Genomic DNA, 56,782 nt, shown 5'->3' on the forward strand with positions numbered 1-56,782 from the left:
GAGGCCGCAGGCCGCGAGGCCGCAGGCCGCGAGGCCGCAGGCCGCGAGGCCGCAGGCCGCGAGGCCGCAGGCCGCGAGGCCGCAGGCCGCGAGGCCGCAGGCCGCGAGGCGGGTGCGGACTCCCGTTCCTCGGTGGTGAGTTCGGTCCTCCGCCCGGAGGGGGCGTGGCGGGTCCGGTCGTGGTCGGGGTGGGTAGCGTGCTCGTGGAGGTGGTGTGGGTGGGGCGTTGGAAGGACGGCGTGGGGACGCTGGTCGTGCGGGGCGGGGACGGGGAGGACGTCGGCGTGCCGCTGGAGATCGCCGCGTCCTACCGGGCCCGTACGCGCGGGCTGCTGGGGCGGGAGTGGGTCGAGGGGGCGATGCTGCTGTCCCCGGCGAGCGGGGTGCACACCCTCCGGATGCGCATGCCCATCGACGTCGCCTATCTCGACCGGCGGCTGCGTGTCGTCGCGGTGCGCACCATGCGGCCAGGTCGCCTCGGACGGCCCCGGCTCCGTGCGCGACACGTGGTCGAGGCGGAGGCCGGGGCGATGGCCGGGTGGGGGCTGGTGACGGGGGCCAGGGTCGAGGTGCGCACGGAGCGGGACTGAAGGGGGGTCGGCCTCCGGCTCACTACCCGGAGCGCGGGAAGGAGACCTCCACCCGGCGGTTCTTCTTCCGGCCCGCCTCGGTGGAGTTGTCGGCGATCGGGTACTGCTCGCCGTAGCCCCGGACCTCGAACGTGACGTTCGCGTCGTTCAGGTCCTGCTCCAGGACGGCCTGTACGGCGTTGGCGCGCTGCTTGGACAGGACGTCGCCGTGGGCCGAGGAGCCCAGGTCGTCCGTGAAGCCGAACACCCGGACCTGGGTGGCGTTCTGCTTCCCGATCTCCTCGGCGATCGCCGCGATGCGGGCCTTGGCCTCGGCGCCGAGCCGGGCGCTGTCCTTGCCGAACAGGACCTCGGCCTGGAGGGCGAACTTGACGTCGGCGTTGGTGTCCTCGCGGCGTTCGTCGCCGCTCTGGTCCTCCACGACGGACTTGATGTCCAGCACCTTGGGCTGCGCCAGCGTCGCGCCCTCGGGGAGCTTGAGGTCGGGGTCGGTGGGGTCGACCTCCACCGGCGCGCCGGCCGACGGCTCGGTTCCCGGGGGGACGCTGGGGCCGCCGTCATCGGCCGCGGCGGGAGCGGCCCCGCAGAGGCAGACGGCGACGAGCAGGGTGCTGAGAACCAGGGGAATCCGGGGGGTTGTGGTCACGGGTGCCTCACCCGGAGATCTGGATGGTGGCCGGCGCGAACATCGGCAGTTCGAAGCTCACGTCCGTGATGTCGGAGGGCGGCGCCGGGAACTGCATGAAGACCGGCAGCGTCTCCCCCGTCTTCAGGGCGGGCATGCTGGTCGTCGTCAACGGGCGGCCGTCCGTGTCACGCAGCACGTAGTACCGCTTCTTCCCCTTGGAGTCCACCAGCGTCGCACCGCCGAGGGACCTGCCGTTGCGGATGATCTCCGTCTCGTTCCCGCTCAGTTGGGCCGGTACGTTGGCCGTCCTGCTCCCGTCGTTCTTCAGCGTGCCGTTCACGGTGACGAAGCCGCCGGAGTCACGGTCGGCCGAGGTGATCTGGAGCGTCAGGCCGTCCGGCCCCCGCAGTTCGGCCATGGGCTCGGACGACTGCCCCTCCTGGGCCGACGGTCCCGAACCGCCGTCCTTGGAGGCAGTCTCCGACGACGTCGGTTTCCGGTCGTCGCCCCCGCCACCGCCTCCCCCACCGCAGCCGGCCACGCCGAGGGCCAGCCCGGCCGCGACGGTCAGCGCGAGCGTCCCCCTGCGGGCCTTCGCTGTGAACCGCATGCTCATCACTCTGCTTTCTTCGTCACTCGTCGTTCGCGTGTCAATCCGCGAGGTGGACATCGAACAGGTCTTCCGGCTGCGGGAGTTCGCCGAGGTCCTTCGGATCCAGGTCCCAGTTCCGGTCCTTGCAGCTGAGCCGCGGAAGCACGTCGTCCCCTGCGTCCTGACCCGTGTCGCCCCCCGGTCCCTGGCCCGTGTCGTCCCCCGTGCCCTCGTCCGGCGGTTCGAAGGTGCAGAGCGGCTCGATCACGGCGGTCGCGGAGGCCGTGGAGTACGTGTTCTCCGTACCGGGGACGATGGAGTCCCCGACCGGCTTGTCACTCTTGACATCGACCGTGTAACCCAGCAGGCCGGACAGCTCGCAACGTTCTACGTGGGCGTCGTTCTGCCCGGCCAGTTGGAACGCGCGAGGGCAGGAGGGCGTGAGCGGTATCCGGCCGTCGAAGATGTCCTGCCACTTCGTCGGGTCGAGCACATCGGTCACCCAGGCGCCCGCGAGCTGGTCCCTGGTGTCCTGTGCCGCCGCCAGCGCCGCGGCGTCGGCCGCCGTCTGGGCACCGTTCCGGTTCGTCGCCGCCTGGCCGACCGCGAGGTAGGCGAACGCAAGAAAGAGCAAGCCCGCCACCACCACGATGTAGATGGGAAAGGCTTGCCCGGAGTCGCCGCGGCTACTCAGCCACCCGTGACTTCGGTGATCTTGTCCACGATGGCGCTGTAGATGGTCTGCCCGATGTCCGTACCCGTGATCGCCAGCACGATGGCCACGACCACCGCGATGATTCCCAGGTACTCCACCGCGGTCTGTCCCCTGTCGTCGCGGGCGGCGCGAGCCTGAAGGTGTGCGACGGTCGTGTGGAGCCAGTTGCTCATGCTGTTCGCCTCCAGGTTCGCTTCCGATCAGCTCACCGTACGGCGCACCGACCCGGACCCGAGAGGGCCCCAGGACCCATTCCCGGACCCATTCCCTCCCTCGTCTCCCCATCTCACGCCACCCCCAACCACTTCGCCGTCGCCTGTGTGCGGGTCGTGGTGTGGAGTTTGGCGAAGATGTGGTTGATGTGGTTCTTCACCGTCTTCTCGCTGATGAAGCACACGGCGGCGATCTGCCGGTTGTTCATCCCGGACGCCACGAGGTCCATGATCTCCGCCTCCCTCGCGCTGAGTTGGAACCGCGACCTCACCGATTCTCCCACATGAGATTGCATCTGTGAATGCCCCACTGGGGGTGAATCACTTGTCTGTACGGGTAGTTCCGATGATCCGTGTGCAGTTGCATCCGGTCGCAGCGCCGCCATCAGCGCTCCCGCCGCCGACGGCGTGAAGTGCGGCCGGCCCTCCTTCACATCCCGTACCGCCGTCACCAGTTGCTCCACCGTGAACTCGCCGTGGACCAGATAGCCACCCGCCCCGAGCCGCACCGCCTCCCGTACGACGCTCGACTCGTGGCTGTACGTCAGCATCATGACCGGTGCCAGGCGGGCCAGGTGCGGAAGTGCCGCGAGACCGTCGACCCCGGGCATGCGCACGTCGAGCAGGATCACGTCCGGACGGAGCCGCACCGCCGCGTCGTACGCCTCACGGCCGTCCACCGCCTCCGCGACCACCGTGATGTCGTGGCGGCCGGAGAGCAGGGACGTCAGGCCCGCGCGAACCACCGGGTTGTCGTCGGCGACCACGACGCGCAGGGGCTCGGGCGGCTGCGCCGGGAAGGGGTTCGGCGGGGGCTGCAGCATCGGGGGCCTCCTCTCATCCTGCGGGGCGTGGGCGGAAACCGGACCGTGCGGGCTCTGCGGGCCGTTCGGGCTGTGCGGAGCGTTCGGGGAGGGCGTCCAGCGGGAGTTCGAGGCGTATCTCCGTGCCCCTGCCCTGGCGGGTTTCCCCCGTCGTGAGCCGTGCCCCCACCGACGTCGCGCGTTCCGCCATGCCGATCAGGCCGAAGTGGCCGGTGCCGCGCAGGTGTTCCAGGGTGGTGCCGGGCGGGAGTCCGGTGCCGTCGTCGGTGACGGTCAGGCGGAGCACGTCGTCGTGGACGCCCGCGCGGATCTCCACGCGGGTGGCGTGCGCGTGCCGGTGGGCGTTCTCCAGCGCCTCCGCCACGACGGCCAGCAGCTGCCGGGCCACCACGCGCGGGACGGGCGGGAGGGAGCGGTCGCCGTCCGCGACCGCGGTCGCCGGCAGGGCCGTACGGGTGGTGAAGTCGTGCGCGGCGGCGGTGAGTCCCGGGAGTACGTCGGTCACCGCCGCCGGGTCCGTCTCGTGGCGCAGGTCCGTGAGGAGGGCGCGGGTCTCGGCCGCCGCCCTGCGGGCCGAGCGGGCCACCAGCTCGGCCTGTTCCCTGACCCGGGCGGGGTCCATCCGCTCGTCCGCCGCCGCCCGCGCCGCCAGGCCCTCCGCGGCGAGCGCCACGCCGTGCAGGGTCTTGGCCACCGAGTCGTGCATCTCCCGTGCCAGACGGGCCCGTTCGGCGCTCACCGCCTCGGTGACGGCGAGGCGGGCCTGCACGGTCGTCAGGGCGCGGGTGGCGGTGCCGAAGCGGAGCATCAGGGAGCGCAGGGTCGAACCCATGGCGCCGGTGATGACGCACAGACCGGGCAGGAACAGGGCGTCGGCGAGGTCCGTGCCGGCGTTCCTGTGCAGCGTGGCGTGGACCAGGAGCAGGATCAGGGACTGGAGGGAGGCGAAGAAGGCGGCGCCGCGCCAGCCGTAGACGAGTCCCGCGAGCAGGGGGGTGCCGACGCTGACGTAGGCGAGGGGGGTGTCCGTGCCCGCCGACACCAGCAGGAGCGAGCCGACGAGGGTGTCCGCGGCGAGCAGGGCGGGGTGGCGCAGGAGGAGGGGGCCGAAGCGTTCCCAGTCGCGGAAGAGGACGTACGACACCATGAACGTGACGACCACGGCCCCGCCGACCAGGCGGACGCCGAGGCCGGGGGCGGCGTTGACGAGGGCGGCAGGTGCGGCCAGCGCGATCATCGCCAGCCGGAACCCGAACACCTGCCGACACATCGCCTGAACCGCCCGCACCTGAATCTTCGCGGAACCGGAACCGGCAACGAAGCCCTCGCCGGAAGCGGGCCCCTCGCCGGGAACGGCAACACCCGACACGGAATCACCACCGACAACGATCCCGACCGCCCCGCTGAACACGGACGCCACGGCGGAAGCCACCGACCCAACGGGTGCCACCGACTCGGCGCCCACCGTCAGCTCCGCAGACACGATCGGCCCGGCGGGGGCCATCGGCTCCGCAGGCTCCGCCAGCCCGGCAGGCGCCACCGGCTCCGCAGGCGCCGTCAACTCGGTGGATGCGACCGGCCCAGCAGGCGACGTCGGCTCGGCGCCCACCGTCGGCTCCGCAGACGCGATCGGCCCGGCAGGGGCCATTGGCCCGGCAGGCACTGTCGGCCCGTTGGTCGCCGCCAGCCCGGCAGGCGCCACCGACTCCGCAGGCGCCGTCAGCTCGGTGGATGCGACCGGCTCGGCAGGCGCCGCCAGCCCGCCAGGCGCCACTGGCTCGGCGGACGCCTCCGGCTCCGCAGGCGCCGTCGGCCCGGCAGGCTCCGCCAGCCCGCCAGGCGCCACCGGCCCGGCAGGCGCCGTCGGCCCGGCGGGCGCCATCGGCTCGGCCTGTGCCGCGACACCGCCCCGTGTCCCGTGGCGCGTGAGTGTGTGTCTTGCTCGGGTGAGGTGGGTGGGGGGTTCGTTGCGGTCGTTGGGGGGTGGCGGCGTCGGCATGGGGGGTCGCCTACCTCCCGGCGATGGACCCGAAGTCCACGCCGGAGCCGAGGATGAGGCCCGCGCCGAGGAGGAGCATCGTGGCCGGGACCATGAACGTGGTGATCATCAGGGTGGCCCGTGGCACCGCGCGGGCGGCCTTGCGGCGGGCGTTCTGGGCGTCCGTGCGGCGCATGTCCTTGGCCAGCGAGACCAGCGTGTCGACGATCGGGGCGCCGAGTTCCTCGCCCTGCTGGAGCGCGGTGACGAACATGGCGACCTGTTCGGAGTCGTTGCGGCGGCGCAGTTCCGCGAACGCCTGGCGGCGGCTCATGCCGAGGTCCATCTGGCGCAGGGTGATGCGCAGTTCGTCGGCCCAGGGACCCTCGTACCGGGTGGCCACGCGGTCCAGGGCCTGGCGGAAGCCGAGGCCGGCGCTGACCACGACGGCGAGGACGTCCAAGAAGTCGGGCAGGGTCCGCTCGATGACGTCCCGGCGGACCCGGATCGCCGACCAGATCCCGACCTCGGTCCAGAACGCGCCGAAGGCGAGCAGCAGCAGTGCCACGAACCACTGGCCGCGCAGCAGGAAGACCAGGAAGCCGATGCCGCCGAGCGCGCCGTACACCGCCCGCCGGGCCGCGTAGCGGTCGATGGTGAGGCCGCCAGGGTTGCCCGCGAGATCGATCCTGCGGCGGTACTTGGCGACCTGCCGGGGGCCCATGAGGCGCAGCACCAGGGGGGCGTACCGCATGCCGAGGCGGTCGATGAGGGAGTGGGTGGCGCCGGTGCGGGTGGCGCCGACCTCCAGGGCGAGGGCGAGGTCGTCGGGGAGTCTGGCGTCCGCGCGGTACATGCGGACGCCGGCGAAGACGCCCCAGACGGCGAGGCCCATGACGAGTGCCAGGAGATAGGTCATGCCGGTGCCCTCCTCAGACGTCGATGCGGCTCATGCGGCGGATGAGGACGAAGCCGACCGCGTACAGCGCGAACGCGACGATCACGCACGCCTGGCCGACCGGTGAGCCGGTCATGCGTTCCAGGGCGCCGTCCTTGACCCCGTTCATCAGGAACAGGGCGCCGATGCCGAGGACGGGCACGGCGTACGACGTCATGGTCACCTGGGACAGCTGGGTGCGGATCTCGCGGCGGGTCTCCTTGCGTTCCTCCAGGGTCTCGGTGAGGTTGCGCAGGGCGCTCACCACCTGGCCGCCGGCCCGGTTGGACAGGACCAGGGTGGTGACGAGGACGACGAGTTCGCGGGAGGGCAGCCGGTCGGCGAGTTCGCCGAGGGCGTCCTCCATGGACAGGCCGATCGCCAACTGGTCGGTGACCTTGGCGAGTTCCTCGCCCGCCGGGGCCTCCAGCTCCTCGGCGGCGATGCCGAGCGCGGTGCGCAGGGCGAGGCCGGCCTGGGTGGCGTTGGCCAGGATGCGGGCCATTTCGGGGAGTTGGTTGATGAAGCGCTCGATGCGCTTCTGGCGCTGCCAGTTGAGGAACTGGACGGCCGCGCCGATGCCGAGGAGTCCGGCGATGGGGCCGAAGAAGGGGGCGAGGGCGGCCTGTCCGACGAGCCAGAGGGCGACGACGGCGGCGGCCATGGCGGCGAAGAACTCGCCGGGGGTGACGTCGAGTCCGGTCGCGGCGAGGCGCAGTTCGAGGCGGCGGCCGAGCCGGGTGCGGCGCAGCCTGCGGTCGAGGGTGCGGAAGCGGCGCCGACGGCCGGGCCCGGGGCCCTGCCCGGAGTGCGAGAGGCGTTCGACGAGTGCGGCGCGCTGGGCCCGGCCCGAGGCGTAGACGTGGAGGCCGGCGACGGCCAGGACGCAGGTCAGCAGGGTGACGCCGGTGGTGAGGGTGACGAGGGTGTGGAGTTCCATGGGCGTGGCTACCTGGCTTCTCGGGTGGCGAGCTGGTCCGCGTGCCGGGCGACGCCGAACGCCTGGGGCAGGGGCTGGCCCGCCATGTGGAGGCGGTCGGCGGTGCGGCGCGGGAGGGGGAAGTACTCGAAGACGCCGTGGACATGGCCGTCGGGTGTCAGGGGCTGCGCCTGGAAGCGGGCGGCGCTCGCGATCCGGTAGGGCTCGCTGCCGTGGCTGTCGAGCAGGGCGATCTCGGTGATGCGGCGGGCGCCGTCGGCGAAGCGGGTGAGCTGGACGAGGACGTCCACGGCGCTGTTGATCTGGTCGTGCAGGGCGACGAAGGGCACCTCGACGTCGGACATGGAGGCGAGGGTCTGGAGCCGGGTGAGGGCGTCCTCGGCGCTGTTGGCGTGCACGGTGGCCAGGGAGCCGTCGTGGCCGGTGGACATGGCCTGGAGCATGTCCAGGGACTCGCCGCCGCGGACCTCGCCGACGACGATGCGGTCGGGGCGCATGCGCAGGGAGTTGCGGACGAGGTCGCGGATGGAGACCTGGCCCTTGCCCTCGACGTTGGGCGGGCGGGACTCCAGCCGGACCACATGGCTCTGCTGGAGCTGGAGTTCGGCGGAGTCCTCGATGGTGATGATGCGTTCGTGCGCGGGGATGAGCCCGGACAGGGCGTTCAGCAGGGTGGTCTTCCCGGTGCCGGTGGCGCCGGAGACGATGATGTTGAACTTGGCCTGCACGAGGCCCGCGAGCAGGTACACCATGGGTTCGTCGAGCGAGCCGAGCCCGATGAGTTCCTGGAGGGTGAAGGAGCGCGGGAAGCGCCGGATGGTGAGGACGGGGCCGGTCAGGGACAGCGGCGGGATGATGACGTTGACGCGCTCACCGGACGGGAGGCGGGCGTCGACCATCGGATTGGACTCGTCCACCCGGCGGTTGACCGTCGACACGATGCGTTCGATGGTCTGCATGAGCTGGTCCTGCGAGACGAAGCGCAGCGGCAGCTGCTCGACGCGGCCGGCGCGTTCCACGAAGATCATGTCGGGTCCGTTGACCATGATCTCGGTGATGGAGGCGTCCTCCAGGAGCGGTTCGAGGATGCCGAGGCCGAGCGCCTCGTCGACGACCCGGCGGATGAGCTGGGCGCGTTCGGCCGTCGACAGGACGGGGCCCTCGCGGCTGATGATGTGCCCGAGGACGCGTTCCAGCCGGGCCCGGCGCTCGGCGGCGGCGAGCGAGCCCATCTCCGCGAGGTCGATCTCCTCCAGGAGCTTGGCCCGGTAGGAGGCGACCAGATGGCCGTCCTCGCTCCGGCGGCCGTGCTCCTCGGGGGAGTTGATGCGTGCCCGCAGGCTCATGGGTCGCGTGCTCCTCGTTCAGTGGTCGAGCGGCATGGTGGCGCTCTTGCGGGCGTCGCCGAAGTTCCAGACGACCTGGGGGATGTGGACGGTGGCGGTGACGGTGACCGTGTCGCCCCCTTCGGAGGCGGCGCAGGCCACGCTCATGCCGCCGCTGACCGCGCTCGCGCACGCCTGGCCGACGTCCTGCCGCAGCGAGGCGGCGCGGGCCCCGGCGCGGGCGGCGGTCCCGGCCTGTTCGGCGGCGTAGGCGATGGCCCCGAGCTGGATGCCGGCCAGCCCGACGAGCAGCAGGATCGGCAGGAACCCCAGGTATTCGACGGCGACCTGTCCCGCGTCGCGACGCCTTCGGTCGCGGGGCATCTCAGCGCTTCACCTCCTCGACGGTGCCGGCGTGGCCGTGGACGGTGACGGGGAAGTCGACGGAGCCCGGGAAGAGCACGGGCACCTTGAGGGAGACGTCGGCGGTGACGTAGCCGGTACCGTCGCACTGGTTCACGGTGGCCCCCTGTCTCCAGGCCCCGGACAGATGCCGCAGCGCGGCCTGCGAGCACGCGCCGAAGCGTTCCCCCCGGGGCGCGGCCGTCCCGGCCCGCACTCCCTCGTCCGCAGCGTTCCCCGCGAGCGTGTAGGCGTACCCCACGAGGACGCACTGCCACATCAGCACCAGGGTGAGCAGGATGAGGGGGGTCATGCCGAGCAGTTCGACGCTGACCTGTCCCCGGTCCCCGCGCGGCCGTCTCATCGGCTCACTCCTTCCGCCGCCGCAGACCGGCCGTGCCGCGCTCGCCGCGGGGCCGGCCGCGGTGGGAGGTCTCGGGGGCGCGCGCCAGGCCGAGTTCGCCCGCGAGGGCCCACAGGGCCTGCTTGACGGTGCTGCGGCCGTCGAGTTCATGGAGGCGTCCGGAGTCCACCACGCCCTGGAGTTCCTTGAAATTGGCGGGGATCGCCGTGCCGGCGAGGGCGGTGCCGGTGATGCGCTGGATCAGCTGGGGCTGGATCTCGGTGGCGCGGCTGTGCCGGTTGACGACGACGGTGGTCTCCTCGGCCTTGCGGATCTGGAGCCGGTCCCACATGCGGACGGTGCGTTTGGCGGCCCGTACGGCGACCACGTCGGGGGTGGTCAGCAGCAGGGCGGTGTCGGCGGACTCGACGGCGGTGGCGCTCGCGCCGCTGAGCTGGGCGCCGCAGTCGACGACGACGACCTCGTAGCGGGAGCGCAGGGCGCGCAGGATCTGGCGGGCGGCGGTGTCGGTGACCTCCTCGCCGCGTTCGCCCTCGCCGGGGGCGAGCAGCAGGGCGAGCCCGGTGTCGTGGCGGAAGACGGCGTCGGCGAGGACGCGCGGGGAGAGGTCGGTGATCGCGGCGAGGTCGGCGACGGAGCGGCGGAACTGGATGTCCAGGTAGGAGGCGACGTCGCCGGTCTGGAGGTCGAGGTCGACGAGGGCGGTGCCGCGGCCGGACGCCTGGGCGGCGAGGGCCAGTTGCACGGCGGCGAGGGTGGTGCCGACGCCGCCCTTGGCGCCGCTGACGGTGACGAGGGTGCCGCCGGAGCCGCCGAGCGGGTCGGCCCCGTGGCCGAGGTGGCGGCGCACGCCCTTGGACCACTGGGCGACGGCCTGGACGCGGCTGGCGAGGTCCTCGTACCCGAGGGGCAGGGAGACGACGCCGCGGGCACCGGAGTCCATGGCGGCGGAGAGGACGCCGGGGGTGGTGTCGGTGGTGACGAGGACGACGCCGGCGGCCGGGAAGCGCAGGGCGACGTCCCGGATGAGTTCGAGGGCGGGGACGGGCCCGATGCGCTCGTGGACGACGACGACCTCGGGCAGTTCGTCGAGGGACTCGGCGGCGAGCCGGGCGAGGGTGTCGACAAGCTGGGTGGAGTCGGTCACGGGCGGCAGGGGTTCGGCGTCCGGGAGCTGGCTGAGCAGGCTGATCAGGGAGCGGGCGGCGTCCGGGTCACCGACGGCCGGGAGGATTCTGGTGGGCATGCGGGCCGCCTCTCACTTGTCCGTCGCGAGTTCGTACGTGCGGTCCTTGTCCGGGACGGTGGTCTCGCTGCCGGGGGCGACGAGGGCGAGCCGGACCCGCTGGGCGAAGGACTCGGCGTAGGTGATGCGCTGGGCGTCGAGGGTGGACAGCGCGAAGGTGATGGGGACGACGTCGGTGGGCCGCTGGTCGTTGTTCCGGTCCGGTTCCAGGGAGGTCAGCCTGCCGACGTCGAGGACCCGGGCGTCGGTGACGATGATCTTGGACTGGTCGGGGGCGCTCTGGGTCCTGCCCTCGAAGGTGGCGTAGACGTTGACGCGGGAGCCGGTGGTGATCTTGCCGGCGACGCCGGTGGCCGCGTCGATCATGATGGCGACCTCCTGCTCACCGGGCTTGAGTTCGGGCCGGTCGGCGACCATGTCGGTCTGGAGCAGGGAGCCCTTGTGCAGGGTGGTGACGGCGATCTTGCCCCGGATCTGGCGCAGGCTGGTGACGGCATTGGCGGACAGCCAGCGCTCGGGCATCGAGATCTTCTCGAACTGGCCCGCGGTCAGCGCGGTGTAGGGCTCGACGTTCGACCTGAGCCGGTAGGCGGTGACCTCGGGGCCGACCTTGGACTTCACGTCGTCGATGACGGAGAGCACGCCGGCGAACGCGCCGAGCGCGCAGACGACCGACAGGATCAGGAGTATCACGCCGCGGCGCTGACGGGAGTTCATGAACCGTGCAACCTCATTGGGGGAATCGGTCGGGCGCAGTCGTTGGGGGAGGAGCGGGGGTGCCGGGGCCCGTCAGGCGGGTGTGCGCTGTTCGAGGGCCCGTGGGGCGGGTGGTTCGTGGCCGGGCGGGGTCGCGGAGCAGAAGACGCAGCGGTCGCCGATGAGGTCGATCCCGCACCAGTGGCAGACGGTCTGCCGTACGGAGGTGACGAGCTGGTAGAGGACCGAGAGGTCGGCGAGGTGGGCGGCGTACTCGACGACGCGGCCGGTGCCCCACCAGGTCGCGGACTCGGCGGGCAGCGGGGCCTCGCGCAGCCCGTGCACGTTCCAGGACTTGGCGAGCGTGCCCACCCACTCGGACTGGAGCTGCCCCTTGGCGACGAGCATCCAGGTGCCGAACTCGGGTCCGGCCAGGGCGGCTTCGGGGCCGACGCGCACGAGTTGGGGCTCGGGGTGGGCGGCCACGGCGAACTGGCTGCCGGGAACCCAGGACTTGGCGTGCGCCTTGAGTCCGACGGGGACGCGGTCCAGTCGGGCGACCGAGGCGAGGACGGCGCCCGCGTGGATGTAGTGGGTGAGCAGCCGGCCCGCGGAGGCGAGCACACCGGGGCCGAGGTCGCAGGAGGCGAGCTGCCGCAACTGGCGGGCCAGCACGGCGACGCCGAGGGGCGGCAGGGCGGGCTGGAAGAGGGCGATGCGGTCGCTCTCCATGAGCGAGCGCAGGGTGTGCAGCCGCCTGGTCACGGCCGCGGGGACGGCCTGCGAGCTGACGACGATCAGATGGCCGTGCAGTTCCAGGAGGGCGTGCAGCTCGGCCAGGGTCTGGTCGAGCGGCCGGGTGTCGAGGTCGCGCAGTACGACGGCGGGCATGGTCCGCTCGTCCTGCGCCGGCAGCGCCATGTCGGCACTGGTCACGGCGATGGCAGTTGGCACGCGCAGCTCCCCGCTCTTCACACCCGTCGGCCCACCGGTGTCACTCCCGTGCGCCGAGACGACTTCACTGCGTGACTACCTCAGCACTGTAACCACGGCTCTGTGACCGGAGAACAGCGTTTGTGCAGCGGAGTGGTATCCGTCTTCGCACAACACCTGCCAAATCGGGGCAGGTTGAACATCCCGTGAAGGGCGGTTCTGGTCTGGACCTCTTGACAGCAGGATTGGTCTGGACCAACTTGGAGGGCAAGCGGTGGCCACCGTCCGCACCTCGTCTCCACCCCCGTCTGCACCCCGTCTCCCCCCGTCTCCACCTCCCTCTCCCCACCGACTCCCCCACCGGAGGCCCCAGTGGACCGCGCCCCAGGCATGCCCAGACCCAGACGCCGGATCAGGACCTGGTCCGCGACCGCCGCCCTCGCCCTCGCGGTCGCGGGGCTCGCGAGCACCCCCGCGTCCGCCGCGGACGTCAACAACGTGAAGAACGCCGGCTTCGAGTCGGGCCTGAGCAACTGGACCTGTTCCGCGGGCAGCGGCACCGCGGTCTCCTCCCCCACCCACTCGGGCGGCTCCGCGCTCAAGGGGACCCCGGCCGGGCAGGACAACGCCCAGTGCACCCAGTCGGTGGCCGTGAAGCCCAACTCGACCTACTCGCTCGGCGCGTGGGTGCAGGGCGGCTACACCTACCTCGGCGTGACCGGCACCGGCACGACGGACGTCTCCACGTGGACGCCCGACTCGCCGTCCTGGAAGCAGCTGACGACCAGCTTCACCACCGGCGCGAACACGACCTCGGTCACCGTGTACACGCACGGCTGGTACGGCCAGGCCGCCTACTACGCCGACGACCTCTCGGTGTTCGGCCCCGACGGCGGCGGGGGCGGCGGCAACCCGGCCCCCACCGTGCCGGCCGCGCCGGGCGGGCTGTCCGTCTCCGGCACGACGTCCTCCTCGGTCTCCCTGGCCTGGAACGCGGTGTCGGGAGCGACCGGCTACAACGTCTACCGCAGCGGCACCAGGGTGGCGGCGGTGACGGGCACCTCGGCCACCGTCACCGGACTCGCCGCGTCGACCTCGTACCCCTTCCAGGTCACCGCGACCAACTCGGCCGGTGAGTCCGCGAAGTCGGCGACGGTCAACGCGACGACCGCGGCGACCGGCGGCGGGGGCGGGGGCGGCGGCTCCGTGGCCAAGCACGCCGTGACCGGCTACTGGCAGAACTTCAACAACGGCGCCACCGTGCAGAAGATCTCCGACGTGCCCTCCGGCTACGACATCATCGCGGTGTCCTTCGCCGACGCGACGGGGACGCCAGGCGGCGTGACCTTCAACCTGGACTCGGCCGGCCTCGGCGGCTACACCGTCGACCAGTTCAAGGCGGACATCCGGGCGAAGCAGTCGGCCGGCAAGAAGGTCGTCATCTCGATCGGCGGCCAGAACGGCACCGTGTCCATCAACGACTCGGCGTCGGCGAACAACTTCGCCAACTCCGTCTACGGGCTGATGCAGACCTACGGCTTCGACGGCGTCGACATCGACCTGGAGAACGGCCTCAACGCGACGTACATGACGCAGGCGCTGCGCTCGCTCTCGCAGAAGGCCGGCTCCTCGCTGGTGCTGACGATGGCGCCGCAGACGATCGACATGCAGTCGACGTCGAACTCCTACTTCCAGACGGCGCTGAACGTGAAGGACATCCTCACCGTCGTCAACATGCAGTACTACAACAGCGGTTCGATGCTCGGCTGCGACGGCAAGGTCTACAGCCAGGGCTCGGTGGACTTCCTCACCGCGCTCGCCTGCATCCAGCTGGAGGGCGGTCTGGCCCCGTCCCAGGTGGGCCTCGGCCTCCCGGCGTCCACGCGCGGGGCGGGCAGCGGCTACGTCTCCCCGACGATCGTGAACAACGCCCTGGACTGCCTGACCCGGGGCACCAACTGCGGCTCCTTCAAGCCGTCCAAGACCTATCCGGGCCTGCGGGGCGCGATGACCTGGTCGACCAACTGGGACGCCACGGCGGGCAACGCCTGGTCCAACGCGGTCGCACCGCACGTCCACGCCCTCCCGTAGACGCCGGCCGCCCCTCGGGCAGCAGCCGGTGAAACCCCCCACCCGGCCCCACCCGCCTCTCGGCGGGTGGGGCACGGTCGTTCGGCCGCCGGTTCCCTACTCCTCGAAGTAGGCGTCCAGCACCTTGTCCAGGTCGGTCTCCCACTCCTTGAAGCGGCTGCGGGACGCCGCCTCTATCTCGATGGGGTACCAGCGGCTGTCGGGGGTGTGCACGGTGACCGTGAACCGCTTGCCGAAGCGGGCCGTCTCGGTCTCGACGGCGCCGATCTCGTCCCAGCGGAACTCGCACGACTCCTCGTCGAGACTGAGGCGTACGCCCTTGCGGTCGGCCACGATCCGCGCACGGCGGTCGGACGCCTCGAAGACGGGGCTCTCACCGTCCGTCTCCTCGCCGTCCGTCTCCTCGGATTCCTCGGAGTTCGCCTTCGCTCCGTCCGACGTCTCGCCGGACGTCTCGGTGTCCGCCTCGGCGGGGGTGTCGGACGCGGCTGACGCGGACCCGGCCGGCGCCGTGTCCTCGCCCTCCGGCCCGGCGCCCTCGGCGTCGGACGCGGGTGAGGTGAGCCCGGGGATGAAGGCCGGGTCGAACCCGGCGCCCTCCAGGGGCTTGCTGGTCGATCCTATGCGCTGCTCCACGGCGGAAAGTATGGACGACTTTCCTGTGCCCGAACCAGCCGCACCGCCCTTCACCCCGGTTCACCCCCCTTTGGCGCCCGGCACCCGGACGCCCGTACGCCGTCTAGACGAAGAGGCTGACCACGGCGGCGACCGCGAAGCCCGCCACCGACAGCACGCTCTCCAGGACCGTCCAGGTCTTCAGCGTGTCGCGCTCGGTGATGCCGAAGTACTTGGCGACGATCCAGAAACCGCCGTCGTTGACGTGCGAGGCGAAGATGGAGCCGGCGGAGATCGCCATGATCACGAGGGCGACGAACGCCTGCGAGTGGTGGCCCTCCGTCAGCAGCGGTGCCACGATGCCCGCCGTGGTGACGATCGCGACCGTCGCCGAGCCCTGGGCCACCCGCAGCACCAGGGAGATCAGGTACGCGAGGACGATCACCGGCAGGCCGACGTCCTGGAAGGTGTCCGACAGCGCCTGGGCGACACCGCTCGCCTTCAGCACGGCGCCGAAGATCCCGCCCGCGCCGACCACCAGCAGGATGTTGCCGACCGGCTTCAGCGAGGCGGTGGAGACGGTCTCCAGGGACTTGCGGGACCAGCCGCGCCGGATGCCGAGCAGGTAGTAGGCGAGCACCAGGGCGATGGTGAGGGCGACGAAGGGATGGCCGAAGAACTCGACGACCGAACGGCCCGTGGAGGGGTCGAGGGCGATCGAGGAGAACGTGGCGGCGAGGATCAGGACGAGCGGCGTGCCGATGATGCCGAGGACCGTGCCGAGCGGCACCGGCTCCTCCTGCGGCTCGACGCCCGAGCGGCGCTGCTCCTCCACGACGGCCCGCTTGGCCTCGTCGGCGGCCTCGGCCATGTCCTGCGGCACGGCGACGAAGATCCGCCGGCCGATCCAGGCGGAGAACACCCAGGCGGCGAGGACGGCGGGGATGCCGCAGACGATGCCCATGAGGATGATCCAGCCGAGCTGGACGTGGAGCAGACCGGCGGCGGCGACCGGGCCGGGGTGCGGCGGCAGGAAGGCGTGGGTCATGGACAGACCGGCGAGCAGCGGCAGGCAGTAGAGCAGGATCGACTTGCCTGAGCGCTTGGCGGCCGCGTACACGAGCGGCGCGAGGACGAAGATGCCGACGTCGAAGAAGACCGGGATGCCGAAGATCAGACCCGTGAGTCCCATCGCGAGCGGCGCCCGTTCCTCGCCGAACAGGCCGAGCAGCCGGGACGCCAGCACCTCGGCGCCGCCGCTGACTTCGAGGATCGCGCCGAGCATGGTGCCCAGGCCGATGATGATGGCGACGTGGCCGAGGATGCCGCCCATGCCGGACTCGATGGTGGAGACGGCGTCCGAGCGCTGGACGGTGCCGAAGAGTTCGGTGACCGAGAGGCCGGCGAGCAGGCCGACGGCTATGGAGACGGCGAGCAGCGCGACGAAGGGCTGGAGCCGCGCCTTGATGATCAGGAAGAGCAGCAGGGCGATGCCGATGGCGGCGACGGTGAGCAGTCCGGCGGTGCCGTCGAGGAGCAGGAGCAGACCTCCGGTGTGGGGCGGGGAGGCCGGTGCCGCGGCGGCGAGAGGATGGGACATAGGGGGTCCTCTACGAGATTCCATGATGCGGGGGCTCTGGGCGGTGTCCCCCCGCCGGGCACGGCCGGGCAGGGGGGATCGCGGCACGGCGGCCCGGGGGTGGGGGCCGTCGTGCCGTGCGGACGTGCGGGGTGCGGGGTTCGAGGGACCGTCAGCCGAGTACGGCCAGCGCGTCGATCTCGATGAGGAGCCCCGCGGGCAGACCGACGTAGACCGTCGTGCGCGCGGCGGGCGGCTGGGTGAGGCCCTGCTCCTCGAAGTAGGTGTTGTAGATGCCGTTCATCTCGGCGAAGTGGTCGACGTCGGTCAGATAGACACGGATCATCACCGCGTCGTCCCAGCTCGCGCCGCCCTCCTCCAGGATCGCCTTGACGTTGGCGAGGGTCTGGAGGGTCTGCTCGCGCAGGGTGGGCCCGGCGGGCGTCGGCGGCCTGCCCTTCTCGGCGGGGAGGAACCCGACCTGACCGGCGACCTGGAGGACGTTCCCCTTCCGCACCCCGTGGGAGAACCTGGCGGGCGGGGTGGTGTGGGTCTTCGGGGTGAGCGCGGTCTTCTCGGTCATGCGGGGGTGTCCTTCACTGGAGTTCTGCCGGAGTACTCGCCGCTGACGGCGTCCGCGGTACGGCGCACCTGCGGGAGCAGGGTGAGGAGTTCGTCGGCGGTGACGACGACGTTGGGCGCGGAGACGGACATGGCGGCGACGACCCGTCCGTCGGCGCCGCGGATCGGTGCGGCCACGCAGTTGATGGACTCCTCGTGGCCGCCGAGGTCGGTGGCCCAGCCCTGTTCGCGGACCTTGTCCAGCTCCCGCAGGAAGGCGGGGGCGTTGGGGGTGGAACGGGCCGTGTACATCGGGTAGTCGAGCTTCTCCGCGAGGGTGTGGCGCTCGGCCTCGGGGAGGTCGGCGAGGAGCAGTTTGGCGACGGCGGCGACGGTGATCGCGACGGGCTTGCCGATGCGCGAGTACATCCGTACGGGGTAGCGGCTCTCGACCTTGTCGATGTAGAGCACCTCGTTCTCCTCGTACACGGCGAGGTGGACGGTGTGCCCGGTCCGCTCGTTGAGGCGTACGAGGTGGGGGTGGGCGATCTCGCGGATGTCGAGGTTCTCCATCGCCTCCTGGGCGAGGGCGAAGAGGCGGGCGCCGAGGCGGTAGCGCTGGTCGGACTGGCGGTAGACCAGGCCGTGTTCGTGCAGGGTGCGGAGGAGGCGCAGCGCGGTGGACTTGTGGACGCCGAGGCGGTCGGCGACCTGGCCGAGGTCGGCGGGGCCCTCCGCGAGCAACGGCAGGATGCTCAGTGCGCGGTCGACGGTCTGACTCATGGGGTGCGTACCTCCTCCGGGGCCTGACCGGCCTGTGTCCAGCCGGGGCCGAGTCGAAGTCTCCCCCACGCGTCGTCGTCCAGGGCCGCCAGGCGGTCGGCGTGGTCGCGGGACGGGGGTGCGGCGAGGTCGCCGGGGGCGGTGAGGGCGGCGGCGGCCATGAGGTGGCCGTGCCGGAGGCGGTCCCTGGCGGGCAGGCCGCGGAGGGTGGCGGAGAGGAAGCCGGCGGCGAAGGCGTCGCCCGCGCCGGTCGCGGCGCTGACCTCGACCGACAGGGACGGGACGTGCGTCTTCACGGGCGGGGTGTCGGACCGGGCGTCCGTCGCCGGGGCGGCACCGCGGCCCGGGGGACGGCGGGACCCATGGCCCTCGAACGCCGTCGCTCCCCGTTCGCCGTCCTTCACCACCAGCACGCCCGGTTCCGGCAGGAGGTCGCGGATGCGTTGGGCGTCGCCCTTCAGTCCCCACGCCTCCTCCGCCTCGTCCCGGCCCACGAAGACGATGTCGGCCGTGCGGGCCAGGTCCAGGAGGAGACGGCCGCCCGAGGTGTCGCGCCAGAGGCCGGGGCGGTGGTTGACGTCGAAGCTGACGACCGGGCGGCCGGGGCGGGGGCGCACGAGTTCGCGCAGGAGGGCCAGGCACCCCTCGGAGAGCGCCGCCGTGATGCCGGACAGGTGGAGGATCCGGCCGGCCCGCACCGCCGCGAGGTCCACGGAGCCCGGTCGCATCGCCGAGGCCGCCGAGCCCGTCCGGTAGTACGCCACCTCGTGCGCGTCGCCGGCCCGGTCCCCTGCGGTGCGGAAGTACACGCCCGTCGGCCGCGCCCGGTCCCGGCGCACCGAGCCGACGTCGACGCCGTACCCCGCGATCGTCTCCACCAGGTGGTCGCCGAAGCCGTCCGCGCCGACCCGGCTGACCCAGCGGGTGGAGTGGCCGGCGGCGGCGAGCACACAGGCGACGTTGGACTCGGCGCCGCCGATGCCGCGGTCGAAGGAGGGCACGTCGGCGAGTCGGCCGGGCCGGGAGGGAAGGAACGTGACCATGGACTCGCCGAGCGCGACGACGTCCACGACGCCGGGGGCGTCGCCGGGTCCGTTGGCGGTCACGATGGTGTTGGCTCCTCGGTCGGGCGGGTCGCGGCGGCTCCGTTGACCCCGTGTTGGCCGAGATGTTAGACAGCAGTGAGCGACATACGCAATGGACGTTGCATGATTCGCAACGACCCAGATCAGGAGGTCCCATGAGCAGCACGGAGGCGCTCTCCCGCCTGGCCGAGGACCATGTCGACCATCGCTTCAAGGGCCTCCCGCCGGACGCCGCGGGCCTGACCGTCGCCGAACTCGCCGCCCAGCGCCGCAATCTGTTCACGGACGGCTTCACCTCGCCCGTGCTCGCGCTGTCCGCCGAGCGCCTGGAGCACAACCTGGGTCTGATGGAGACGTACGCCGCCCGGCACGGCCTCGCCTTCGCCCCGCACGGCAAGACCTCCATGGCACCGCAGCTGTTCCACCGCCAACTGGAGCGCGGCGCCTGGGGGATCACCCTCGCCGTCCCCCACCAGGTGCGGGTGGCACGGGCGTTCGGGGTCGGGCGGATCTTCCTCGCCAATGAACTCGTGGACGCGCCGGCGCTGCGCTGGATCGCCGCCGAGCTCGCCACCGACCCGGACTTCCGCTTCGTCTGCTACGTCGACTCCGTGCGCGGCGTCGAGCTGATGGACGCGGCGCTCGCGGGCGCCGCCCGCCCGGTGGACGTGGTGGTCGAACTGGCCGCGGGCGAGGGCGCGCGGACCGGCGCGCGCACGGAGGCGGAGTGCGCGGCGGTGGCCGACGCGGTGGCCGCGGCGCGGGCGCTGCGGCTGGTGGGCGTCGCGGGCTACGAGGGCGAGGTGCCGGACCCGGACCCGGAGCGGGTGCGGGCCTGGCTCACCCGGCTGGTGGCACTGGCCACCGGCCTCGACGCGGCGGGCCGGTTCGCCGGGGCGGAGGAGATCGTGGTGAGCGCGGGCGGCAGCGCCTGGTTCGACGCCGTCGCCGACGTGTTCGCCGGTGTCCCCGGCCTCTCCCTGCCCGTGCTGAAGCTGCTGCGCTCGGGCGCCTACGTCTCGCACGACGACGGCCACTACCGCGAGCTGACCCCCTTCAACCGGGTCCCGGAGGAGGGCGCGCTGGAGCCCGCGTTCCGGCTCTGGGCGCAGATCGTCTCCCGCCCCTCCCCCGGCCAGGCGTTCGCCAACGCGGGCAAGCGGGACGCGGCGTACGACCTGCACCTGCCGTTCGCCCAGGTGCTGCGCCGGGACGGCGCCGAACGCCCGGCGGCCGGCGTCTCGGTGACCGCCCTGTCGGACCAGCACACCTGGCTCGCCACCGCCCCGGAGGCCGACGTGGCGGTCGGCGACTGGATCGGCCTCGGGCTGTCCCACCCGTGCACGTCCTTCGACAAGTGGCAGCTGATCCCGCTGGCCGAGGCGGACGGCACGGTCGTCGACTACATCCGTACGTTCTTCTAGGAGGCAGCGCCGTGGAGGACCTCGTCATCCGGGACGCCGACGTGGTGGACGGCACGGGCGCTCCCGCGTACCGCGCCGACGTGGTGGTCGACGACGGCAGGATCGTCGCGATCGTGCGGGAGGCCGCGGCCGCCGGGTGCCAGCGCCCCACGGCCGTGCGGGAGCTGGACGCGGAGGGCCTGGTCCTCGCGCCCGGATTCATCGACATGCACGCCCACAGCGACCTGGCGCTGCTGCGCGACCCGGACCACAGCGCGAAGGCCGCGCAGGGGGTGACGCTGGAGGTCGTCGGCCAGGACGGGCTGTCGTACGCCCCGGTCGACGACCGCACCCTGGAGGAGGTGCGCCGGGCGATCACCGGCTGGAACGGGTACGGCGACGACGTCGACTTCGACTGGCGCTCGGTCGGCGAGTACCTGGACCGGCTCGACCGGGGCATCGCCGTCAACGCGGCCTATCTGGTCCCGCAGGGCACGGTCCGCGCGCTCGCCGTCGGCTGGGAGGACCGCCCGGCCACGCCCGCCGAGCTGGACCGGATGCGGCAACTGGTCGCGGAGGGCCTGGAACAGGGCGCGGTCGGCATGTCGTCCGGGCTCACCTACACCCCCGGCATGTACGCGGGCGACGCCGAACTGACCGAGCTGTGCCGGGTGGTGGCGCGCCACGGCGGCTACTACTGCCCGCACCACCGGTCGTACGGCGCGGGCGCCCTGGAGGCGTACGCCGAGATGGTGGCGCTGACCCGGGAGGCCGGCTGCGCGCTGCACCTCGCCCACGCCACCATGAACTTCGGCGTGAACCGGGGCCGCGCGCCGGAGCTGCTGGCCCTGCTGGACGAGGCGCTGGCCGCGGGCGCCGACATCAGTCTCGACACCTACCCCTACACCCCCGGCTGCACCACGCTTGCCGCCCTGCTGCCGAGTTGGGCGAGCGAGGGCGGCCCGCGGGAGATCCTGGCCCGGCTCACCGACGAGGAGAGCGCCGAGCGCGTCCGGCACCACCTGGAGGTCGTCGGCTCGGACGGCTGTCACGGGGTGCCCGTGGAGTGGGACACCGTCGAGATCTCGGGCGTGAGCGAGCCGTCCCTCGCCGACCATGTCGGCCGTACGGTGCGCGAGTCGGCGCGGCTGCGCGGGGAGGCCCCCTGGACGACCGCCCGCCGGCTGCTGGTCGAGGACCGGCTGGGCACGACGATCCTCCAGCACGTCGGCCACGAGGAGAACGTCCGCGCGATCATGCGGCACCCTGCGCACACGGGCGGCTCGGACGGCATCCTCCAGGGCGCGAAGCCGCATCCGCGGGCGTACGGCACCTTCCCGCACTATCTCGGCCACTACGTGCGGGAGTTGGGGGTGCTGTCCCTGGAGGAGTGCGTGGCCCGGCTGACCGCGCGGCCCGCGGCCCGGCTGCGGCTGCCGGACCGGGGCACGGTGCGTGAGGGGTACCGCGCCGACCTGGTGCTGTTCGACCCGGGGACGGTCGCGGCGGGCGCCACCTTCGAGCGGCCGCGCACGCTGCCGACCGGCATTCCGCACGTGCTGGTCGACGGCCGCTTCGTGATCGAGGACGGCCGCCGCACGGACGCCCTCCCGGGCCGGTCGGTCCGCCGCACGCCCGTATGACACCGGGCCGGCCCCGGCACCCGCCCCCGCCCTGCTGCTAGGGCTTGGGCAGGGTGCAGGCCGGGCGGCTGAGGTCCAGGCGGTTGCCCGTGGTGAAGCAGGCCGGGATGGTGTACGTCTGCTCGGCGTAGTTGATGCCCTGGCGGACGGTCACGTTGCCGTTGGCGTCGACCTCGCACGGGTTGTTCAGCGTGCAGCGCTGGCCGTCCTCGTTGCCGGTGTTGTTGACGGCGACGACCTTGCCGGTCGCGTCGTCGACCACCGGGGAGCCCGAGGTGCCGCCGATGGTCTGGCAGGCGGAGGTATAGCGGAGCGAGTCCTTCCAGGTCCAGTCGCCCTCCTTCAGCTGCGGCACGAAGCCGTCGATGGCGCAGCTGTAGGTCTCCTTCCAGTAGCCGGAGACCACCGTGATCGCGGTGCCGGCGACCGGGTGGGTGTCGCTCAGGGGCAGCGCGTTGATGCCGTAGGAGCTCCTGATCTGCGCGTAGGTGCTGGTGAGCTGGTAGAGCGTGACGTCCGTGTCGGTCATCGTCGAGTACACGACCCGGTTGGCGCGCAGGGTCCCGACGCGGGTGGCGGAGGCGTTCAGCAGGCCGAAGGTACGGCTGGACGCCTGGCCGACGATGACCTCGCCGGGCTCCGGGAAGCCGGTCTCCAGGCAGTGGCCGTTCGTCATGACCAGCGCGGGGTCGGAGTCCGCGGAGTTCGGGAGACGGACGACGGAGCCCGAGCAGTTGCTGAGCGCCACCGTGCCGGCGAAGTTCACCGCCTGGATCGTGGGGGCCGGCCGCTGTGCGGTGGGCGCGGCGACCGCGGGGGCCACGCCCGTCCCGGAGACGACCAGGGCGGCGAGCACGGCAAGGAGAGGCTTGTTCATGTGGGGTCCCCTCTGCTGACACGAGCGGCCGGAGATCTTCCGGGCGCCGTCTTGTCATGCACATTTTGATGTGCGCGGGGGACGGCCACAAGAAGCCCTCACCTGGACAACTCGCCCTCCGTCAGCCTTGTTTGGGCCCTCTGCCATGGCTTCTGCCCCGTCCCGGGGACCCGCCCGGACCGTCCGACGCGGTCGCGGTGGGCGGCGCGGAGGAGGGGCCGGGCGAGGGGGCGGTGGTGGTGCCGGCCGACCGGGTCGGGGTGCTCGCGGCCTTGGTCACGGGCGCCTCGGCGGGCACGCCCGACGCGGGCGCGCCGGTGGCGGCACCGGTGGCCGACGCCGCGTCCGACGAGCGGTCGGCCGATGGTGTCCCGGGATCCTGGGCACTCGGCCCGTTCCGCTCTGCGCCGCCCTGCCGCTCGCCGGACGACCCCCCGGAGAAGGAGAGCCCGGCGACCACCGCGGCCAGCGCAGCGGCCCCCACGGCCCCACCCACGACAAACCGCCGCCGCCGAACGGTTCCCCGCCCCCGCCGCACGGCCCCCCGCCCACCCACAGGCACCAACACCCCACCCACACCCGCCACCGACCCGCCCGCGGGCATCACGGCCCCGTCCCCCGGCACCACCACCCCGCCCACAGAAACCGAAGCCCCATCCCGAACCACCACGGCCCCACCACCCAGCACCGCCGCCCCACCCTCAGGCACCGCCGATCCGCCGCCGGAACCCGGGTGTCCACCCCCGAGAACCACCGCCCCAGCACCGGGCGCCGACGCCCCGTCCCCCGGCACCGGCAACCGATCCCCGGACGCCCATGGCTCACCCCCAGACGAGGCCAGCCCGTCCCCGGACACCGACAGCCCACCGGAAAACACCGCCGACCCGTCCCCCAGCACCGCCAACCCGTCCCCGGACGCCCATGGCTCACCCCCAGACAAGGCCGACCCGCCCCCGGACACCGACAACCCACCGGAAAACACCGCTGCCCCGCCCCGCGGCACCGCCAACCCGTCCCCGGACGCCCACGCCCCGCCCTCAGGCACGGCCGGCCCGCCCCCGGATGCCACCCACCCGCCGGCAGACGCCACCGTCTCGTACCCCGGTACCGCCGACCCGTCTCCGGGCGCCCACGGCTCACCCCCCGGCACAGCCGATCCACCTCCGAGCGCCACCACCCGGCCCGCGGACACCAACGGCCCCTCCCCGGATGCCGCCGCCCCGTCCCACGGCACAGCCGGTTCGCCCCCGAGCACCGCCGCCCCGTCCCACGAAGCCGAAGACCCGCCCCAAGCCACCACCGCACCGCCGTCGGGCACTGTGAACCCACCCGTCGGCACGCCCGGCCCGGCCCCGGGCCCCGGCACCGACCCGTACCCGGGCACCGATCCGACCCCCGGTACCAGCCCGTCCCCGGGCACCGACCCAACCCCTGACGTCGGCCCGTCCCCGGGGACCGGTCCGGCCCCGGGTGGTCGGCCAACCCTCAAACCGGCCAGGACGCCGTCGGGCAACCGTGGGAGGGGGGTCGTTTCGTCGTACGCCGTCTGCCAGCCGTGTGCGGCTGCCGGGTCGTCGTACTCCTCGTACGCGGGGGTCGGTGCGGCCTGCGGGAGGTAGACGTGCGGCGCCCCCTGGGCCTCGCCGTACGCCCCGCCGTCGTCGTCGCGAGCGTGCCTGGGCATGGGCGCGCATTGTAGGTACGGGTGGGGCACCGGGACAGCTACCGGCGATAACAGTCCAAAACACTCCGTCTCACGTGGTGGAAAACACGACCCGAGTGGCATTACCCGGCCGTAAGCTCACCGTCATGCAGGTGATCCAGTCGACGAAGCTCGCCAACGTCTGTTACGAGATCCGGGGCCCAGTGCTCGAGGAGGCGATGCGGCTGGAAGCGGCCGGCCACCGCATCCTCAAGCTGAACACGGGCAACCCGGCGGCGTTCGGCTTCGAGTGCCCGCCCGAGATCCTGGAGGACATACTCCGCAACGTCTCCACGGCACACGGCTACGGCGACGCCAAGGGCCTGCTCGCCGCCCGCCGGGCGGTCGTCATGCACAACCAGACCATCGGCATCGAGACGGACGTCGAGCACGTCTTCATCGGCAACGGCGTCTCCGAGCTGATCGTGATGGCGATGCAGGGCCTGCTGGACGACGGCGACGAGGTCCTGGTGCCGGCGCCGGACTACCCGCTGTGGACGGCCGCGGTCTCCCTGTCCGGCGGCACGGCGGTGCACTACCGCTGCGACGAGCAGTCCGACTGGATGCCCGACCTCGCCGACATCGAGCGCAAGGTCACCGACCGCACCAAGGCGCTCGTCATCATCAACCCCAACAACCCGACGGGCGCGGTGTACGACGAGGCGATGCTCAAGGGCCTCACCGACATCGCCCGCCGCCACAACCTGCTGCTCTGCTCGGACGAGATCTACGACAAGATCCTCTACGACGGCGCGACCCACACCCCCACCGCGGCGGTGGCCCCGGACCTGCTCACCCTCACCTTCAACGGCATGTCGAAGGCGTACCGGGTGGCCGGCTACCGCGTGGGCTGGATGTCGGTGTCCGGGCCGCGCGCGCACGCCGACTCCTACATCGAGGGCCTGACGATCCTGGCGAACATGCGCCTGTGCGCCAACATGCCGGGGCAGCACGGCGTGGTGGCCGCGCTGAGCGGCCGCCAGACGATCGACGACCTGGTGCTTCCGGGCGGCCGACTCAAGGAGCAGATGGACGTCGCCTACGACCTGCTCACCCGCATCCCCGGGGTGACGTGCGTCCGGCCGAAGGGCGCGCTGTACCTCTTCCCGCGCCTGGACCCCGAGGTCTTCAAGATCAAGGACGACCGCCGGATGGTCCTGGACCTGTTGCGCCAGGAGAAGATCATGGTCGTCCACGGCACCGGCTTCAACTGGCCGGAGCCGGACCACTTCCGGGTGGTGACCCTGCCGACGGTCGGTGACCTGCGCGACGCGGTGACCCGGATCGGCGCCTTCCTGGACGGTTACGGCCAGCCGTGACCGCCGGAGCGCGCTCCGTGACCGGGGTCAATTTTAGACGAAATCTAAGCTAGGATGGCTTCCTGTCAGAGCACAGGAGGCCGTCCCCATGTACGAACCGATCCGCACCAAGTCGGTCCACAGCACCCCCCTGCCGACCGCCGCCTCCGACTTCCCCCACCGCTCCCGCGAGGAGGAGCTGGACATCCAGCTCGCCGGACACCTCGCGGCGCTGCTCGCCGTCACCGACGAACTGCGAGTGGTGACGCCGTCGTCCGAGCTGGACGCGGCGGCCACACGGCTCACCGAGCAGGTGGCCAGACTGCGGGGAGGCCGGATGCCGGTCCGCGCCGCGGGCACCACCGGTCCGCGCGCCGCGGGCCTCCACCGGCGCGCCCACGCGCTCGCCGGACGCGCCCTCGTCGTCGCGGCGTCCCGCGCCGACACGGCGGCGGCGATCCTCTCGGCGCAGCGCATGGACGCCCACGCCGCGGCCCTCACGGACCCCAAGGAGCTGAGCGCCACCCACTGACCCGCCCGTCACGGAAGAAAGCCCAGCCCCGCGGGCCATACGGAGTGGCTGATTCCCGTTGCATAACGGGATCGGTCCGACACTCCCCGTTCACTTCGCTCGCCGGGGAATGTTGGGTTCCGGGAGCACGCTCCCCGGCGTGAGACGTATCGCAGGAATCATCCTCGCGGTGCTGCTGATCGGCGGCGTGGTGGCAGCCGTCGTCGCAGGCCGGCAGGACGGGGACAAGGGCACGGCAACGAAGACCGTGCGTGCGGTGATCGGTTCGGAGAAGGCCGACTTCTTCGCCGATCCGGCCGTGGTGAAGGCCCTCGCCGCCAAGGGCTACACCGTGCGGACGGAGACCTCCGGGTCCTGGGCGATGGAGGGACTGGACCTCAAGGGGTTCGACCTCGCGTTCCCCTCCAGCCAGGCACCCGCCGACGCGATCGCCGCCAAGTACCACGTGCGGCAGCCGCTTCCGAGGCCCTTCTACTCGCCGCTCGTCGTGGTCGCCCACCGCAGCGCCGCCGAGGTGCTCGCCGCGGGCGGCCTGGCCACCCTGGACCACAACCGGGGCGTGCTGAAGATGGACGCCTACCTCGACGCCGCCCGGCACGACCGGACCTGGCAGCAGCTCAAGGGCAGCGGCAAGTACGGCGAGCTGACCGGCACGCTCTACATCGCGAGCACCGACCCGGAGACCTCCAACTCCGGCGCCCTCTACCTCGCCGCCGCCTCCTACGTCGCCCAGGGCGGCAAGGTCGTGGCGAGCGACGCCGACGTGGACCGCACCGCGCCCCTGCTGCACAAGCTGATCAGCGTCCAGGGCGCCCAGCAGTCCAGCTCGGACGCGCCCTTCCGGGACTTCGTCAGCGGCGCCGGGAACCCGCTGGTCCTGGTCTACGAGTCCCAGGTCGCCTCGCTGCTGATCGACCGGCAGGACGCCGGCGACCTCACCGTGCTCTACCCGGACACCACGGCCACCAGCGACCACACCGTCGTACCGCTCACCCAGACGGGCCGCCACCTCGGTGAACTCCTCGCCACCGATCCGGCCCTGCGCGCCCTCGCCGTACGGCACGGGTTCCGGCCGCAGGGCGACGCCGCCGAGTTCACCTCGGCCACGGCCCCGTACACCTCGTACCTCAACCAGACGCTGACCGGCGTCCGGCAGGCGCCCGTGCCCACCTCCGCGGTGCTGCACGAGATGGCCCGCCGGGCGCGCGGATGACGGGGGAAACCACGGATGACCAGCTACAACACCAGTCAGAACAGCAGCGGCCACACCCTCAGCGGTGAGGACGTGTTCACCCTGACCCCGCCCGAGGCCGTCGCGCCCGTGCCGCGGGACAAGGCCGGCGGGCTCGTCCCGGTCGACGACGGCGTCCGCACCGACATGGCGCACAAGGCCGCCGCCTACGTCGCCGACCTCGCCGCCCTGGACGCCCGCTCGCCCGAGTTCGCCGGCAAGGTCGGCGAGATCACCGCCCTCGGCTCCGGCGACATGCGGTCGGCGGCCCAGCAGTCCAACCGGATGCTGGAACGCACCGTGCGCAGCCTGCCCGGCAAGGGGCAGGACGCGCAGGGCCGGGTGGCCGGGTCGCTCGTCGAACTCCGGCGGGTCGTCGAGGACCTGGACCCGCGCGACCTGCCCGCGGGCAAGAGCCGCAAGTTCCTGTCCCGGCTGCCCGGCGGCAACAGGCTGCGCGACCACGTCGCCAAGTACGCCTCCGCGCAGGGCACGCTGAACAAGATCGTGGGCTCCCTCCGCGGCGGCCAGGACGAACTGCGCCGCGACAACGCGGCCCTCCAGACCGAGCGGGTGCGCCTGTGGGAGACCATGGGCAAGCTCCAGGAGTACGTCGTGCTCACCGAGGCCCTGGACACGGCGGTCGAGCAGCACGTCGCCGGTGTCGGGGCGAGCGACCCCCAGCAGGCCGACGGCCTGCGCGCGGACGTCCTCTTCCCCGTCCGGCAGAAGCACCAGGACCTGCTGACCCAGCTCGCGGTGTGCGCGCAGGGCTATCTCGCCATGGACGTCGTCCGGCGCAACAACGACGAGCTGATCAAGGGCGTGGACCGCGCGGCCACCACCACCGTGTCGGCGCTGCGCATCTCCGTGATGCTGGCCTCGGCCCTCGACAACCAGAAGAAGGTCATCGAGCAGGTCAACGCGTTGCGCGGCACCACCGAGGACCTGATCCGCGGCAACGCCGAGATGCTCGCCACGCAGAGCGGGGAGATCCAGCGCATCGCCGCCGACCCGGCCGTGGGCGCCGAGACGCTGCGCGCCGCGTTCCAGCAGATCTACCAGACGCTGGACGCGATCGACACGTACAAGGTCCAGGCGACCGAGGCGATGGCGACGACCGTGGACAACCTCACCGCCGAACTCCGGAACGCCAGCGCCTATCTGGAGCGCAGCCGGGCGCGCGGCCCGCTGGACGGAGGGCTCGCATGAGACGCCGCCTCGCGGCCCTCGCGGCGGTCGCCGCCCTGCTCACCGCCTGCACCTCCCAGGAGCACCGGGCCGCCGATCCCGACGGCACCGCGCCCGCGCCCGGCACCCTGCGCGTCCTCGCCTCCAGCGAGCTGAGCGACATGACACCGGTCCTGGACCAGGTCAGGAAGGACACCGGGATCACCGTCCGGCCCACCTACATGGGGACGCTCGACGCGGTCGACCTGGTCGCCAAGGGCGGCACGGACGGCCGGTACGACGCCCTGTGGCTGTCGTCCGACGACTATCTGCGGCTGCGCCCGGACGCGGCGAAGAAGATCGTGTCCGAGACGCCGATCATGTCAAGTCCGGTCGCCATCGGCGTGCGCACCGAGGTGCTGGAGCGGCTGCGCTGGAAGCCCGAGGACGTCACCTGGTCCCAGATCGAGGAGGCCGTCCAGAAGGGGCGGCTGACCTACGGCATGACCGATCCGGCGCGCTCCAACTCCGGCTTCTCCACGCTGATCTCGGTGGCCTCCGCGCTCTCCGGCGCCCAGTCGGCGCTCACCGACGCGGACGTGGCGAAGGCGACGCCCCGGCTGAAGGAGTTCTTCAAGGGGCAGAAGCTCACGTCGGGTTCGTCGGGCTGGCTGGCGCAGGCGTACGCGCGGCGCGGCAACGTGGACGCGATGCTCAACTACGAGTCCGTCCTCAAGGGCGTCCCGGGCCTCACCGTGATCCGCCCCCGCGACGGCGTGGTCACCGCCGACTATCCGCTCACCTCCCTCGCCGCCACCGACGCCGCGACCCGTGACGAGGTGCGGCGGCTCACGCAGGCGCTGCGCACGGACGCCGTGCAGCGGCTGATCACCGAGCGCACGCACCGGCGCCCGGTCGTGCCCTCCGTGGCGCCCGCGAGCGGCCTGGACACCGGCCGGCGGCGCGAACTGCCCTTCCCCGGCAGCCGTTCCGTCGCCGACGGCCTGCTCGACTCGTACGAGAACAAGCTGCGCCGGCCCTCGCGGACGGTGTACGTCCTCGACACCTCGGGTTCGATGCGCGGTGACCGCCTCGACCGGCTGAAGGCGGCGCTCACCGGGCTGACCGGGGACTTCCGGCAGCGCGAGGAGGTCACGCTGATGCCGTTCGGCTCGGACGTGAAGAGCGTGCGCACCCATGTCGTCAGCCCCTCCGACCCGCAGCGGGGCCTGTCCGCGATCCGCGAGGACACGGACACGCTGACGGCGCAGGGCGACACCGCGATCTACACGTCGCTGGAGAAGGCGTACGAGCATCTGGGCGGCGGGCAGGACACGTTCACGTCGATCGTGCTGATGACGGACGGCGAGAACACGACCGGCGCCGAGGCCGGGGACTTCGACCGCTTCTACGGCGGGCTCGCTCCCGCCGCGCGGGAGACCCCGGTGTTCCCCATCCTGTTCGGCGACTCCGACCGGGCCGAACTGGAGCACATCGCCGAGCTGACCGGCGGCCGTCTCTTCGACGCCCAAAAGGGCTCGCTCGACGGCGCCTTCGAGGAGATCCGTGGCTACCAGTAAGGTCCTCGGCTATCTGGAGTCCCGCAAGAACCTGACGGGCGCGGTCTGCGGGCTGGCCGGTCTGGGGCTCACCTTCGCGGGCGTGGCCGGCGCGTACTGGCCGGTCGTGGTGGCGGGGCTGTACGGCGCGGGCGCGCTGATCGCCCCGCCGGAGCGGCCCGCGCTGCCGGACTTCCCCGACCCGTCGGCGCAGCTCGACGAGGTGCGGGAGGACTTCGAGCGGCTGCGGACCTATCTCGCGGACGTGGAGCTGCCGCCGGCCGCCGCGGGGCGGCTGACCGAACTCACCGATCTGCTCGGCGCGTTGCTGGACCCGGGCTGGTCCGCCGATCTGCTCGGCCAGGACCCGGACGGGGTGCACACGCTGTCGCGGGCGGTGCGTCAGGACATCCCGGAGGCGGTCGACGCGTTCGTCCGCACCCGCTGGTGGACCCGGCTCACGCCCGGCCAGGAGCCCCCGGAGCGCCATCTCGAACGCCAGCTCACGCTGCTGCACGAGGAGGCGGACCGGCTGGCCTCGGCCCTACGCGAGGCGGAGGCCCGCCGCCAGGAGACCCACACCCGCTATCTGGAGGACCGCTCCAAGTAGCCCCGGCCGGACGGCCCTTCGACGGCGAGGGCCCGCCGCCGCGCCGCCCGCCGGGGCGGACGGACAGCACGACGGCGGGCCCGGGGCCCGCACGTCGTTGTGCGGACCTCGCCGGTCCATGGGGCACCCCGGTACGGCGTGCCCCACGCCTTCGGGCACGCGCCGGTCGGGACGCGCGCGGTCCGGGGTGAGCGTCGGCCTGCGGACCGGAGCCCGCTTCGGCGACGCGCCGAGGCCGGGTGACGCGCCGCCGTCGCCGACGCACCGTCGCTCCGGTGTGTACCGGACCCGGTGGTGCGCCGGACCTCGAAAGGCACGCCCGGCTCGGACGCGGGCCGCCGTTCGGCGATGTGTCGGGGCCGAACGGTGTGCCGCGGCCGGTCGTGACGATCGCTGGTCAGGGCGTGACCGGCCGCGGGGTCTTCCGGGCGGGGTCAGCCGAGGCGGCCGACCAGGGAGCGGTACTCGTCCCACAGTTCCTTCGGGGTGTGGTCGCCGAAGGTGTTCAGGTGGTCGGGGACCAGGGCGGCCTCCTCGCGCCAGACCTCCTTGTCGACGGTGAGGAGGAGGTCCAGGTCGGCGTCGGCCAGGTCGAGCCCGGCGGTGTCGAGCGCCGCGCGGGTCGGCAGCACGCCGATGGGGGTCTCCACGCCCTCGGCCCTGCCGTCCAGCCGCTCCACGATCCACTTCAGGACACGGCTGTTCTCGCCGAAGCCCGGCCAGACGAACCGGCCGGCGTCGTCCTTGCGGAACCAGTTGACGTAGTAGATCCGCGGCAGCTTCGCCGGGTCCTTGTCCTTGGCCACGTCTATCCAGTGGGCCATGTAGTCGCCCATGTTGTAGCCGCAGAAGGGCAGCATCGCGAACGGGTCGCGGCGCAGCTCCCCGACCTTGCCCTCGGCCGCCGCGGTCTTCTCGGAGGCCACGTTGGCGCCGAGGAACACCCCGTGGTTCCAGTCGAAGGACTCCGTGACCAGCGGCACCGCGGTGGCCCGCCGTCCGCCGAACAGGATCGCCGAAATCGGCACGCCCCGGGGGTCCTCCCACTCGGGCGCGATGATCGGGCACTGCGCGGCGGGCACGGTGAAGCGCGCGTTGGGGTGCGCGGCGGGCGTCCCGGACTCCGGCGTCCAGTCGTTGCCCTTCCAGTCGGTGAGGTGGGCCGGGAGCTCCTCCGTCATGCCCTCCCACCAGATGTCGTTGTCGTCGGTGAGGGCGACGTTGGTGAAGACCGCGTTGCCCCACAGGGTCTTCATCGCGTTGGCGTTGGTGTGCTCGCCGGTGCCGGGCGCGACGCCGAAGAAGCCGGCCTCGGGGTTGATGGCGTACAGCCGGCCGTCCTCGCCGAACCGCATCCAGGCGATGTCGTCGCCGATCGTCTCGACCGTCCAGCCGGAGACCGTCGGCTCCAGCATGGCGAGGTTGGTCTTGCCGCACGCGCTCGGGAAGGCCGCCGCGACGTACGTCGACTCGCCCTGCGGGGGCGTGAGTTTGAGGATCAGCATGTGCTCGGCGAGCCAGCCCTCGTCCCGCGCCATGACGGAGGCGATGCGCAGGGCGTAGCACTTCTTGCCGAGCAGGGCGTTGCCGCCGTAGCCGGAGCCGTAGGACCAGATCTCGCGGGTCTCGGGGAAGTGCGAGATGTACTTGGTGGAGTTGCAGGGCCAGGGCACGTCCGCCCGGCCGGGCTCCAGCGGGGCGCCGACGGAGTGCACGGCCTTCACGAAGAAGCCGTCCGTGCCCAGTTCGTCGAGGACGTCCTGTCCCATGCGGGTCATGGTGCGCATGGAGGCGGCGACGTACGCGGAGTCGGTGATCTCCACGCCGATCGCGGACAGTTCCGAGCCGAGCGGGCCCATGCAGAACGGGACGACGTACATGGTGCGGCCCTTCATCGAGCCGCGGAAGACGCCCTGCTCACCGGTGAAGACCTCGCGCATCTCGGCGGGGTCGGTCCAGTGGTTCGTGGGGCCCGCGTCCTCCTCCTTCTCGGAGCAGATGAAGGTGCGGTCCTCGACCCGGGCGACGTCGGTCGGGTCGGAGGCCGCGTAGTAGGAGTGGGGGCGCTTGACCGGGTCGAGTTTCCTGAACGTGCCCTTGGCGACCAGTTGGTCGCACAGCCGCTCGTACTCGGCCTCGGATCCGTCGCACCAGACCACGCTGTCCGGCTGCGTCAGTTCGGCGATCTCGTTGACCCACGAGATCAGTTCCTTGTGGTGGGTGGGAACGACGGGGGGAGCCGCGATGTCGCGCGCCACGATTGCTCCTAAGTGGGGGATTTTGTTCTTGTTGCCCCATGGGGGCCGCGGCCCGGACGCTTCGTAGCCGCTCATCCGGTGCCGACCGCACTCATTTGATCATCCGACTCTTGTGCGCATCTGTCCATAGGGCCTCACAAGTGAGCGGCGTGACGATGGCCACGCCCGTGCGACCCCATCGCGTTCCGTTGCGTGTACACAGCGTTCACATGAGAGGATGGCTACTCTCCAGTGCCCATCGAGCCGCGCTCATCCGCAACTTACGGTTCCGTAGGTACGATGCTGGCCATGACTGCGTCCGTCCCCGACGCGCCCACGGACAAGGCGGCCGCAGGCCGCCCGGAGTCCGCAGCGCATTCCCTGCCGCACCAGATCAAGCCCAAGCTCCGCGGCTGGCTGCATCTCGGCATGTTCCCCGCGGTCCTGGTGGCCGGCCTGGTCCTCACGGCCCTCGCGGACTCCCCCCGCGGCCGCATCGCCTGCGGGATCTACGTACTGACCGCCTGCCTCCTGTTCGGCGTGAGCGCGCTGTACCACCGGGGCAACTGGAGCCCGCGGATGGACGGCGTCCTGCGCCGACTGGATCACGCCAATATCTTCCTGATCATCGCCGGGACCTACACCCCGCTGACCCTGCTGCTCCTGCGCGGCTCCAAGGGGCAGTGGCTGCTGTGGGGCATCTGGGGCGCCGCGGCCGCGGGCATCGTCTTCCGCGTCTTCTGGGTCGGCGCCCCGCGCTGGCTGTACACGCCCTGTTACATCGCGATGGGCTGGGCCGCGGTCTTCTTCCTGCCGGACTTCCTGCGCACCGGCGGCATAGCCGTCCTGGTCCTGGTGGTCGTCGGGGGCCTGCTCTACAGCGCGGGCGGGGTGATCTACGGCATCAAGCGGCCCAACCCGTCACCGCGCTGGTTCGGCTTCCACGAGGTGTTCCACTCGCTCACCCTCGCCGCCTTCGTCGTCCACTACGTCGGCATCTCCCTGGTGGCGTACCAGCACGCGTGACCGCCCCTCCCCCACGTCCGACCGGCCACGGCTCACGAGCCGTGGCCTTTTTGGCATCCTGTTGATTTTGACAGTAACTATCAGTTCATATAACGAAGGCACATGCCCGACAATGACCCCATGACCGCGCCCACCTCCTCCCCCACCGGACGCCCGCGACCCGGCCTGCGCGAACGCAAGAAGATCAAGACCCGTGAGGCGATCAGAGGGGCGACGTACGCCCTGGTACGGGAGCAGGGGTACGACGCGACGACGATCGAGCAGATCGCCGACCGGGCCGAGGTGTCGCCGTCGACCGTCTTCCGCTACTTCCCGACCAAGGAGGACATCGTCCTCACGGACGAGTACGACGAGATGCTCCTGGAGGAGCTGCGGGCGCGGCCCGCGGACGAGCCGTGGCCGGAGTCCGTCCGGCACGTGATGCACGAGGCCGTCCGCCTCGGCGTCGACGACGACCCCGAGGTCACCCGGCTGCGCACCCGGCTGACGGTCGAGGTCCCCGCGGTGCGCTCCCGGATGATGGAGAGCATGTCGCTCACCGGCCGGATGCTCTGCCGGGCGATCGGCGAGCGCACCGGCCACGACCCGCAGGGCCTGGAGGTGCGGGTGTACGCCATGGCCCTGGTCGGCGGTCTGATGGAGGCGTCCCTGTACTGGGCGGAGCACGACCACCGCGACGACCTCGCCGCCCTCGTCGACCGCGCCCTCGACGTCATCGCCGACGGCCTGCCCGCCGTGAAACCCTGAGGCCGAAGCCGTCCCCGCGTGTCATCCTGACCAGGTGAACGGTCCCGAGATCCACGTCGAAGTCGCCCCGGAACTGCGGCTGTTCGTCCCGCACGCCCGACGGCTCGGCAGCACCGCCCTCACCACCGACGGCGCCTCGACCCTCGGTCATGTCGTCGAGTCGCTCGGCGTCCCGCTGACCGAGGTCGGCGCGCTGGTCGTCGACGGCGGCGTGGTGCCGGTGTCGCACGTCCCCGCGGCGGGCGAGTCGGTGAGCGTCCGGGCCGTCGAGCGCCCCCAGCGGGTGCCGGGCGCCCCGCTGCGCTTCCTCCTGGACGTGCACCTGGGCACGCTCGCCCGCCGGCTGCGGCTGCTCGGCGTGGACGCGGCGTACGAGTCGACGGACATCGGCGACCCGGCGCTCGCCGCCCTCTCCGCCGCCGAGCGGCGGGTCATGCTCAGCCGCGACCGCGGTCTGCTGCGCCGCCGCGAACTGTGGGCGGGCGGTTATGTGTACAGCACCAGCCCCGACGACCAGCTCCGCGACGTCCTCGACCGGTTCGCGCCCGCGCTGCGCCCGTGGACCCGCTGCACCGCCTGCAACGGGGTGCTGCGGGAGGCCACCAAGGAGGAGGTCGCCGACCGGCTCGAAGGCGGTACCCGGCGGTCGTACGACGTGTTCGCGCAGTGCTCCGCGTGCGGGCGGGCGTACTGGAAGGGCGCGCACCACGAGCAGCTGGAGGCCATCGTGGAGCGCGCCCTGGCGGAGTTCGCGGCCGGGACCGACCGGCGCTGAGCACTCCGCGGGAAGTGCCGCGACGGGCCGCCGGTCGGCTGCGGGCCCGTCGTGGCCGGTCGCGCAGTTCCCCGCGCCCCTTCGGGACGCTGCCGAACCGCATCAGGCTTCACCGAACCCGCTCAGCGCCCTGTCACATCACCCTTCCCACAGGCCACCTTGTCCCGGTCGCGGTCCAGGCCGAGCGGGTCGTCGCCGCCGTTGACCTCCAGCCGCCCGTAGTCGTTGCGGGCGAGCCAGGCGCAGCGGGCCGTCGCCGTCCTCTTCACCTGGGGCGGGAAGACGGTGGGCACGCAGACGTTGGCGGAGCCGTAGTGCCGGTCGCAGCCGGAGACGGTGGTGCTCACCTTCTGCGACGTGCGCTTCCTGCCGGGCTCGGCGGCCCTGCCCGTCAGGGAGTCGGCGAAGGAGTGGACGTGCGCGGAGGAGTCGGCGGCGGCGAGCGCGGCCGGGCCCTGGAGGTGCACCCACTTCGCCACCGAGGGCACGCCGTTCGCGTCCACCACGAAGAGCATGTACCAGCCGGGCGGGGCCAGGTCGGGGTTGCTCGTCACGTTCAGGTCGACGTTGCCGCCGTCCACGCTCAGCGGCAGGTCGACGAACCGCTGGTTGGGGTCGGAGGAGTGGGTGACCGCGGCCGGGCGGATCAGCTCGGCCTTGGCGACGGGCCGGTCCACGGTGATGCGCTGGGTGTCGCCGTAGGTCCACTCGGTGTCGATGACCGAGGTGATGGCGGGACGGGCGCCCTTGTAGAGGTAGGGCGGGGTGTAGATCGACACGTTGTGGTTCCAGGAGCCGTTGCCCGGGTTGTCGCCGGTGGCCATCACCCGGCCGTCGGGCAGCAGGAACGCCGAGGAGTGGTAGCCGCGGGCCTCGGGGTCGGCGGCCACGGGGTCGAAGGTGCCCGTGCCGGGGTCGTAGAGCGAGGACTCGCGCACGGGGTCGGCCCGGTTGTGCAGGGCGCCGCCGGTCTCCAGGACCTTGCCGTCGGGCAGCAGCACGGCGGAGACGTACATCTTGCCCTGGTTCCCGGTCTGCGGCTGGGGGCCGTTGCCGAGGTCGACGGTGCCCTGCGGGAGCGGCGGCCCCGCGACGTACGTCGGGTCGGGCTGCTTGAGGTCGATGACGTCGGTGAGCCGGTTCGCGTCCGGGTTGGAGTCGATGTTGCCGCCGCCGATGGTCAGGACCCGCTGGTCCTGGGCCGGGGGCAGCAGCACGCTGGCCGACTGGTCGCGCTCGTCCTTGTTCCGCAGCCCGGGGACCTGGGTGACGGTGTTGGCGTCGTAGTCGTAGATCGCGCTGCCGGTGCCGGGGATGTTGTTGCCGAAGACATGGCTGCCCGTGTAGAAGAGGCGGCCGTCCTGCATGAGGATCATCGACGGGTACAGGCCCCAGTACGACCAGGTCTGGTTGACCTTCCACAGCGGCTGCCACTGCTGCTCGGCGTCCGACCAGTACTCGGCGGTGACCGAGCCGGTCGAGTCCTCGCGCAGCCCGCCGAAGGAGATGACGTCGCCGTTGCCGAGTTCGGTGGCCGAGGGGTACCAGTGGCCGTCGTTGAGGTCGTTGGTCCTGCTGTAGGTCTCGGTGACGGGGTCGAAGACGTACGACTCCTTGAAGCCCTCGTAGCCGTGCGAGCCGTCCGCCGCGGGGTACGCCTTGTTGCCGCTCATGACGAGCACCCGCCCGTCCTGGAGCTGGACGTGCCCGGCGCAGAACATGTCCTTCGGCGTGGGGATCACCTTGTAGGTGCCCTTGACCGGGTCGTAGACCGCCGAGGTGAACGTGCCCGCCGCGAACTGCTCCTCGCTGTTGCCGGAGCCGGCGATCAGCAGCACCTTGCCGTTGTTGAGAACGACGGAGTGCATGGAGCGGACCGGGTTCTGCGTCGGCAGTACCGACCAACTGCCGTCGGCGCACTGGTCGTCCGTGCCGGTGCAGGCCGCGGGCGGGAGCGTGTCGGGGACCTGCTCCATGGTGTAGTCGTCGGTGGTCGCCGAGCCGGTGCCGTACACCGAGACGCCCCACGTGATGCGGTCGGTGCCGGCCGGGACCTCGGGCGTGCGGACGCTCGCCTCGGTCCAGCCCGCCGCCAGGTCCAGGGTCTTGAGGTCGGTCCAGTACTGCCAGCCGGCCGTGGTGTCGTGCCGGAACAGGGTGAGCGCCGCGTCGGGCGTGGTCGACCTGTACCAGAGCGACAGGTCGTACTGCTTGCCCGCCGACACCGCGGGCGCGCACTCCGCCGACTCCGTGATCAGCGCCTTGCGGTCGCCGTCGACGCGGCGGGTGAGCGTGACCTTCATGGCCCTGGCCCCGGAGTGGGCGTCGGCGGTGGTCTCGAAGGCGAAGTCGTTGTCGCCCCAGCCGGACTTCTCCCAGCAGTACGGCATGTCGCCCGGCCCGGCGGTCTCGAAGCCGGCGTTCCCGACCAGGTTGGCGGCCTCGGCGGACTGGGGTGAGTTGAGGAGCAGACCGGCGGTCAGGGCGCCCACCCCGACCAGCGCGGTTCGTCTGCGACGTCGGTTCACGCGGCTCTCCTTGGTGCAGTGTCGCGCTCCGCCGCACGGCGGCGCGGGAGGTAGACCAGCGCCTCGGTCCCGGCGAAGCGCAGGACGAACGTCGTCACCAGGGCGAGCGCGGTGGCGGACAGGGCACCGAGCCCGAACCGGTGGACGAACAGGGCGATCAGCGGGATGCGCAGCACCAGGTCCGCGTTGGCGAGCAGCGCGAACCGGCCGGCGCGGTCCCACCAGCGGCGGTGCCGGCGCCGCTCGCGAAACAGCAGGTGCTCGATGAGCAGGAAGTTCCAGGCGACACCGAACTGGTTGGCGAGGATCTCGGCGGGCACGTAGTGCATGCCGAGCACGGTCAGGGCCCACAGTCCGGCGAGGTTGGGCAGGAACCCGGAGGCGCCGATCAACCCGAACGCGACCATGCGGGCCACCGGCGAGGCGGTGCGCAGCCCGGCGAGGTGGCGCAGGAAGCGCAGGCCCTCCGCGGCGGTCGACTTGGACTCGCCGGCGAACCGCTCCTGGAAGACGAACGGCACCTCGGCGACCCGCCGGGGCCTGCCGCGGACGGCGAGTTCGAGGAGGATCTTGTAGCCGAGGGGCTTCAGCGTGTCGGCGGTGACGGCGCTGCGCCGGATGGCGAAGAAGCCGCTCATCGGGTCGCTGATGCCGCGCAGCCTGCGCGGGAACAGGGACTTGGCGAGCCAGGTCGCGCCGCGCGAGACGGCCACGCGGTAACTGCCCGCGAGCCCGGCCCTGCTGCCGCCCTCGGTGTAGCGGGATGCGACGACGAGCCCTGCGCCGGCCCGCTCGCCGGTCGCCACCAACTCCGGTACCAGGGACGGCGGGTGCTGGCAGTCGCCGTCCATGACGACGATCCACTCCGAGCCTGCCGCGCGCAGCCCCTCGACGACGGCCCCGCCGAGTCCGCCGGCCGGTTCGTCACGGTGCAGCACGGCCACCGGGAAGGGGCAGTCCTGGGCGGCCTCGCGGATGACGTCGGGGGTGTCGTCGGTGGAGTCGTCCACGAAGACGACCTCGCAGGGCAGCCGGGCGGGCACGGACTCGGTGATGCGGTGCAGCAACTGCCGTACGTTCGCCGACTCGTTGAAGGTGGGGACGACGATGGTGACGGCGCCGGGCTCGGGGACCTCGGCGGCCCGCGCGACCGGGTCGCCCAGCTCGTCCGGGACGGTGTACTCGTGACTGCTCATCGCCGGCCTCCCTCGGGGGCGGTGCGGATCTGCCGGATCTCGATGCGGTCGTCGCCGGTGCCGAAGACGGCCACCGGCGCCGAGTGCTGGATCGCGGCCCTGACGTTGGGCAGGTCGCGCGCGTCGCGCCGTACCGTCGGCGAGGCGACGACGTAGTCGAGGTCCCGCCAGCCGTGCGGCATGGTCCTGGACACGGCGGGGTCGAGATCCGCCTTGTAGAACCAGATGGCGCCGAGTCCGGGCCGGTATCCGGCGTGCACCAGGTCGAGCCAGAGCGCGTCGTCGACCAGCACCCGGGTGCCCGCCGGGTCGTCCACCCGGGTGCCGAGCCAGGCGGACGCCTGCCGGTAGGGCTTGTTGGCGTCGACGGTGACGGCGGTGCGGTCACCGTCGTACCAGCGCGGTACGACGTAGGCGCCGGCGGCGAGGGCGAGCACCGCGGCGAGCGCGTACCGGCCGCCGGTGAGCGCCCGCCGCTCCCCCTCGGCCCGCCGCCGGCGCAGCACGGCGTGGGAGACGGAGGCGGTCGCCGCGGCGAGGACCAGCGCGAGGAAGGGCAGCGCGCCGATGATGTACATGGCGGGCAGATAGCCGTCCGGGCGCATCGCCACGGCGGCCAGCACCGCGACGGTCAGGGCGGGTCCGGTGAAGGCGCGGGCGGTGACCGACCAGCGCCGTGCGGCGAGGAGCAGCAGCGCCGCCGCGAGGCCGCCGAGGGGCAGGACCCGGTCGTAGTAGAGCCAGGAGTGGAGCACGCCGTACGAGCCGGACGAGGTGTCGAGGAGGAAGCCCGAACCCGGCCTGGACATCTGGTAGGTGATGCCGTCCCAGAGCGAGACGTGGCCGCTGCCGGGCAGCAGTTCGCCCTTGAGCAGGGCGAACAGCGGGTACGAGAAGCCGATCAGGGCGCAGGCGGTGACGGCGCCGGTGAGCGCGAACTTGCGGGTGTCGCGGTGGCTGTGCCGCCACATGGTGACGAACAGGGCGGGCAGGACGACGAGCATCGTCTCCTTGGTGAGCACGGCCGCCGCCGCGGAGAGCCCGGCGCCGAAGTGGTGCCAGAGGTGCCGGCTCGGGGAGGCGGCCAGGCAGAACGCGACGAGCAGCCACATCACGGCGATGTTGTCGAGGAAGATCTCGCGCTGGAGGACGACCGACAGCGGCGAGAGCCCGAACAGGACCAGACCGAGCCCCGCCGCCCAGGGCGCCAGGGACAGCCGTCGGCCCAGCACGTACACGAGGACCGCGCTGACGCCGCTGACCACGAGCATCGCGCAGCGCATGGTGGCGACGGTCATCGTGCCGGGGTCGAGGGCGGACGGTATCCAGGTGAGCAGGGCTATCTGGATCCAGCCGAGCGGCGGGTGGTCGTACCAGTAGGTGTAGTGGGCGAGGCCCCGGCCCTCCTGGACGGCCCAGGCCTGGGCGAGGTAGGTGCCCTCGTCGTCGCTGAGGGCCGGGTAGGCGGTGATGTTCCAGCCCTGCACCAACAGGACGAGGACGAGCAGGGCACCGCAGAGCAGGAGGTCGCGGCGGGCGGGACGCAGGCGTGTTAACAGGCTTGTTCGACCCGTCGAACGCGTTTTCGGGACAGCTGTGTCCGGCGCGGGGACCTTCGGACCGGTCACCGCGGGAAGGGTGGAGGTCACGCAGGGACGTCCTCTCGGAGGGGCTCGGCCGTGGTGAGGTGCGCGCCGACGTGCGTGGTCAGCTCCCAGTCGTTGCGGCCGCGCTGCTCGCGCCACACGGCGCGCACGGCGGCCCCCGCGAGCAGGACCTGGTAGAAGGGCCCGCCCACTATGAGCTTCACGTAGTGCGCGAAGCGGACCCGGAGCCCGTACTGCTTGCCGAAGTCGTGCAGCCCGACCACCTCGAACACAAAGGTGACGGCGGCGGTGACCAGGGGCAGGAAGGTGAGGAAGGCGACCGAGACGGGCACGTCGAGGAAGAGCGCGACGGCCGCGTTGAGCGGGATGATCACGCCGGAGAACGCCTGGAGGAACGGTGTCATCAGGGTGTAGCGGGCGAGCAGGCGCTGTCCGAAGCCCGGCAGCTGCTTCCAGTCCTTCTTCCGGTACACCTGGAGGAAGCCCTGGTTCCAGCGGGTGCGCTGCTTGAGCAGCGACATCAGGCTGCCGGGGGTCTCCTCGCGGGTGACCATGTCGGAGTCGTAGGCGACGACGACCTTCTTGCCGACGCTGGACAGGCGTACGCCCAGGTCGCAGTCCTCGGCGAGGCAGTGGGGGTCCCAGCCGCCGGCCTCGCGCAGCACACCGGTGCGGACGAAGACGGTGTTGCCGCCGAGCGGGATGAACCCCTTCTGCGCGTGCAGGTGCAGCCGGGAGCGGAACCAGAAGAAGTACTCCAGGCAGTTGCGCAGGCTGTACCAGCTGGAGTGGAAGTTGATCAGCTGGACGCCGCCCTGGACGACGTCCGCGCCGGTGGTGCGGAACGCGTGGTCGACGTGGGACAGCAGTTCGGGATGGACCTGGTCCTCGGCGTCGAAGACCCCGACGACGTCGCCGCGGCAGTGCGGCAGCGCCGTGTTCATGGCCTTCGGCTTGTTCTTCTTCTCGTGGGTGTCGACGACGACCCGTACCCGTGGGTCGCGCGCGGCGGCCTGTTCGGCCACGGCCGTGGTCCCGGGGTCGTCGTGCCCCACGATCACGATGATCTCGAAGTCGGTGTGCGTGGACTCCAGCAGCCGCTGGACGGTGTGGTCGAGGACGGCCTGCTCGTGCCGCGCGGGCAGGAGCAGCGAGAACGACACGTGGGCGTCGCCGTCGGGTCTGCCGAACCGGGTGGAGGCGAGCACCTCGGGCGTGCGCCACGCGTGCATCTGCCACCACAGGGTGAAGGCCGCCATCCAGAACAGTGCCAGTGAAACGGCAGCGATGAAGACAGACGTCAGCAAAAAGATCCCCCCAGATCCCCATTACCCCCGGACGCGACGGCGGATCACGCCTGTCGCGCTGCTGTGGAGAGACTAGGAGGGATCTGTGAAGTCCGGGGACTGTTCCGATAAATACCGTGTTTCGTCACGCCGGTGCTGCTAGCGGGACGTACCCGAACACCTGCCCAATTCCGGCACCCCGAACGCCCCGCCCGTCAGGCGTTCCTGCCGCTCAGCGCGGTGCGCAGCCGCTCCGGGTCCGTCGTCGGGGCGTCGCACGTGAAGTTACGGCAGACGTACGCCGCTGCCGCGTCGTCGACGAGGGGCCGGTCGGCGAGGAGCGGGAACTCGTCGCTCCCGACGCTGCCGGCCGCCACCACCGCGCCGGGCGAGGTACCCAGAAGTGCCGTGCGGTGCAAGGCACTTGTCGCCGCGTCGGACAGGTCCGGGCCGACGACCGCCACCTCCCGCGGGCCGTCCAGCAGGGCCTCCGCCGCGGCGAGTCCCCAGCCGATGAACCGCGGGACCCGCGGACCGAGCGCCTTCACCACGCCCAACGCCCGCTCCGCGGCGGCACGATGGGGCTCGGAACCGGTGTGGGCGGCATAGCTCAGCAGCGCGTTCGCCGCGGCGGTCCAGCCGGAGGGCACGGCGTTGTCGGTGGGGTCCTGGGGCCGTCTGATCAACCGCTCGGCGTCGGAGGCGGTGTCGAACAGGGCGCCCGTGGCGGGGTCGGTGAACCGGGTGAGCACGTGGTCGAGGAGCAGTCCGGCGAACTCCAGCCACACGCCCTCGCCGGTCACGGACGCCAGCGCGAGGAAGCCCTCGGCGACGTCTCCGTAGTCCTCCAGCACCCCCGTGTTGCTCCCGGCCCGGCCGTCCCGGCTGGTACGGGTCAGGTGCGCGCGCTCGTCGAGGTGCAGCCGTACGAGGAGGTCGGCGGCGCCGACCGCGGCCTCGACCAGGTCGGGGCGGTCGAAGTAGGCGCCGGTCTCGGCGAGCGCGGCGATCGCCAGCCCGTTCCAGGCGGCGACCACCTTGTCGTCCCGGCCGGGCGCGGGCCTCCCGGCGCGCCGGGCCAGCAGCCTGCTCCTGACGGACTCGATCTTCTCCGCGTCGAACACGCCCTCGTCCTGCGGCAGTTGGAGAACGGACTGCCCGTGCTCGAAGGTGCCCTCCTCGGTCACCCCGAAGTGCTGCGCGGCGAGTTCGGCGTCCTCCCCGAGGACGTCACGGAACTCCTCGGGCGTCCACACGTAGTACGCGCCCTCGACGTGCGCGCCCTTCCCGTCGTCGCTGTCGGCGTCCAGCGCGGAGGCGAACCCGCCCTCGGCCGTGCGCAGTTCGCGCACCATGAAGTCCGCGGTGTCCAGCGCCACGCGCCGGGCCAGGTCCGAGCCGGTGGCCCGCCACAGATGCGCGTACACCCGGCACAGCAGGGCGTTGTCGTAGAGCATCTTCTCGAAGTGCGGGACCGTCCAGTCGCGGTCCACCGAGTAGCGGGCGAAGCCGCCGCCGAGCTGGTCGTGGATCCCGCCGCGCGCCATGCGCTCACAGGTGTCCAGGGCCATCTGCAACGCGCCCTCGGAACCGGTCCGCGCGTGATGCCTGAGCAGGAACTCCAGGACCATGGACGGCGGGAACTTCGGCGCCCCGCCGAAACCGCCGCGCTGCGGGTCGTACTCACGGGTCAGCCCGAGCAGGGCCTGCGCGAGCTCCTCCTCGCCGGGCAGCTCCGCGATGCCGTAGTCGATCTCCCGCTCGGCGAGGTCCCGCACGATCTTCCCGGCGACCTCGGTCACCTCGTCCCGCCGCTCGCTCCACGCCTGCCGCACCCCCTCCAGCACCTGCCGGAAGGAGGGCATGCCGTGCCGGGGCGCGGGCGGGAAGTACGTCCCGAAGTAGAAGGGCTCGCCGTCGGGCGTCAGGAACACCGTCATGGGCCAGCCGCCCTGCCCGGTGGCGGCCTGCACGGCCTCCATGTAGACGGCGTCCACGTCGGGCCGTTCCTCCCGGTCGACCTTGACGCTGACGAAGTGCTCGTTCAGGTAGTCGGCGGTGGCCCGGTCCTCGAAGGACTCGTGCGCCATGACGTGACACCAGTGGCAGCTCGCGTACCCGACGCTCAGCAGGACGGGCTTGCCCGCCTTCCGCGCCGCGTCGAACGCCTCGGCCGACCACGGCCACCAGTCGACGGGGTTGTCGGCGTGCTGGAGGAGGTACGGGGAGGTCTCATGCGCCAGTCGGTTCACCGTTCCACTCTCCCACGGTGGCCCGCACCACCGGCAACCACGACCCCACCGGGCGTGGCTCCGCCGGACACGGCGCGGGCGCAAGGGCCGGTCCCGGAAGGAAAAGCGTGCGCTCCGGTGATCGACGCACCCTCGCGCTGGACCGGCGGGCGAAGGACACTCATAGGCAACGGAGTTGGCGCGGGAGGGGGACGTGACATGCGGGACGGCCATCGGGTGGAGGCCGAACGAATGGTGGTCCGGGCCGTGGAGGAGGAGGTACGCCGCTCCGGCGGGCGCACCGACGGCCAGGCGCTGCTCGCGCGGGCACGCGGCGCGCTGGACTCCCTGGCCGAGACCGCCGCCGAGGAGTACACGGCGTACACCCGCGCCCTGGACGAGTCCGAGGCCGGCCGGCTGACGTTCGCCCAGCGCTACGCGAAGGAGGGCGCCGGAACTCCCCTGCTGGTGGCGGGGGTCGCCGCCGTCGCCGCCACGGTCGCCGACCTCTCGCTGGGCACCGGCGCGGCCACGGCGCTCGGCGCGGGCGTCGCCGTCGGCGTGGTCGGCGCCGCCGCGACGGTGGTGAAGGTGGCCGGCTCCCATCTGCCCGCCGCCCACCACCGCGCCGGCGCGGTGGGCCAGCCCGGCGGCCCCGAGCAGCTGCGGCTCCAGTGGCTGACGGCCCTGGAGGTGCGCGGCATCCGCCCGTTCCTGGACCAGCAGCGGGTGCTCAGCGCGTCCACCGGCCCGAAGAAGGCGGCCCCCCGGCTGCGCGGCTCGGACAAGAGCGCGGCGGCCCGCAGGCGCACGGTCCTGGAGCAGTCCTTCAACCAACTCCCCGAGACGGACGGCCCGTTCGCGGGCCGCCGACAGGAGCTGGCCCGCATCAGGCAGTGGGCGCAGTCCGCGCGCGCGACCACGGAGACCCGGCCGACGGTCGTCGTGCTGCACGGCGAACCCGGCTCAGGGCGCACCGCCCTCGCCGTCCGCGCCGCGCACGAGCTGCGGGACCACTTCCGCGGCGCGGTCGTCGTCGATCTGCGCGGCGGCAGCCGGGAGGAGCCACCGCTGCCCACGCGCGACGCCCTGCTGCACCTGCTCAACCGGCTCGGCGCACCCCGCGAACAGCTCCTGTTCCGTGAGCGCTCCTCCCCCGACCAGCAGGTCAGACGGCTCGGCGAGCTGTACCACCAGCAGCTGACCGGACTGCCGGTGACGATCGTGCTCGACGACGCCTCGGACCCCGAGCAGGTCCGCGCCCTGGTGCCCGAGCGCTCCGACAGCCTGGTCCTGGTGACCGCCCGCACCCCGCTCGACCTGCCCGCGGACCTGCCGGCCTGGGTGCACCGGCTCCCCGTGGAGCCCCTGGACGCGGCGGGCGCGGAGGAACTGCTGGGCGCAACGGCCGAGGACGCGTCCGACCCGTACGACGCCGAATCCAGCGACCGCGTCCGGGAGTTGTGCGGCGGGCTGCCGCTGGCGCTGCGGATCGCGGGCTCGTCGATCGGCTCCCGGTCCCCGCGCGCCCTGGCCGCCGACCTGAGCGCCTACGGCCCGGTCGAGCCCGTCGAACGGGCCCTGTGGCTGCGCTACACCGACCAGTCGAAGCCCGCCCGCCGACTGCTGCGCAGGCTGGCGCTGGCCGGGCGCGCCTCGCTCGGGGTGGGGGCGGCGGCTGCCCTGCTGGGCACGGACGAGACGGAGGCGAGCCGGCTGCTGGTGGCGCTCGCCCGCGCGGGCCTCGTCGACCACGTCCGCGGCAGCCGCTACCGACTGCACGACCTCGTCCGCGCCTTCGCGCAGGCCCGGCTGCTCGACGAGGAGGAACCCGCCGGGCGCACGGCCGCGCAGGAGCGGCTGATCGTGAACTACGGCGAGCTGGCCGACTCGGTGCTGCGCCTGGTCGACGGCAACATGTCCACCCGCTCGGACCGCTTCAGCCCGCACGGCTTCACCTCGCTGGACGAGGCGCTGCGCTGGCTGGACGACGAGTCCAGCTTCATCACGGCGGCCCTGCGGCAGGCCGAGGGCGTGGACCGGGGCGCGGTGCAGAACCTGCTGGGCGCGCTGTGCGACTACTGCCTGCTGCGCGGCGACCTCTACCGGCTCGGTGAGATCAGCGAGCTGGCGCAGGCGGTCGACGAGGGGCTGCTGGTGCGTTCGGTGCAGTGGCGCACGGGCATCGCGGCCCGGCAGCTGGGCGAGCTGGACAAGGCCCGTACGACGCTGTCCTCCGTCGTGGACCTGTACCGGCAGGCGCAGCACGACGCGGGCGCCGCGCGTGCCCTGTGCTCGCTGGGCATCACCCTGCACCACCAGGGCCAGCTCACCGAGGCCGCGGCCAGGCTCCAGGAGGCGCTGGACCTCCAGGCGGCGCCGGAGCTGGCGACGGACCGCGCCTGGACGATGCACGCGCTCGCGGCCGTCCAGCGCGACAGGTCCCGGCTGGCGGAGGCGCTGGACCTGCTGGAGCGCTCCCTGGTCCTGCACCACGAGGGCGGCTCGGTGCACGGCGAGGCATGGGCCCACTACCAGCTCGGGCAGCTCGCGCTGCGCATGGGCGACGTACCGCGCGCGCAGACGGAGCTGAACGCCGCCCTGGAGCGCTACAGCCTCACCCACGACGCACGCGGCGAGGCATGGGCGCTGACCCAGCTGGCCCGGGCCCGGCTGGTGGACGGCGACGCGTCACCGGCGGTCGACGGACTGCGCCGCGCGGCGGCCCGGCACCGGGACAACGAGGACGCGCGCGGCGAGGCGTGGACGCTGTACTACCTGGGGCAGGCCCTGGAGGAGACGGGCGACCTGGACCGGGCGGTGCGCGAACTGGAGCGGGCGCGGACGATGTTCTCGCGGATGCGGGACGTCTACGGCCTGGCCTGCGCCCGGCACCACTCGGCCCGCGTCACCCGCGACCAGCGCGCGGCGCAGACCGGCTCGCTGCGCAACTCCGGGTTCGCCCGGCAGCTCCTGGTCGACGCCCGCGCGGACTTCCAGCGCATCGGGGTCGCCCACGGCGAGGCGTGGACCTGCCTGGAGCTGGCGGTGGTGGACGCGGGCAACACCCGCACCCAGCAGGCGCTGGCACTGTGCGACGAGGCGATCGGCCTGTTCACCGGGTACGGCGACCGACGGGGTGAGGACTGGGCGCGCTTCCTGCGCTGCACCCTGCTGCCGTACGCCGCGCCCGGCGGGACGGAGGTCGGCGCCGCGGTCGCCGCGGAGGACCTGGCGCAGCTGGCCCGGGACTCTCATCCGACCCGCGACGAGAAGCTGGACGAGTACGTCGCGGCGTACCGTCTGCTCCTCGAACGCGGGGTGGATCTGGAGGCGGGCTGGCAGGCGTGGCGCCTGGGCATGGTTCCGAACCGTCACTCCCGCGAGGTGATGGGCGTGGCGGTGGCGGCGCGGTGAGGGTGGCAGCGTGGTGACGCCGACGCCGACGCCGACCGCGCCGGGACGCCTACCGCGCCGTGACGTCGGCGGTGCCGGGGTGACCGGCACCGGCGGGCACGGGCGCGGCGGGCGGGTCAGCGCTTCTGCGGCTCGACACGGTCGGCGGGCTCTGCCGCGCCGTCCGTGTCGGGTTCCTTGAAGTCGACCTTCTGCATGTGCTTGTTCATGGACTTCATCAGCCCCCACACCGCCAGGGCCATCACCGCGAAGACGATGAAACCGAGGACACCGGGGGTGACCTTGTTCTCGTCCACCTCCTTGGCGAGGGGGACGAGGTGCGTCAGTGCCAGGCTCGCGCTCATGTCAGGCATTGTCGCGGATGCCCGCAAAGAGGTCGTCCTCGGGGAGGGAGGTATCAACGAGGGACTTCGCGAGCTCGTACTCCTCGGTGGGCCAGACCTCCTTCTGGAGCTCCATCGGAACCCGGAACCAGCCGCCGTCGGGGTCGATCTGGGTGGCGTGCGCGATCAGCGCCTTGTCACGGATCTCGAAGAAGTCGGCGCAGGGCACGTGGGTGGTGAGGGTGCGCTCGACACGCTCGAACTCGCTCCAGCGCTTGAGCCAGTCCCCGTACGGCGACTCCAGGCCGCGCTCCAGCATGGCGTTGTGCAGTGCCTCGGTGCGGGGGCGGTTGAAGCCCTGGTTGTAGTAGAGCTTCTGCGGCTGGAAGACCGGGCCGTACTCGGGCTCGGGGTACTTCTCGGCGTCCGCCGCGCCCTCGAACGCCACCATCGTGATCTTGTGGGTCATGATGTGGTCGGGGTGCGGGTAACCGCCGTTCTCGTCGTAGGTGGTGATCACCTGGGGGCGGAACGAGCGGATCTGCTTCACCAGCTCGCCGGCCGCCTTGTCGACGTCCTCCAGGGCGAAGCAGCCCTCGGGCAGCGGCGGCAGCGGGTCGCCCTCGGGCAATCCGGAGTCGACGAAGCCGAGCCACTCCTGCTTGACGCCGAGGATCTCGCGGGCCTCGTCCATCTCCTTCTTGCGTACCTCGTGGATGTGCTCCTCGATGTACGTGTCGCCCTGGAGCTTGGGGTTGAGGATGGAGCCGCGCTCCCCGCCCGTGCAGGTCACGACCAGCACGTCCACCCCCTCCGACACGTACTTCGCCATGGTGGCCGCGCCCTTGCTCGATTCGTCGTCGGGGTGCGCGTGAACGGCCATCAGTCGCAGCTGGTCAGTCAAGACTCAATCCTCAGTCAGTCGGCGCCCCGGTGTTCTGGGGTGCTATCGGCGGCTTCTATAGTGACCGAATCGTGGGGCGAATAATTCCGGGGTCCGGCCCGGAGGACCCTTTCGGGACGTTCGTCCCGCTCCGGCCGAGAGGACGATCATGAGTACGGCGAGCACGCGGCTGCCCGAGGGCCGCTACGGCCGTTCCTCGGACGAGCGTGCGGACCACAGACTCAGGATCGCAGCGATCGTCCTCGGCGCCGCCCTGCTGGCACTGGTCGGCTACTTCGCCTACCACTACGTCGCCCAGAGCGAGATCAGCGCGCAGGTGATCGCCTTCAAGGCGTCGGACGACGCGGTGGACGTGCATCTGGAGGTCCACAAGGACGCCGGCAAGGACGGCTACTGCACCGTCCGCTCCCAGGCCGCCGACGGCACCGAGGTGGGCCGCGCGGACTTCCGCTTCACCGGCCCGGCCACCCGCATCGACAAGGTCGTCACGCTCCGTACGACGGCCAAGGGCACCACGGCCGAGCTGCTGGGCTGCCACGCCGGCTGACACCACCCCCAACACACGGCGCTGACCTGGGCCGACGTATTTCTGATGGCTTATGTCCTCCCCCTTTGGCCGCTGAATTGTTAGGCTCGTGGTTTCGCCCATCCGTGAAGGAACATTCTTCTGGGTAGGGCGATGCTTTGTATTCCCAGTACCGACGAGGAGCACCTGTGACCCAGACCAGCGAGAACGTCACCTGGCTGACCCAGGAGGCGTACAACCAGCTCAAGGCCGAGCTGGAGTACCTGTCTGGTCCCGCGCGCACGGAGATCGCCGCCAAGATCGCGGCCGCGCGCGAGGAGGGCGACCTGCGCGAGAACGGCGGGTATCACGCGGCCAAGGAGGAGCAGGGCAAGCAGGAGCTCCGTGTGCGCCAGCTGACCCAGCTCCTGGAGAACGCCAAGGTCGGAGAGGCGCCGACCTCCGCGGACGGTGCCGTGGCCCCCGGCATGGTCGTGACGATCGCCTTCGACGGTGACGAGGACGACACCATGACGTTCCTGCTCGCCTCGCGCGAGTACGCGAGCGCCGACGTCGAGACGTACTCCCCGCAGTCCCCGCTGGGCTCCGGCGTGATCGGCCACAAGGTCGGCGAGGACGCGGAGTACGAGCTGCCGAACGGCAAGAAGGCGTCCGTGAAGATCCTCAAGGCCGAGCCCTACTCCGGCTGAGCCCCCTCCCATCGCCCGGGGCCCTTCCGGGCCCCCGCTTTCGGCGTGCCCCCGGTGTCCCGCCGACACCGGGGGCCTTGCCATGTCGGGGGTCGGTACGGCCGGCCCCACCCCTACCCCCGCCCTCGCCCTGTCGCCGTCGCCGTCGCCGGGTCAGGCGGTGGCCGAGCGGTACTTGCGCACCGCGAGGGTCCGGAAGACGACGATGATCAGGGCCGAGTAGATCAGTGACGCCCAGACCGGGTGCTGCATGGGCCAGGCGCCCGACTGGGACTGGCCCGGGTTGGCGAACAGGACCCTGGCCGCCTGGACGGTGGCGCTGAACGGATTCCACTCCGCGATGTGCCGCAGCCACGGGGTCATGTGGCTGGTGTCGACGAACGCATTGGAGATGAAGGTCACCGGGAAGAGCCAGATCAGCCCGCCCGAGGTGGCCGCCTCCGGGGTGCTCACGGACAGGCCGATCAGGGCGCCGATCCAGGTGAACGCGTACCCCAGCAGGAGCAGCAGGCCGAAGGCGCCGAGCACCTTGAGGGCGTTGGTGCTGCCGTCCGACCCGACGCGCCAGCCGACCAGGAGGGCGACGACGGCGAGGACGAGCAGGGTCAGCGCCGTCTGGACGAGGTCGGCGAGCGTGCGCCCGGTGAGGACCGCGCCACGCGCCATGGGCAGCGAGCGGAAGCGGTCGATGAGGCCCTTGTGCATGTCGTCGGCGATGCCCGCGCCGGCGCCCGCGGTGGCGAACGTGACGGTCTGCGCGAAGATGCCGGCCATGAGGAAGTTCTTGTAGTCGGTCGCGCTGGTGCTCGCGCCGATCTGCATGGAGCCGCCGAACACATAGGTGAACAGCACCACGAACATGATCGGCTGGATGATCCCGAAGATGACCACCTCCGGGATGCGGGACATGCGGATCAGATTGCGCTTGGCGACGATCAGCGAGTCGCGGATCAGTCCGCTGACGGGGTTGACGGGGGCCGCGACCCGCGCGGCATCGGTGACGGCGCTCATTTCACGGCCTCCTTGCGGCTGTCGCCGCGGCTCTTCCCGCCGCCTCTGCCGGCGGTGTCGTCCTGGGGTCCGCTCTCGGCGACATGGCCGGTCAGGGACAGGAAGACGTCGTCGAGGGTGGGCCGGCGCAGCCCGACGTCGTCCATCTCGATGCCGCGGGTGTCGAGTTCGCGGATGACCTCGGCGAGCAGCTTGGCGCCGCCGGTGACGGGCACCGTGAGCTTGCGGGTGTGCTCCTCGACGGTGGTCTCGCCCTTGCCGAAGCCACGCAGCACCTCGGCGGCGGCCGGGATGTGCTCGCGCTCGTGCACGACGACCTCGATGCGCTCGCCGCCGGTGCGGGCCTTGAGCTGGTCGGAGGTGCCCTTGGCGATGACCCGGCCCTGGTCGACGACCGCGATGTCGTGGGCGAGGTGGTCGGCCTCCTCCAGATACTGCGTGGTGAGCAGCAGCGTCGTGCCCCCGGAGACCAGTTGCTTGATGACCTCCCAGAGCTGCTGGCGGTTGCGGGGGTCGAGGCCGGTGGTCGGCTCGTCCATGAACATCACGGGCGGCGAGACCACCAGGGCGGCGGCGAGGTCGAGGCGGCGGCGCATGCCGCCGGAGTAGGTCTTGGCGGTGCGGTCGGCGGCGTCGGTGAGGTGGAACTGCTCCAGCAGCTCCTGCGCACGGGTCTTCGCCGCTCTCGCGCTCATCTGGTAGAGCCGGCCGACCATCTGGAGGTTCTCCCGGCCGGTGAGGTATTCGTCGACCGCGGCGAACTGGCCGGACAGTCCGATGGAACGGCGCACGGTGTCCGGGTGCGCGAGGACGTCCACGCCCGCGACGACGGCCTTGCCGCTGTCGGGCCGCAGCAGGGTCGTCAGACAGCGGACCGTCGTCGTCTTGCCGGCGCCGTTCGGCCCGAGCAGTCCGAGGACCGTGCCCTCGGGGACATCGAGGTCGACGCCGTCCAGTGCCTTTACGTCGCCGAAGGTCTTGACCAGGCCTTCGGCATAGATGGCGCCTGGCATGTGAGTCTCCACGTCGTCGGGGATTCTTCGGAAAGGCTAGGTTCGTACGTTCTGTTCCGCCCGCGGTTTTCCGTACTTCGGACTCCCGGAGGCGTCCGCACAACACACCATAACGCGATGTATCGCGTCTCTCAACGGTCCTCTCCCGAAGCCGACCCGAACGAGTGACGCGCACGACTGCGGCCCCGGCCGACGGTGACGTCGGCCGGGGCCGTGAGGGCTGAACGGGCTGTGCGAGCTGTGCGGACTGTGCGGACTGTGCGGACTGCGACGCGGCGGCGGGCGGCGGGGCCGGGGCTCAGTCGATGACCGTGTATCCCGCCTCGCGCAGGGCGTCGCCGACCTCCGCGCAGTGGGCCGGGCCCTTCGTCTCCAGGTGCAGCTCCACCTCCGCCTCGGAGAGCCCGAGCCGCGGGTCGGTCCGCACGTGGCTCACGTCGAGGACGTTGGCGTCGGCCTCCGACAGCACCCCGAGGAGCGTGGCGAGGGCACCGGGCCGGTCGGTCAGGCGCAGCGTGACGGCCAGGTAGCGGCCCTGCGCGGACATGCCGTGCCGCAGGACCCGCTGGAGCAGCACCGGGTCGACGTTGCCGCCGGACAGCACGGCGACGACCGGGCCGGGGAAGGAGCGCGGGTCGCTCAGCAGCGCGGCGACCGGGCTCGCGCCGGCCGGTTCGACGACCAGCTTGGCCCGCTCCAGGCAGAGCAGCAGCGCGGCGGACAGCTCGTCCTCGCCGACCGTGCGGACCTCGTCGACCAGCTCGGCGACGATCCGGAACGGCACGTCGCCGGGCCGTCCGACCTTGATGCCGTCGGCCATGGTCACCGGGTTCCCGATCGCCACGGGCCGGCCGGCGGCCAGCGAGGGCGGATAGGCGGCCGAGCCCTCCGCCTGCACGCCCACGATGCGCACGTCGGGCCGGATCGACTTCACGGCGACCGCTATCCCGGCGGCGAGCCCGCCGCCGCCGATGCCGACGACGACCGTGCCCACCTCCGGGCACTGCTCCAGGATCTCCAGGCCGACCGTGCCCTGCCCGGCGATGACGTCGGGGTGGTCGAAGGGGTGGATGAACACGGCGCCGGTCCGCTCCGCGTACTCCTGCGCGGCGGCCAGCGTCTCGTCGACCACCTGGCCGTGCAGCCGCACCTCGGCGCCGTACTCCCGGGTGGCGCTGATCTTCGGCAGCGGGGCGCCGCACGGCATGAACACCGTGGCGTGCACGCCGAGCAGCGCCGAGGCCAGCGCGACGCCCTGCGCGTGGTTGCCCGCGCTGGCCGCGACCACGCCGGCGGCGCGCTCCTCGGGCAGCAGCCCGGCGATGCGCACGTACGCGCCGCGCAGCTTGAACGAGCCGGTCCGCTGGAGGTTCTCGCACTTGAGGTGCACCGGGGCGCCGACCAGCTGGGAGAGGTGCCTGCTGCCCTCCAGTGCCGTCGTACGGGCCACGCCCGAGAGCATCTTCTGTGCGCCGCGCACGTCGTCGAGGGTGACGGGCCACGCGGAACCGGCCGTGCTGTAGCTCATGGCCCCAGTCTCGCAGTTCACGCTTGCGCGCAGCTGTTGTGACCAAGCTCCGAGACCGGTTTGCGCAGCGCCGGTACGGCCCGCCGCCCGGCCGCGTACCCTGTCCCCCAACCCAGCACTCTTCGATGAAGTGAGCCTCCGTCCATGCCCACAACACCTGAAATGTCGATGGACATGACGACCGTCGGTGACACCGGTCTCCTCGACGCGATGCAGCACGAGGTGGCGGTGTTCGCCCGCCGTGCCGAACAGACCCGGCTCGGCGGTGTGGGGCAGGTGCGCAACTCCATGGACCGCGCCGCGTACCTGCTGCTCAACCGCCTCGACAAGGAAGGCCCAATGGGCGTCAAGGCGCTGGCCGCGAGCATGGGGATCGACTCGTCGACGGTCACCCGGCAGGTGGCTCCGCTGGTCGACACCGGCCTCGTCAAGCGCACCTCGCACCCGGAGGACGGGCGCGCGGTGGTGCTCCAGCTGTCCCCGCGCGGGCTGGCCCGGCTGGAGGAGGTGCGCTCCTCTCGGCGTCAGCTGATGGCCGAGCTGACACACGACTGGGCACCCGAGGAGCGCGAGGCGTTCTGCGCGCTCCTCACGCGCTTCAACACCGCCCTGTCCGCCCGGATGGCCGTCCCCGGAATGCCCGCGCCGGAGACCCCGCCGGCCTCCTGAGGCCCCCCTCGCCGGCCTTCCTTCCCCTCCCCACCGGCGTCCCGCCCGCTCTCCCGCGCCCGCCCCGGGTCGCCGCCTCGGCCGTCCTCGGGTCCCCGTCCCGGCCGTCCCGTGGGCCCCGGCCCTTGACCTGGGGCCGCCACTGTCCTCATATGAGACCGGGTCCTGTGTCGTACGGGTGACCGATCGCGTGCGCGGGGCCCCCAGGCGGGGAGATCCGGCGGGGAGTTGCGGTGCGAGAGCGGCAGACGTCCCAGGGCGCCCGCCGGGCCCGGGAGTTCGAGGCGTTCGTCGCGGGCGCGGCAGGGCGGTTGCTGCATGCCGCGACGCTGCTCACGGCGGAGGCGCCGGACGACAACCCGCGCGCGCGACGTCTGCTGACGCTCTCCCTCGCGCACACGTACGCGTGCTGGAACCGGCTGCGCGGCGAGGATCCGTACGACCGCACGCGGCAGTACCTCGCGACGCGCTTCGCCCGCACGATCTGGCACCGGTACGGCGGTCTCGGCCGGAGCCGTCCGCATCCGACGGGCCCGCTGGCGGCGCTCACGCCCCAGGAGCGGCTGATCGTCGTCCTGCGGCTGTACGAGGGGGTCGCGGAGGAGCAGGCCGCCGCGCTGCTCGGGCTGCCCGTGGAACGGGTGCGCGCGATCTGCGACCGCGCCACGGCCGCGCTGCTGCACCCGCCGCGGGAGCGGGCGTCGGCGGTGCCGAAGGTGGCGCCGTCATGAGGCGGCGGGGCGACGGGAGGCGCTGGTGAACCGGCCCGAGCGGGAGGCCGCGGTGCGGCGGATCATGGAGCGGACCCATCCGCCGGTGCCGCCCGGCCTGTACGAGGAGGCGGTGCGCCGGGGCGGGCACCTGCGGCGGCGCCGGGCGGCGGCCCGCAGGCTGCTGTGGCTGCTGCTCGTGGCCGCCGCGGTGGCCTTCACCGTGTGGGCGCTGTGGGCACGGCCCTGGGTGGAGCCGCCGTCGCAGACGACCCCACCGCTGACCGGCTGGTGACGCGGACGCCGCCCGTCCGGGCAGGCGTCCGCGCGGTGCCGGCCGGGTGCTATCCGAGCGCCTGCCGGAGGTCCTCCAGCAGGTCGTCGACGTTCTCGATGCCCACGGAGAGACGGACCAGGTCGCCCGGGACCTCCAGGGCGGAGCCGGCCGCGGAGGCGTGCGTCATCCGGCCCGGGTGCTCGATGAGCGACTCGACTCCGCCCAGGGACTCGCCGAGCGTGAACATCTCGGCACGGTCGCAGACCTCGACGGCCGCCTCCTCGCCGCCCGTGACCTGGAAGGAGACCATGCCGCCGAACGCCTTCATCTGCTTGGCGGCGATCTCGTGACCGGGGTGCTCGGGCAGGCCCGGGTACAGGACGCGCGTCACGCGCGGGTGGCCGGTGAGCATGTCGGCGACGCGCGCGGCGTTCTCGCTGTGCCGGTCCATGCGCACGGCGAGCGTCTTGGTGCCGCGCAGCACCAGCCAGGAGTCGAAGGGACCGGCGACGGCGCCCATCGCGTTCTGGTGGTACGCCAACTCCTCGCCGAGCGCCTGGTCGGCCACGATCAGGGCGCCGCCGACGACGTCCGAGTGGCCGCCCATGTACTTGGTGAGCGAGTGCACGACGACGTCCGCGCCGAGCGACAGCGGCTGCTGGAGGTAGGACGTCGCGAAGGTGTTGTCGACGACGAGGCGGGCGCCCGCGTCGTGGGCGACCTGGGCGACGGCGGCGATGTCGGTGATGCCGAGCAGCGGGTTGGAGGGGGTCTCCACCCAGACGGCCTTGGTCCTCGGGGTGAGGGCGGCTCGTACGGACGCGGGATCGCTGGTGTCGGCGACGGACCACTCGACGCCCCACCGGGAGACGACCTTCGCGAAGAGACGGAACGTACCGCCGTACGCGTCGTTGGGGATGACGACGTGGTCGCCGGGGGCGAGCAGCGTACGCAACAGGGT

General features: G+C 72.2%; 51 protein-coding genes (1 of these 51 only partly in view). 19 read left to right on the forward strand and 32 right to left on the reverse strand.

The genetic code is table 11. The features are described from left to right. Positions 1–218 precede the first annotated feature (218 nt). Positions 219–590 carry a DUF192 domain-containing protein gene (locus AB0F77_RS00995; RefSeq protein WP_361939239.1) on the forward strand — a complete coding sequence of 124 codons (372 nt, stop codon included), beginning with the start codon at positions 219–221 and terminating at the stop codon, positions 588–590. 22 nt (positions 591–612) lie between these two features. Here AB0F77_RS00995 and AB0F77_RS01000 read toward each other — a convergent pair whose 3' ends face one another. From AB0F77_RS01000 to AB0F77_RS01065, 14 genes are all read right to left on the reverse strand, one after another. Beyond that, positions 613–1,236 (reverse strand): OmpA family protein, encoded by a 624-nt coding sequence (locus AB0F77_RS01000; RefSeq protein ID WP_361939242.1) that lies wholly within the window; start codon positions 1,234–1,236, stop codon positions 613–615. 7 nt (positions 1,237–1,243) lie between these two features. Next, entirely contained in the window at positions 1,244–1,834 is a 591-nt protein-coding gene (locus AB0F77_RS01005; protein WP_361939245.1) for a hypothetical protein, read from the reverse strand. 34 nt (positions 1,835–1,868) lie between these two features. Then, on the reverse strand, positions 1,869–2,504 hold the full coding sequence (locus AB0F77_RS01010) for a pilus assembly protein TadG-related protein (RefSeq protein WP_361939648.1): 636 nt from the start codon (positions 2,502–2,504) through the stop codon (positions 1,869–1,871). After that, complete coding sequence (locus tag AB0F77_RS01015; RefSeq protein WP_361939248.1) at positions 2,501–2,698, reverse strand: hypothetical protein; 198 nt, start codon at positions 2,696–2,698, stop codon at positions 2,501–2,503. The genes AB0F77_RS01010 and AB0F77_RS01015 overlap by 4 nt, the downstream gene beginning before the upstream one ends. 113 nt (positions 2,699–2,811) lie before the next feature. Continuing rightward, positions 2,812–3,561 (reverse strand): response regulator transcription factor, encoded by a 750-nt coding sequence (locus AB0F77_RS01020; RefSeq protein WP_361939251.1) that lies wholly within the window; start codon positions 3,559–3,561, stop codon positions 2,812–2,814. A 13-nt stretch (positions 3,562–3,574) separates the two neighbouring features. Next, on the reverse strand, positions 3,575–4,831 hold the full coding sequence (locus AB0F77_RS01025) for an ATP-binding protein (RefSeq protein WP_361939254.1): 1,257 nt from the start codon (positions 4,829–4,831) through the stop codon (positions 3,575–3,577). Between the two features lie 739 nt (positions 4,832–5,570). Continuing rightward, the gene (locus AB0F77_RS01030; protein ID WP_361939257.1) at positions 5,571–6,458 is read right to left on the reverse strand and encodes a DUF5936 domain-containing protein; all 888 of its coding nucleotides are present in this window, start codon (positions 6,456–6,458) and stop codon (positions 5,571–5,573) included. A gap of 13 nt (positions 6,459–6,471) precedes the next feature. Next, a complete protein-coding gene (locus tag AB0F77_RS01035; protein WP_361939260.1) occupies positions 6,472–7,416 on the reverse strand; it encodes a type II secretion system F family protein in 945 nt (314 codons plus the stop codon). Between the two features lie 8 nt (positions 7,417–7,424). Next, positions 7,425–8,762: a CpaF family protein gene (locus AB0F77_RS01040; RefSeq protein WP_361939263.1), complete on the reverse strand. Its 1,338-nt coding sequence runs from the start codon at positions 8,760–8,762 to the stop codon at positions 7,425–7,427. An 18-nt stretch (positions 8,763–8,780) separates the two neighbouring features. Further along, entirely contained in the window at positions 8,781–9,125 is a 345-nt protein-coding gene (locus AB0F77_RS01045) for a TadE/TadG family type IV pilus assembly protein (RefSeq protein ID WP_361939267.1), read from the reverse strand. Position 9,126: 1 nt separating this feature from the next. Then, a complete protein-coding gene (locus AB0F77_RS01050; RefSeq protein ID WP_361939270.1) occupies positions 9,127–9,507 on the reverse strand; it encodes a TadE family protein in 381 nt (126 codons plus the stop codon). A 4-nt stretch (positions 9,508–9,511) separates the two neighbouring features. Next, on the reverse strand, positions 9,512–10,753 hold the full coding sequence (locus AB0F77_RS01055; protein WP_361939273.1) for an AAA family ATPase: 1,242 nt from the start codon (positions 10,751–10,753) through the stop codon (positions 9,512–9,514). A gap of 12 nt (positions 10,754–10,765) precedes the next feature. Beyond that, positions 10,766–11,470: a Flp pilus assembly protein CpaB gene (gene cpaB, locus AB0F77_RS01060; protein WP_361939276.1), complete on the reverse strand. Its 705-nt coding sequence runs from the start codon at positions 11,468–11,470 to the stop codon at positions 10,766–10,768. A gap of 72 nt (positions 11,471–11,542) precedes the next feature. Further along, positions 11,543–12,403 (reverse strand): hypothetical protein, encoded by an 861-nt coding sequence (locus AB0F77_RS01065; protein ID WP_361939279.1) that lies wholly within the window; start codon positions 12,401–12,403, stop codon positions 11,543–11,545. 369 nt (positions 12,404–12,772) lie between these two features. Here AB0F77_RS01065 and AB0F77_RS01070 point away from each other — a divergent pair, with 369 nt between their 5' ends. Continuing rightward, positions 12,773–14,473, forward strand: coding sequence for a glycoside hydrolase family 18 protein (locus tag AB0F77_RS01070; RefSeq protein WP_361939283.1), 1,701 nt, complete (start codon positions 12,773–12,775; stop codon positions 14,471–14,473). 96 nt (positions 14,474–14,569) lie between these two features. On the opposite strand, the gene AB0F77_RS01075 is transcribed toward AB0F77_RS01070, so the two are convergent. From AB0F77_RS01075 to AB0F77_RS01095, 5 genes are all read right to left on the reverse strand, one after another. Next, positions 14,570–15,109 carry a hypothetical protein gene (locus AB0F77_RS01075; RefSeq protein WP_361939286.1) on the reverse strand — a complete coding sequence of 180 codons (540 nt, stop codon included), beginning with the start codon at positions 15,107–15,109 and terminating at the stop codon, positions 14,570–14,572. A 103-nt stretch (positions 15,110–15,212) separates the two neighbouring features. Continuing rightward, entirely contained in the window at positions 15,213–16,688 is a 1,476-nt protein-coding gene (locus AB0F77_RS01080) for a gluconate:H+ symporter (protein ID WP_361939289.1), read from the reverse strand. Positions 16,689–16,839: 151 nt separating this feature from the next. Beyond that, positions 16,840–17,250: a RidA family protein gene (locus AB0F77_RS01085; RefSeq protein ID WP_361939292.1), complete on the reverse strand. Its 411-nt coding sequence runs from the start codon at positions 17,248–17,250 to the stop codon at positions 16,840–16,842. Further along, entirely contained in the window at positions 17,247–18,011 is a 765-nt protein-coding gene (locus tag AB0F77_RS01090) for an IclR family transcriptional regulator (RefSeq protein ID WP_361939296.1), read from the reverse strand. Before AB0F77_RS01090 ends, AB0F77_RS01085 begins: the two co-directional genes overlap by 4 nt. Further along, positions 18,008–19,117 carry a sugar kinase gene (locus AB0F77_RS01095; protein WP_361939299.1) on the reverse strand — a complete coding sequence of 370 codons (1,110 nt, stop codon included), beginning with the start codon at positions 19,115–19,117 and terminating at the stop codon, positions 18,008–18,010. Before AB0F77_RS01095 ends, AB0F77_RS01090 begins: the two co-directional genes overlap by 4 nt. Before the next feature lie 134 nt (positions 19,118–19,251). Here AB0F77_RS01095 and AB0F77_RS01100 point away from each other — a divergent pair, with 134 nt between their 5' ends. Both AB0F77_RS01100 and AB0F77_RS01105 read left to right on the forward strand, forming a co-directional pair. After that, entirely contained in the window at positions 19,252–20,520 is a 1,269-nt protein-coding gene (locus tag AB0F77_RS01100; RefSeq protein ID WP_361939302.1) for an alanine racemase, read from the forward strand. Between the two features lie 11 nt (positions 20,521–20,531). Then, the gene (locus AB0F77_RS01105) at positions 20,532–22,142 is read left to right on the forward strand and encodes a D-aminoacylase (protein WP_361939305.1); all 1,611 of its coding nucleotides are present in this window, start codon (positions 20,532–20,534) and stop codon (positions 22,140–22,142) included. A 37-nt stretch (positions 22,143–22,179) separates the two neighbouring features. On the opposite strand, the gene AB0F77_RS01110 is transcribed toward AB0F77_RS01105, so the two are convergent. Continuing rightward, the gene (locus AB0F77_RS01110) at positions 22,180–23,019 is read right to left on the reverse strand and encodes a serine protease (RefSeq protein ID WP_361939308.1); all 840 of its coding nucleotides are present in this window, start codon (positions 23,017–23,019) and stop codon (positions 22,180–22,182) included. A gap of 1,809 nt (positions 23,020–24,828) precedes the next feature. On the opposite strand from AB0F77_RS01110, the gene AB0F77_RS01115 reads away from it, so the two are divergent. The 6 genes from AB0F77_RS01115 to AB0F77_RS01140 all read left to right on the forward strand — a co-directional run bounded on the left by AB0F77_RS01115 (position 24,829) and on the right by AB0F77_RS01140 (position 31,121). Next, a complete protein-coding gene (locus AB0F77_RS01115; RefSeq protein WP_361939311.1) occupies positions 24,829–26,040 on the forward strand; it encodes a pyridoxal phosphate-dependent aminotransferase in 1,212 nt (403 codons plus the stop codon). An 88-nt stretch (positions 26,041–26,128) separates the two neighbouring features. Then, complete coding sequence (locus tag AB0F77_RS01120; RefSeq protein ID WP_361939315.1) at positions 26,129–26,551, forward strand: hypothetical protein; 423 nt, start codon at positions 26,129–26,131, stop codon at positions 26,549–26,551. A gap of 139 nt (positions 26,552–26,690) precedes the next feature. Then, complete coding sequence (locus AB0F77_RS01125; protein ID WP_361939318.1) at positions 26,691–27,764, forward strand: substrate-binding domain-containing protein; 1,074 nt, start codon at positions 26,691–26,693, stop codon at positions 27,762–27,764. A 15-nt stretch (positions 27,765–27,779) separates the two neighbouring features. Then, on the forward strand, positions 27,780–28,994 hold the full coding sequence (locus tag AB0F77_RS01130; protein ID WP_361939321.1) for a toxic anion resistance protein: 1,215 nt from the start codon (positions 27,780–27,782) through the stop codon (positions 28,992–28,994). Then, positions 28,991–30,532, forward strand: coding sequence for a VWA domain-containing protein (locus AB0F77_RS01135; RefSeq protein WP_361939324.1), 1,542 nt, complete (start codon positions 28,991–28,993; stop codon positions 30,530–30,532). The genes AB0F77_RS01130 and AB0F77_RS01135 overlap by 4 nt, the downstream gene beginning before the upstream one ends. Then, positions 30,519–31,121 (forward strand): hypothetical protein, encoded by a 603-nt coding sequence (locus AB0F77_RS01140; RefSeq protein WP_361939327.1) that lies wholly within the window; start codon positions 30,519–30,521, stop codon positions 31,119–31,121. The genes AB0F77_RS01135 and AB0F77_RS01140 overlap by 14 nt, the downstream gene beginning before the upstream one ends. A 434-nt stretch (positions 31,122–31,555) precedes the next feature. Here AB0F77_RS01140 and AB0F77_RS01145 read toward each other — a convergent pair whose 3' ends face one another. Then, positions 31,556–33,379 (reverse strand): phosphoenolpyruvate carboxykinase (GTP), encoded by a 1,824-nt coding sequence (locus AB0F77_RS01145; RefSeq protein ID WP_361939330.1) that lies wholly within the window; start codon positions 33,377–33,379, stop codon positions 31,556–31,558. A 288-nt stretch (positions 33,380–33,667) separates the two neighbouring features. Between AB0F77_RS01145 and AB0F77_RS01150 the strand changes: the two genes are divergently transcribed. From AB0F77_RS01150 to AB0F77_RS01160, 3 genes are all read left to right on the forward strand, one after another. Further along, entirely contained in the window at positions 33,668–34,384 is a 717-nt protein-coding gene (locus AB0F77_RS01150) for a hemolysin III family protein (protein WP_361939333.1), read from the forward strand. Between the two features lie 120 nt (positions 34,385–34,504). Next, positions 34,505–35,131: a TetR family transcriptional regulator gene (locus tag AB0F77_RS01155; protein WP_361939336.1), complete on the forward strand. Its 627-nt coding sequence runs from the start codon at positions 34,505–34,507 to the stop codon at positions 35,129–35,131. A gap of 34 nt (positions 35,132–35,165) precedes the next feature. Then, positions 35,166–35,906 (forward strand): Mut7-C RNAse domain-containing protein, encoded by a 741-nt coding sequence (locus tag AB0F77_RS01160; protein WP_361939339.1) that lies wholly within the window; start codon positions 35,166–35,168, stop codon positions 35,904–35,906. Between the two features lie 122 nt (positions 35,907–36,028). On the opposite strand, the gene AB0F77_RS01165 is transcribed toward AB0F77_RS01160, so the two are convergent. The 5 genes from AB0F77_RS01165 to AB0F77_RS01185 form a co-directional block, all read right to left on the reverse strand. Further along, a complete protein-coding gene (locus AB0F77_RS01165; protein WP_361939342.1) occupies positions 36,029–38,434 on the reverse strand; it encodes a galactose oxidase early set domain-containing protein in 2,406 nt (801 codons plus the stop codon). Continuing rightward, entirely contained in the window at positions 38,431–39,630 is a 1,200-nt protein-coding gene (locus tag AB0F77_RS01170) for a glycosyltransferase family 2 protein (protein ID WP_361939345.1), read from the reverse strand. The genes AB0F77_RS01165 and AB0F77_RS01170 overlap by 4 nt, the downstream gene beginning before the upstream one ends. Then, positions 39,627–41,279, reverse strand: a complete 1,653-nt coding sequence (locus tag AB0F77_RS01175; RefSeq protein ID WP_361939348.1) for a phospholipid carrier-dependent glycosyltransferase — start codon at positions 41,277–41,279, stop codon at positions 39,627–39,629. Before AB0F77_RS01175 ends, AB0F77_RS01170 begins: the two co-directional genes overlap by 4 nt. Further along, the gene (locus tag AB0F77_RS01180; RefSeq protein WP_361939351.1) at positions 41,276–42,544 is read right to left on the reverse strand and encodes a glycosyltransferase; all 1,269 of its coding nucleotides are present in this window, start codon (positions 42,542–42,544) and stop codon (positions 41,276–41,278) included. Before AB0F77_RS01180 ends, AB0F77_RS01175 begins: the two co-directional genes overlap by 4 nt. 194 nt (positions 42,545–42,738) lie before the next feature. Then, positions 42,739–44,775 (reverse strand): thioredoxin domain-containing protein, encoded by a 2,037-nt coding sequence (locus AB0F77_RS01185; RefSeq protein WP_361939354.1) that lies wholly within the window; start codon positions 44,773–44,775, stop codon positions 42,739–42,741. 198 nt (positions 44,776–44,973) lie between these two features. Between AB0F77_RS01185 and AB0F77_RS01190 the strand changes: the two genes are divergently transcribed. Further along, on the forward strand, positions 44,974–48,171 hold the full coding sequence (locus tag AB0F77_RS01190) for a tetratricopeptide repeat protein (RefSeq protein ID WP_361939357.1): 3,198 nt from the start codon (positions 44,974–44,976) through the stop codon (positions 48,169–48,171). Positions 48,172–48,287: 116 nt separating this feature from the next. Here AB0F77_RS01190 and AB0F77_RS01195 read toward each other — a convergent pair whose 3' ends face one another. Both AB0F77_RS01195 and mca read right to left on the reverse strand, forming a co-directional pair. After that, positions 48,288–48,524 carry a hypothetical protein gene (locus AB0F77_RS01195; protein WP_361939360.1) on the reverse strand — a complete coding sequence of 79 codons (237 nt, stop codon included), beginning with the start codon at positions 48,522–48,524 and terminating at the stop codon, positions 48,288–48,290. Then, positions 48,517–49,377, reverse strand: a complete 861-nt coding sequence (gene mca, locus AB0F77_RS01200; protein ID WP_361939651.1) for a mycothiol conjugate amidase Mca — start codon at positions 49,375–49,377, stop codon at positions 48,517–48,519. Before mca ends, AB0F77_RS01195 begins: the two co-directional genes overlap by 8 nt. Before the next feature lie 169 nt (positions 49,378–49,546). Here mca and AB0F77_RS01205 point away from each other — a divergent pair, with 169 nt between their 5' ends. Both AB0F77_RS01205 and greA read left to right on the forward strand, forming a co-directional pair. After that, the gene (locus AB0F77_RS01205) at positions 49,547–49,945 is read left to right on the forward strand and encodes a DUF4307 domain-containing protein (RefSeq protein ID WP_361939363.1); all 399 of its coding nucleotides are present in this window, start codon (positions 49,547–49,549) and stop codon (positions 49,943–49,945) included. 167 nt (positions 49,946–50,112) lie between these two features. Beyond that, positions 50,113–50,613, forward strand: a complete 501-nt coding sequence (gene greA / locus AB0F77_RS01210; RefSeq protein WP_361939366.1) for a transcription elongation factor GreA — start codon at positions 50,113–50,115, stop codon at positions 50,611–50,613. A gap of 153 nt (positions 50,614–50,766) precedes the next feature. Here greA and AB0F77_RS01215 read toward each other — a convergent pair whose 3' ends face one another. The 3 genes from AB0F77_RS01215 to ilvA form a co-directional block, all read right to left on the reverse strand. Then, the gene (locus AB0F77_RS01215; RefSeq protein WP_361939369.1) at positions 50,767–51,624 is read right to left on the reverse strand and encodes an ABC transporter permease; all 858 of its coding nucleotides are present in this window, start codon (positions 51,622–51,624) and stop codon (positions 50,767–50,769) included. Next, on the reverse strand, positions 51,621–52,637 hold the full coding sequence (locus tag AB0F77_RS01220) for an ATP-binding cassette domain-containing protein (protein ID WP_361939372.1): 1,017 nt from the start codon (positions 52,635–52,637) through the stop codon (positions 51,621–51,623). The genes AB0F77_RS01215 and AB0F77_RS01220 overlap by 4 nt, the downstream gene beginning before the upstream one ends. 298 nt (positions 52,638–52,935) lie before the next feature. Further along, a complete protein-coding gene (ilvA, locus tag AB0F77_RS01225; RefSeq protein WP_361939375.1) occupies positions 52,936–54,165 on the reverse strand; it encodes a threonine ammonia-lyase in 1,230 nt (409 codons plus the stop codon). A 162-nt stretch (positions 54,166–54,327) separates the two neighbouring features. Here ilvA and AB0F77_RS01230 point away from each other — a divergent pair, with 162 nt between their 5' ends. The 3 genes from AB0F77_RS01230 (at position 54,328) to AB0F77_RS01240 (ending at position 55,839) form a co-directional block, all read left to right on the forward strand. Further along, positions 54,328–54,834: a MarR family transcriptional regulator gene (locus AB0F77_RS01230; RefSeq protein ID WP_361939378.1), complete on the forward strand. Its 507-nt coding sequence runs from the start codon at positions 54,328–54,330 to the stop codon at positions 54,832–54,834. Positions 54,835–55,067: 233 nt separating this feature from the next. Next, positions 55,068–55,565 carry a sigma factor-like helix-turn-helix DNA-binding protein gene (locus AB0F77_RS01235; protein WP_361939381.1) on the forward strand — a complete coding sequence of 166 codons (498 nt, stop codon included), beginning with the start codon at positions 55,068–55,070 and terminating at the stop codon, positions 55,563–55,565. A gap of 25 nt (positions 55,566–55,590) precedes the next feature. Beyond that, complete coding sequence (locus tag AB0F77_RS01240) at positions 55,591–55,839, forward strand: hypothetical protein (RefSeq protein WP_361939384.1); 249 nt, start codon at positions 55,591–55,593, stop codon at positions 55,837–55,839. A 49-nt stretch (positions 55,840–55,888) separates the two neighbouring features. On the opposite strand, the gene AB0F77_RS01245 is transcribed toward AB0F77_RS01240, so the two are convergent. Further along, positions 55,889–56,782, reverse strand: partial view of a cystathionine gamma-synthase gene (locus AB0F77_RS01245; RefSeq protein WP_361939387.1) — the 3' portion only. 261 nt of this gene lie beyond the right edge of the window; 894 of the gene's 1,155 nt are visible here — the last part of the coding sequence; the start codon falls outside the window, past its right edge — the gene reads right to left on this strand; the stop codon is at positions 55,889–55,891.

This window comes from Streptomyces sp. NPDC026672, from assembly GCF_040638185.1.
Classification (GTDB): Bacteria; Actinomycetota; Actinomycetes; order Streptomycetales; family Streptomycetaceae; genus Streptomyces.

What these genes read in the sequence shown, in the direction of transcription:
- AB0F77_RS01050 (WP_361939270.1), bottom strand. Translation starts at nt 9,507, where the DNA reads ATGAGACGGCCGCGCGGGGACCGGGGACAGGTCAGCGTCGAACTGCTC.
- AB0F77_RS01030 (WP_361939257.1), bottom strand. Translation starts at nt 6,458, where the DNA reads ATGACCTATCTCCTGGCACTCGTCATGGGCCTCGCCGTCTGGGGCGTC.
- AB0F77_RS01035 (WP_361939260.1), bottom strand. Translation starts at nt 7,416, where the DNA reads ATGGAACTCCACACCCTCGTCACCCTCACCACCGGCGTCACCCTGCTG.
- AB0F77_RS01085 (WP_361939292.1), bottom strand. Translation starts at nt 17,250, where the DNA reads ATGACCGAGAAGACCGCGCTCACCCCGAAGACCCACACCACCCCGCCC.
- AB0F77_RS01135 (WP_361939324.1), top strand. Translation starts at nt 28,991, where the DNA reads ATGAGACGCCGCCTCGCGGCCCTCGCGGCGGTCGCCGCCCTGCTCACC.
- AB0F77_RS01195 (WP_361939360.1), bottom strand. Translation starts at nt 48,524, where the DNA reads ATGCCTGACATGAGCGCGAGCCTGGCACTGACGCACCTCGTCCCCCTC.
- AB0F77_RS01015 (WP_361939248.1), bottom strand. Translation starts at nt 2,698, where the DNA reads ATGAGCAACTGGCTCCACACGACCGTCGCACACCTTCAGGCTCGCGCC.
- AB0F77_RS01130 (WP_361939321.1), top strand. Translation starts at nt 27,780, where the DNA reads ATGACCAGCTACAACACCAGTCAGAACAGCAGCGGCCACACCCTCAGC.
- AB0F77_RS01205 (WP_361939363.1), top strand. Translation starts at nt 49,547, where the DNA reads ATGAGTACGGCGAGCACGCGGCTGCCCGAGGGCCGCTACGGCCGTTCC.
- AB0F77_RS01110 (WP_361939308.1), bottom strand. Translation starts at nt 23,019, where the DNA reads ATGAACAAGCCTCTCCTTGCCGTGCTCGCCGCCCTGGTCGTCTCCGGG.
- AB0F77_RS01080 (WP_361939289.1), bottom strand. Translation starts at nt 16,688, where the DNA reads ATGTCCCATCCTCTCGCCGCCGCGGCACCGGCCTCCCCGCCCCACACC.
- cpaB (WP_361939276.1), bottom strand. Translation starts at nt 11,470, where the DNA reads ATGAACTCCCGTCAGCGCCGCGGCGTGATACTCCTGATCCTGTCGGTC.
- AB0F77_RS01115 (WP_361939311.1), top strand. Translation starts at nt 24,829, where the DNA reads ATGCAGGTGATCCAGTCGACGAAGCTCGCCAACGTCTGTTACGAGATC.
- AB0F77_RS01090 (WP_361939296.1), bottom strand. Translation starts at nt 18,011, where the DNA reads ATGAGTCAGACCGTCGACCGCGCACTGAGCATCCTGCCGTTGCTCGCG.
- AB0F77_RS01230 (WP_361939378.1), top strand. Translation starts at nt 54,328, where the DNA reads ATGTCGATGGACATGACGACCGTCGGTGACACCGGTCTCCTCGACGCG.
- AB0F77_RS01045 (WP_361939267.1), bottom strand. Translation starts at nt 9,125, where the DNA reads ATGCCCCGCGACCGAAGGCGTCGCGACGCGGGACAGGTCGCCGTCGAA.
- AB0F77_RS01040 (WP_361939263.1), bottom strand. Translation starts at nt 8,762, where the DNA reads ATGAGCCTGCGGGCACGCATCAACTCCCCCGAGGAGCACGGCCGCCGG.
- ilvA (WP_361939375.1), bottom strand. Translation starts at nt 54,165, where the DNA reads ATGAGCTACAGCACGGCCGGTTCCGCGTGGCCCGTCACCCTCGACGAC.
- AB0F77_RS01155 (WP_361939336.1), top strand. Translation starts at nt 34,505, where the DNA reads ATGACCGCGCCCACCTCCTCCCCCACCGGACGCCCGCGACCCGGCCTG.
- mca (WP_361939651.1), bottom strand. Translation starts at nt 49,377, where the DNA reads ATGGCCGTTCACGCGCACCCCGACGACGAATCGAGCAAGGGCGCGGCC.
- AB0F77_RS01025 (WP_361939254.1), bottom strand. Translation starts at nt 4,831, where the DNA reads ATGTGTCGGCAGGTGTTCGGGTTCCGGCTGGCGATGATCGCGCTGGCC.
- AB0F77_RS01150 (WP_361939333.1), top strand. Translation starts at nt 33,668, where the DNA reads ATGACTGCGTCCGTCCCCGACGCGCCCACGGACAAGGCGGCCGCAGGC.
- AB0F77_RS01055 (WP_361939273.1), bottom strand. Translation starts at nt 10,753, where the DNA reads ATGCCCACCAGAATCCTCCCGGCCGTCGGTGACCCGGACGCCGCCCGC.
- AB0F77_RS01215 (WP_361939369.1), bottom strand. Translation starts at nt 51,624, where the DNA reads ATGAGCGCCGTCACCGATGCCGCGCGGGTCGCGGCCCCCGTCAACCCC.
- AB0F77_RS01070 (WP_361939283.1), top strand. Translation starts at nt 12,773, where the DNA reads ATGCCCAGACCCAGACGCCGGATCAGGACCTGGTCCGCGACCGCCGCC.
- AB0F77_RS01100 (WP_361939302.1), top strand. Translation starts at nt 19,252, where the DNA reads ATGAGCAGCACGGAGGCGCTCTCCCGCCTGGCCGAGGACCATGTCGAC.
- AB0F77_RS01220 (WP_361939372.1), bottom strand. Translation starts at nt 52,637, where the DNA reads ATGCCAGGCGCCATCTATGCCGAAGGCCTGGTCAAGACCTTCGGCGAC.
- AB0F77_RS01190 (WP_361939357.1), top strand. Translation starts at nt 44,974, where the DNA reads ATGCGGGACGGCCATCGGGTGGAGGCCGAACGAATGGTGGTCCGGGCC.
- AB0F77_RS01005 (WP_361939245.1), bottom strand. Translation starts at nt 1,834, where the DNA reads ATGAGCATGCGGTTCACAGCGAAGGCCCGCAGGGGGACGCTCGCGCTG.
- AB0F77_RS01170 (WP_361939345.1), bottom strand. Translation starts at nt 39,630, where the DNA reads ATGAGCAGTCACGAGTACACCGTCCCGGACGAGCTGGGCGACCCGGTC.
- AB0F77_RS01120 (WP_361939315.1), top strand. Translation starts at nt 26,129, where the DNA reads ATGTACGAACCGATCCGCACCAAGTCGGTCCACAGCACCCCCCTGCCG.
- AB0F77_RS01020 (WP_361939251.1), bottom strand. Translation starts at nt 3,561, where the DNA reads ATGCTGCAGCCCCCGCCGAACCCCTTCCCGGCGCAGCCGCCCGAGCCC.